Annotated in this window: 53 protein-coding genes, 1 tRNA gene and 6 pseudogenes (2 of these 60 running past the window's edge); 28 read left to right on the top strand and 32 right to left on the bottom strand. The window is 59.8% G+C overall.

What is annotated here, in order from left to right:
• Positions 1–354, top strand: partial view of an AbrB family transcriptional regulator gene (locus tag QA640_RS07105; protein WP_283040012.1) — the end only. 732 nt of this gene lie to the left of the window's left edge; 354 of the gene's 1,086 nt are visible here — the last part of the coding sequence; its start codon lies beyond the left edge, outside the window; it ends in the stop codon at positions 352–354.
• A 121-nt stretch (positions 355–475) separates the two neighbouring features.
• Here QA640_RS07105 and QA640_RS07100 read toward each other — a convergent pair whose 3' ends face one another.
• On the bottom strand, positions 476–1,018 hold the full coding sequence (locus tag QA640_RS07100; RefSeq protein ID WP_283040011.1) for a disulfide bond formation protein B: 543 nt from the start codon (positions 1,016–1,018) through the stop codon (positions 476–478).
• Between the two features lie 154 nt (positions 1,019–1,172).
• Here QA640_RS07100 and QA640_RS07095 point away from each other — a divergent pair.
• The 3 genes from QA640_RS07095 to QA640_RS07085 all read left to right on the top strand — a co-directional run bounded on the left by QA640_RS07095 (position 1,173) and on the right by QA640_RS07085 (position 3,355).
• Positions 1,173–1,257 (top strand) — tRNA-Leu (locus tag QA640_RS07095).
• 222 nt (positions 1,258–1,479) lie between these two features.
• A complete protein-coding gene (locus QA640_RS07090) occupies positions 1,480–2,850 on the top strand; it encodes a site-specific integrase (RefSeq protein WP_283040010.1) in 1,371 nt (456 codons plus the stop codon).
• 355 nt (positions 2,851–3,205) lie between these two features.
• Positions 3,206–3,355 carry a hypothetical protein gene (locus QA640_RS07085; RefSeq protein ID WP_283040009.1) on the top strand — a complete coding sequence of 50 codons (150 nt, stop codon included), beginning with the start codon at positions 3,206–3,208 and terminating at the stop codon, positions 3,353–3,355.
• A 356-nt stretch (positions 3,356–3,711) separates the two neighbouring features.
• Here the strand turns inward: QA640_RS07085 and QA640_RS07080 are convergent, their stop codons facing one another.
• The 5 genes from QA640_RS07080 to QA640_RS07060 all read right to left on the bottom strand — a co-directional run bounded on the left by QA640_RS07080 (position 3,712) and on the right by QA640_RS07060 (position 8,486).
• A complete protein-coding gene (locus QA640_RS07080) occupies positions 3,712–3,993 on the bottom strand; it encodes a MarR family transcriptional regulator (protein WP_283040008.1) in 282 nt (93 codons plus the stop codon).
• Positions 3,994–4,042: 49 nt separating this feature from the next.
• Complete coding sequence (locus QA640_RS07075; protein ID WP_283040007.1) at positions 4,043–4,330, bottom strand: cupin domain-containing protein; 288 nt, start codon at positions 4,328–4,330, stop codon at positions 4,043–4,045.
• A 1,895-nt stretch (positions 4,331–6,225) separates the two neighbouring features.
• Complete coding sequence (locus QA640_RS07070; RefSeq protein ID WP_283042741.1) at positions 6,226–7,596, bottom strand: ThiF family adenylyltransferase; 1,371 nt, start codon at positions 7,594–7,596, stop codon at positions 6,226–6,228.
• Entirely contained in the window at positions 7,596–7,982 is a 387-nt protein-coding gene (locus tag QA640_RS07065; RefSeq protein WP_283040006.1) for a hypothetical protein, read from the bottom strand. The genes QA640_RS07070 and QA640_RS07065 overlap by 1 nt, the downstream gene beginning before the upstream one ends.
• Positions 7,983–7,994: 12 nt before the next feature.
• On the bottom strand, positions 7,995–8,486 hold the full coding sequence (locus QA640_RS07060) for a multiubiquitin domain-containing protein (protein WP_283040005.1): 492 nt from the start codon (positions 8,484–8,486) through the stop codon (positions 7,995–7,997).
• Between the two features lie 80 nt (positions 8,487–8,566).
• Between QA640_RS07060 and QA640_RS07055 the strand changes: the two genes are divergently transcribed.
• Positions 8,567–8,953 (top strand): helix-turn-helix domain-containing protein, encoded by a 387-nt coding sequence (locus QA640_RS07055; protein ID WP_283040004.1) that lies wholly within the window; start codon positions 8,567–8,569, stop codon positions 8,951–8,953.
• 9 nt (positions 8,954–8,962) lie between these two features.
• Here QA640_RS07055 and QA640_RS07050 read toward each other — a convergent pair whose 3' ends face one another.
• Together QA640_RS07050 and QA640_RS07045 are read right to left on the bottom strand one after the other, a co-directional pair.
• On the bottom strand, positions 8,963–9,154 hold the full coding sequence (locus tag QA640_RS07050) for a hypothetical protein (RefSeq protein WP_283040003.1): 192 nt from the start codon (positions 9,152–9,154) through the stop codon (positions 8,963–8,965).
• A gap of 47 nt (positions 9,155–9,201) precedes the next feature.
• Entirely contained in the window at positions 9,202–10,659 is a 1,458-nt protein-coding gene (locus tag QA640_RS07045; protein ID WP_283040002.1) for a hypothetical protein, read from the bottom strand.
• A 764-nt stretch (positions 10,660–11,423) separates the two neighbouring features.
• Between QA640_RS07045 and QA640_RS07040 the strand changes: the two are divergent.
• Positions 11,424–11,580, top strand: a pseudogene (locus tag QA640_RS07040) (SOS response-associated peptidase); the annotation flags it as partial.
• A gap of 656 nt (positions 11,581–12,236) precedes the next feature.
• On the opposite strand, the gene QA640_RS07035 reads toward QA640_RS07040, so the two are convergent.
• Together QA640_RS07035 and QA640_RS07030 are read right to left on the bottom strand one after the other, a co-directional pair.
• Complete coding sequence (locus QA640_RS07035) at positions 12,237–12,494, bottom strand: hypothetical protein (RefSeq protein WP_283040001.1); 258 nt, start codon at positions 12,492–12,494, stop codon at positions 12,237–12,239.
• A gap of 292 nt (positions 12,495–12,786) precedes the next feature.
• The gene (locus QA640_RS07030; RefSeq protein WP_283040000.1) at positions 12,787–13,125 is read right to left on the bottom strand and encodes a hypothetical protein; all 339 of its coding nucleotides are present in this window, start codon (positions 13,123–13,125) and stop codon (positions 12,787–12,789) included.
• 369 nt (positions 13,126–13,494) lie between these two features.
• Here QA640_RS07030 and QA640_RS07025 point away from each other — a divergent pair, with 369 nt between their 5' ends.
• Together QA640_RS07025 and QA640_RS07020 are read left to right on the top strand one after the other, a co-directional pair.
• Positions 13,495–14,307: a hypothetical protein gene (locus QA640_RS07025; protein ID WP_283039999.1), complete on the top strand. Its 813-nt coding sequence runs from the start codon at positions 13,495–13,497 to the stop codon at positions 14,305–14,307.
• Positions 14,308–14,594: 287 nt separating this feature from the next.
• Positions 14,595–15,104 (top strand): hypothetical protein, encoded by a 510-nt coding sequence (locus tag QA640_RS07020; RefSeq protein ID WP_283039998.1) that lies wholly within the window; start codon positions 14,595–14,597, stop codon positions 15,102–15,104.
• Here QA640_RS07020 and QA640_RS07015 read toward each other — a convergent pair.
• On the bottom strand, positions 15,068–16,198 hold the full coding sequence (locus QA640_RS07015) for an IS630 family transposase (protein WP_283039997.1): 1,131 nt from the start codon (positions 16,196–16,198) through the stop codon (positions 15,068–15,070). The genes QA640_RS07020 and QA640_RS07015 overlap by 37 nt on opposite strands.
• A gap of 38 nt (positions 16,199–16,236) precedes the next feature.
• Between QA640_RS07015 and QA640_RS07010 the strand changes: the two genes are divergently transcribed.
• Positions 16,237–16,518: a MarR family transcriptional regulator gene (locus QA640_RS07010; RefSeq protein WP_283039996.1), complete on the top strand. Its 282-nt coding sequence runs from the start codon at positions 16,237–16,239 to the stop codon at positions 16,516–16,518.
• Between the two features lie 661 nt (positions 16,519–17,179).
• Here the strand turns inward: QA640_RS07010 and QA640_RS07005 are convergent.
• Entirely contained in the window at positions 17,180–18,511 is a 1,332-nt protein-coding gene (locus tag QA640_RS07005; protein ID WP_283039995.1) for an integrase arm-type DNA-binding domain-containing protein, read from the bottom strand.
• Between the two features lie 275 nt (positions 18,512–18,786).
• Here QA640_RS07005 and QA640_RS07000 point away from each other — a divergent pair, with 275 nt between their 5' ends.
• The 4 genes and pseudogenes from QA640_RS07000 to QA640_RS06985 form a co-directional block, all read left to right on the top strand.
• Positions 18,787–18,909 carry a hypothetical protein gene (locus QA640_RS07000; protein WP_283039994.1) on the top strand — a complete coding sequence of 41 codons (123 nt, stop codon included), beginning with the start codon at positions 18,787–18,789 and terminating at the stop codon, positions 18,907–18,909.
• A gap of 81 nt (positions 18,910–18,990) precedes the next feature.
• Positions 18,991–19,332: pseudogene (locus tag QA640_RS06995) on the top strand (gamma-glutamyl-gamma-aminobutyrate hydrolase family protein); the annotation flags it as partial.
• A 457-nt stretch (positions 19,333–19,789) separates the two neighbouring features.
• Positions 19,790–21,382 carry a citrate lyase subunit alpha gene (citF, locus tag QA640_RS06990; RefSeq protein ID WP_283039993.1) on the top strand — a complete coding sequence of 531 codons (1,593 nt, stop codon included), beginning with the start codon at positions 19,790–19,792 and terminating at the stop codon, positions 21,380–21,382.
• A gap of 69 nt (positions 21,383–21,451) precedes the next feature.
• Positions 21,452–21,699 (top strand): annotated as a pseudogene (locus QA640_RS06985) (fumarate hydratase); the annotation flags it as partial.
• A gap of 71 nt (positions 21,700–21,770) precedes the next feature.
• Here QA640_RS06985 and QA640_RS06980 read toward each other — a convergent pair.
• Both QA640_RS06980 and QA640_RS06975 read right to left on the bottom strand, forming a co-directional pair.
• Positions 21,771–21,908, bottom strand: a pseudogene (locus tag QA640_RS06980) (CoA transferase); the annotation flags it as partial.
• Between the two features lie 1,066 nt (positions 21,909–22,974).
• The gene (locus tag QA640_RS06975; protein ID WP_283039992.1) at positions 22,975–24,123 is read right to left on the bottom strand and encodes a CaiB/BaiF CoA-transferase family protein; all 1,149 of its coding nucleotides are present in this window, start codon (positions 24,121–24,123) and stop codon (positions 22,975–22,977) included.
• A gap of 224 nt (positions 24,124–24,347) precedes the next feature.
• Between QA640_RS06975 and QA640_RS06970 the strand changes: the two genes are divergently transcribed.
• The gene (locus QA640_RS06970) at positions 24,348–25,193 is read left to right on the top strand and encodes a CoA ester lyase (protein WP_283039991.1); all 846 of its coding nucleotides are present in this window, start codon (positions 24,348–24,350) and stop codon (positions 25,191–25,193) included.
• A gap of 93 nt (positions 25,194–25,286) precedes the next feature.
• Positions 25,287–26,171 carry an NAD(P)-dependent oxidoreductase gene (locus QA640_RS06965; RefSeq protein ID WP_283039990.1) on the top strand — a complete coding sequence of 295 codons (885 nt, stop codon included), beginning with the start codon at positions 25,287–25,289 and terminating at the stop codon, positions 26,169–26,171.
• Positions 26,172–26,249: 78 nt separating this feature from the next.
• On the opposite strand, the gene QA640_RS06960 is transcribed toward QA640_RS06965, so the two are convergent.
• From QA640_RS06960 to QA640_RS06930, 7 genes are all read right to left on the bottom strand, one after another.
• Positions 26,250–27,176: an FAD-binding protein gene (locus QA640_RS06960; RefSeq protein WP_283039989.1), complete on the bottom strand. Its 927-nt coding sequence runs from the start codon at positions 27,174–27,176 to the stop codon at positions 26,250–26,252.
• Positions 27,173–27,922: an electron transfer flavoprotein subunit beta/FixA family protein gene (locus QA640_RS06955; RefSeq protein WP_283039988.1), complete on the bottom strand. Its 750-nt coding sequence runs from the start codon at positions 27,920–27,922 to the stop codon at positions 27,173–27,175. The genes QA640_RS06960 and QA640_RS06955 overlap by 4 nt, the downstream gene beginning before the upstream one ends.
• Before the next feature lie 171 nt (positions 27,923–28,093).
• Complete coding sequence (locus QA640_RS06950; protein WP_283039987.1) at positions 28,094–28,507, bottom strand: hypothetical protein; 414 nt, start codon at positions 28,505–28,507, stop codon at positions 28,094–28,096.
• A gap of 12 nt (positions 28,508–28,519) precedes the next feature.
• The gene (locus QA640_RS06945) at positions 28,520–30,115 is read right to left on the bottom strand and encodes a GMC family oxidoreductase (protein WP_349253743.1); all 1,596 of its coding nucleotides are present in this window, start codon (positions 30,113–30,115) and stop codon (positions 28,520–28,522) included.
• A 189-nt stretch (positions 30,116–30,304) separates the two neighbouring features.
• Positions 30,305–31,285, bottom strand: a complete 981-nt coding sequence (locus QA640_RS06940; RefSeq protein WP_283039985.1) for an ABC transporter permease — start codon at positions 31,283–31,285, stop codon at positions 30,305–30,307.
• Complete coding sequence (locus QA640_RS06935; protein ID WP_283039984.1) at positions 31,282–32,802, bottom strand: sugar ABC transporter ATP-binding protein; 1,521 nt, start codon at positions 32,800–32,802, stop codon at positions 31,282–31,284. The genes QA640_RS06940 and QA640_RS06935 overlap by 4 nt, the downstream gene beginning before the upstream one ends.
• Before the next feature lie 58 nt (positions 32,803–32,860).
• Positions 32,861–33,847: a substrate-binding domain-containing protein gene (locus QA640_RS06930; RefSeq protein WP_283039983.1), complete on the bottom strand. Its 987-nt coding sequence runs from the start codon at positions 33,845–33,847 to the stop codon at positions 32,861–32,863.
• A gap of 331 nt (positions 33,848–34,178) precedes the next feature.
• Here QA640_RS06930 and QA640_RS06925 point away from each other — a divergent pair, with 331 nt between their 5' ends.
• A complete protein-coding gene (locus QA640_RS06925) occupies positions 34,179–34,946 on the top strand; it encodes an SDR family oxidoreductase (RefSeq protein ID WP_283039982.1) in 768 nt (255 codons plus the stop codon).
• Between the two features lie 35 nt (positions 34,947–34,981).
• Positions 34,982–35,878, top strand: a complete 897-nt coding sequence (locus tag QA640_RS06920) for an amidohydrolase family protein (RefSeq protein ID WP_283039981.1) — start codon at positions 34,982–34,984, stop codon at positions 35,876–35,878.
• Between the two features lie 174 nt (positions 35,879–36,052).
• On the opposite strand, the gene QA640_RS06915 is transcribed toward QA640_RS06920, so the two are convergent.
• A complete protein-coding gene (locus QA640_RS06915) occupies positions 36,053–36,958 on the bottom strand; it encodes a LysR family transcriptional regulator (protein ID WP_283039980.1) in 906 nt (301 codons plus the stop codon).
• Between the two features lie 202 nt (positions 36,959–37,160).
• Here QA640_RS06915 and QA640_RS06910 point away from each other — a divergent pair, with 202 nt between their 5' ends.
• The 5 genes and pseudogenes from QA640_RS06910 to QA640_RS06890 form a co-directional block, all read left to right on the top strand.
• Positions 37,161–37,535, top strand: a complete 375-nt coding sequence (locus tag QA640_RS06910; RefSeq protein ID WP_283039979.1) for an EthD family reductase — start codon at positions 37,161–37,163, stop codon at positions 37,533–37,535.
• 16 nt (positions 37,536–37,551) lie between these two features.
• Complete coding sequence (locus QA640_RS06905) at positions 37,552–38,592, top strand: LysR family transcriptional regulator (RefSeq protein ID WP_283039978.1); 1,041 nt, start codon at positions 37,552–37,554, stop codon at positions 38,590–38,592.
• Positions 38,593–38,910: 318 nt separating this feature from the next.
• Positions 38,911–40,347 (top strand): aldehyde dehydrogenase family protein, encoded by a 1,437-nt coding sequence (locus QA640_RS06900; protein ID WP_283039977.1) that lies wholly within the window; start codon positions 38,911–38,913, stop codon positions 40,345–40,347.
• Between the two features lie 62 nt (positions 40,348–40,409).
• On the top strand, positions 40,410–41,426 hold the full coding sequence (locus QA640_RS06895; RefSeq protein WP_283039976.1) for an NAD(P)-dependent alcohol dehydrogenase: 1,017 nt from the start codon (positions 40,410–40,412) through the stop codon (positions 41,424–41,426).
• A gap of 188 nt (positions 41,427–41,614) precedes the next feature.
• Positions 41,615–42,432 (top strand): annotated as a pseudogene (locus QA640_RS06890) (biotin carboxylase N-terminal domain-containing protein); the annotation flags it as partial.
• A gap of 110 nt (positions 42,433–42,542) precedes the next feature.
• On the opposite strand, the pseudogene QA640_RS06885 reads toward QA640_RS06890, so the two are convergent.
• The 3 genes and pseudogenes from QA640_RS06885 to nac form a co-directional block, all read right to left on the bottom strand.
• Positions 42,543–43,524 (bottom strand): annotated as a pseudogene (locus tag QA640_RS06885) (peptidyl-alpha-hydroxyglycine alpha-amidating lyase family protein).
• A gap of 120 nt (positions 43,525–43,644) precedes the next feature.
• Complete coding sequence (locus QA640_RS06880) at positions 43,645–44,316, bottom strand: 4-carboxy-4-hydroxy-2-oxoadipate aldolase/oxaloacetate decarboxylase (RefSeq protein ID WP_283039975.1); 672 nt, start codon at positions 44,314–44,316, stop codon at positions 43,645–43,647.
• Between the two features lie 124 nt (positions 44,317–44,440).
• A complete protein-coding gene (gene nac, locus QA640_RS06875) occupies positions 44,441–45,424 on the bottom strand; it encodes a nitrogen assimilation transcriptional regulator NAC (protein WP_283039974.1) in 984 nt (327 codons plus the stop codon).
• 128 nt (positions 45,425–45,552) lie between these two features.
• On the opposite strand from nac, the gene QA640_RS06870 reads away from it, so the two are divergent.
• Genes QA640_RS06870 through QA640_RS06845 form a run of 6 tightly spaced genes read left to right on the top strand, consistent with a single transcriptional unit; the run spans position 45,553 to position 50,204 of the window.
• Positions 45,553–46,311, top strand: coding sequence for an SDR family oxidoreductase (locus QA640_RS06870; protein ID WP_283039973.1), 759 nt, complete (start codon positions 45,553–45,555; stop codon positions 46,309–46,311).
• A gap of 33 nt (positions 46,312–46,344) precedes the next feature.
• Positions 46,345–46,806, top strand: coding sequence for a biotin/lipoyl-containing protein (locus QA640_RS06865; protein WP_283039972.1), 462 nt, complete (start codon positions 46,345–46,347; stop codon positions 46,804–46,806).
• Entirely contained in the window at positions 46,806–48,161 is a 1,356-nt protein-coding gene (gene accC / locus QA640_RS06860) for an acetyl-CoA carboxylase biotin carboxylase subunit (RefSeq protein WP_283039971.1), read from the top strand. Before QA640_RS06865 ends, accC begins: the two co-directional genes overlap by 1 nt.
• Positions 48,158–48,820 carry a 5-oxoprolinase subunit PxpB gene (gene pxpB / locus QA640_RS06855; protein WP_283039970.1) on the top strand — a complete coding sequence of 221 codons (663 nt, stop codon included), beginning with the start codon at positions 48,158–48,160 and terminating at the stop codon, positions 48,818–48,820. The genes accC and pxpB (QA640_RS06855) overlap by 4 nt, the downstream gene beginning before the upstream one ends.
• Entirely contained in the window at positions 48,817–49,797 is a 981-nt protein-coding gene (locus tag QA640_RS06850; protein WP_283039969.1) for a biotin-dependent carboxyltransferase family protein, read from the top strand. The genes pxpB (QA640_RS06855) and QA640_RS06850 overlap by 4 nt, the downstream gene beginning before the upstream one ends.
• Positions 49,788–50,204 (top strand): biotin/lipoyl-containing protein, encoded by a 417-nt coding sequence (locus QA640_RS06845; protein ID WP_283039968.1) that lies wholly within the window; start codon positions 49,788–49,790, stop codon positions 50,202–50,204. The genes QA640_RS06850 and QA640_RS06845 overlap by 10 nt, the downstream gene beginning before the upstream one ends.
• Here QA640_RS06845 and QA640_RS06840 read toward each other — a convergent pair.
• The 7 genes from QA640_RS06840 to QA640_RS06810 all read right to left on the bottom strand — a co-directional run.
• Positions 50,201–50,968 carry a 5-oxoprolinase subunit PxpA gene (locus QA640_RS06840; RefSeq protein WP_283039967.1) on the bottom strand — a complete coding sequence of 256 codons (768 nt, stop codon included), beginning with the start codon at positions 50,966–50,968 and terminating at the stop codon, positions 50,201–50,203. The two genes, QA640_RS06845 and QA640_RS06840, sit on opposite strands and share 4 nt — an antisense overlap.
• Before the next feature lie 30 nt (positions 50,969–50,998).
• Positions 50,999–51,973, bottom strand: coding sequence for a biotin-dependent carboxyltransferase family protein (locus tag QA640_RS06835; protein ID WP_283039966.1), 975 nt, complete (start codon positions 51,971–51,973; stop codon positions 50,999–51,001).
• Positions 51,970–52,701: a 5-oxoprolinase subunit PxpB gene (gene pxpB, locus QA640_RS06830; RefSeq protein ID WP_283039965.1), complete on the bottom strand. Its 732-nt coding sequence runs from the start codon at positions 52,699–52,701 to the stop codon at positions 51,970–51,972. The genes QA640_RS06835 and pxpB (QA640_RS06830) overlap by 4 nt, the downstream gene beginning before the upstream one ends.
• Before the next feature lie 163 nt (positions 52,702–52,864).
• Positions 52,865–53,950: an ABC transporter ATP-binding protein gene (locus QA640_RS06825; RefSeq protein WP_283039964.1), complete on the bottom strand. Its 1,086-nt coding sequence runs from the start codon at positions 53,948–53,950 to the stop codon at positions 52,865–52,867.
• A gap of 8 nt (positions 53,951–53,958) precedes the next feature.
• On the bottom strand, positions 53,959–55,023 hold the full coding sequence (locus QA640_RS06820; protein WP_283039963.1) for an extracellular solute-binding protein: 1,065 nt from the start codon (positions 55,021–55,023) through the stop codon (positions 53,959–53,961).
• A gap of 27 nt (positions 55,024–55,050) precedes the next feature.
• The gene (locus tag QA640_RS06815; protein WP_283039962.1) at positions 55,051–55,854 is read right to left on the bottom strand and encodes an ABC transporter permease; all 804 of its coding nucleotides are present in this window, start codon (positions 55,852–55,854) and stop codon (positions 55,051–55,053) included.
• Positions 55,854–56,301 carry the 3' portion of an ABC transporter permease gene (locus QA640_RS06810; protein WP_283039961.1) on the bottom strand. The gene runs 401 nt beyond the window's last position, so only the last 448 of its 849 coding nucleotides appear in the window; its start codon lies off the right edge, out of view — the gene reads right to left on this strand; the stop codon is at positions 55,854–55,856. The genes QA640_RS06815 and QA640_RS06810 overlap by 1 nt, the downstream gene beginning before the upstream one ends.

Below are 56,301 nucleotides of genomic sequence, written 5' to 3'. Positions count from 1 at the left end.
CGCGGCGTGGCGCTGATCGGCATCGGCGCGCTGATCGGCAGCCGTTTCGCGCGGATGAAGGTCAACACCCTTGCCGGCCACATCAACGCGGCGCTCGGCTCGTTTGCGATCGCGATTGCGATCTCCGGCATCTTCGTCGCGATCGTGGTGCTGACGACGCACGTGAAGTTTTCCGATGTCGTCGTCGCCTTCGCGCCGGGCGCGATGGACGCGATGCTGGCGCTCGCGCTGACCCTGCATATCGATCCGATCTTCGTCGGCGCGCATCACCTGTCGCGCTTCGTGTTCGTGACCATCGCAACTCCGGGTATCGTGCACCTTTTCGGACGCACGCAGGACGATGTGGATGATTGACGGCTTCCTAGGGTAAGCAAAGCGACTTGTCCGCCGTATCGAAGAGCGAAGGCGGAAGCGTGCCCACTACGTCGGCGGATGCCCGGGGAAAGATGGTGGGCACGGCGCTAACGCGCCTTTGCTAGCTCCGCTTCGCCGTCACCAAAAATCCCCACGCCGCGATCGCCGCCATCGCGAGCGAGATCAGCACGTTGTAGCCGGCGAGCGAGAGGCCGAGGAAGCGCCATTGCACCTCGTCGCAGCGGATCACCTTCACCGTATCGAGCCGCGACAACAGATCCTTTGCACTGCCGAGATTGACGACAGGGCCGGAGCAATCGGTCGGGCCCTTCCAAAAGCCCCATTCGACCCCGGCGTGATAGGTGCCGAGGCCGGCATTGGCCAGCGTCGCCAGCGCGAGCAACGCGAGTCCGGCAAGCAGCAGCGGCCGCGGCACGCCGCCTCTTGCGCCAAGCGCCGTGAGCGCGCCGAGCGGGATCGCCAGATAGTAGACGTAACGCTGCTCCAGGCACAGCGGACAGGGCAGGATTTCGAGCACGAGCTGGAAGAACCAGGCGCCCGCGATCGTCGCAGCCGCAATCAAGGTGACGGCGGCCGAGGCCGTGAGCGCCGGATTGCCCGCGGCGGGGCGGGAGGCTGGTATTGCAGCGCTATTCGTCGTCACGACGGCCTCAGAGGTGAAGGGTTAAGCCTAGCCTCTAGCCCCCGCCGATGGCGCTGTCGAGAACGCCGGACATCACTTTGGCGCGGGTTGACCCCGCCTTTTCCATGGCTATAGTCCGCCGGCTTCGCGACGCCCGGCCACGGGCCGACCGGGGGCCCCTGTGGCGGAACTGGTAGACGCGCTCGACTCAAAATCGAGTTCCGCAAGGAGTGCTGGTTCGATTCCGGCCAGGGGCACCAACTAGGCTGTTCAAGCCAGTTCGAAAGCGTCCGCAACCGTCCGCGCAGTGCTCGGAAGCCCTTGAAAAATAGGCGCTTTCGCGTACATCGGTGTTCGTCACCGTTTGTTCTCATCCGGTCCCAGCCGTCCGATTTGTTGGTATTTTTGTTGGTATCGTGTTGGTATCGGGAGAACAAACGTTCACGGCGACTTTCGCTATTCCGAACGAAGGAATGGAGCAGATGGCCCGCAAGAACGGTGGCGCGTGCGCCAACCCAAAGAAGATCAGGACCGACGTCGAGTGCCGCGCCGCCCGACCGAAATTCGACAATGGGACGTGGAGCCCCGCCAAGATTTCCGACGTGACCGGTGGCGGCCTTTATCTCTTCGTCACACCGGACCAGAGCAGGCCCTGCGACGCTGCATCCAAGCTCTGGCGGATGGGCTACCGCTTCCACGGCCGTCAGAAAACCTACGCCATCGGCCCTTACGGGAACGGCAAGGATGGCACGTTCTCGCTTGCCGACGCGAGGCGCGAGCGCGACAAGGCCAAAGACCTGCTCAAGGAAGGCAAAGACCCGAGCACCGAGAAGCAGCTTGAAAAGCACAGGCAGGCGGCCGCCCGGCCGTTCGGGCAATGGGCCGACGAGTGGCTTGCAAAGAAGAAGGTGGAGAAAGTCAAACGCGGCAGGATCGTTGCGGTGCGCGACTCCAAGACCATCGAGGTGCTCGAGCTGCGTGTCGGCTACGTCAAGGCTCGCTTCGGCAAGCTGTGCAGACAGGACATCAAGCGTCCGGACGTGCTCGCTTTCATGCGTTCATATGAAGCTGAGGGAAAGCTGGAAACCCGCGACCGCGTGCGCAGCATCGGTAAGCAAATCTGCGACTATGCCGATGTCGAAGGCGACGGCTACAATCCATTCCGCAACCTGAATGGGCAGATGATAGCCAACATTTCGACGCCGCGTCCCGGCGTCACCGAACCACGTGACGTGACGCGCGTCTTCAAGCTCATCAGCGCACCGTGGACGAGAGCGAGATTTGGTGACGTTGTTGGCCTTGCCTTGCGCTTCGATGCGCTGACCATTCCCCGCCCCGGCATGGTCAATGAAATGGAGTGGAGCGAGGTCGATTGGGACGCCGAACGCTGGACTGTTCCAGCCACAAAGATGAAGACTGGTTGGGACCATGTCGTGCCTTTGTCACGGCAGGCACTCGCAATCCTGCGCAGCGCTCAGAAGCTGACCGGCCATCGCCGGTACGCGTTTTCCTGCTCGAGGGACTCTCCGCTATCGAACAACACGCTCAACAAGCGCCTGCGGCTGCTTGGCATTGACACCAAGACTGATCATTGTGCCCACGGATTCCGGACCACCTTCTCGACCCTGTCTCACCACGAAGAAATCAAGGACGCCAAGGCATGGGACGGCGATGTCGTCGAGTTGCAGCTCGCGCATCTCGATAATTCGACTGTGGAAGGGCTCTACAAGAAGCACGGACCGCTCGCGCTGATCGGCTCGCGAGCGAAGCTGATGCAGCATTGGGCTGATCGGATCGACCACTGGCTCCATCCCAAGAAGGTGATGCCGATCAAGGGAGGCGCGCGGGGTTGAGTCACCTATCATCAGGCTGGTTAAGGTTGTTGCCCAATTCAATCTGTGGCAAGCTCATGTGATAGTCGTCGACGCTTATGCAATCACCGATGGTAAGCAAACCATCAGATCAATTACCCATGGCTGCTTAGTTAGGCCCTGCAAGCCAACTTCTATGATTCGTTCCGTTTCTCCCCGAATAAAGCAAGCGATTGAGCCAGCAATCGGTCAATCGATCTCTCGAGCACGGTTTGCAATCTTGGTCCTCGCACCTTTGCCATTGGCCGAGGGAGCTATGAATATGAATTCGACGGCTGGAAACACCTCGTCATAGCTATCGAAAAACCTGGCGGACGTCGCGACATTGGCGCCGGCCGTGGCTGACTTCGGCATCATCGCCATGACAGAGTTTCGGATCAATGCTGCTCATCCTGATTCGATAACGATTGACGGCGGCAAGAACGACGAATTTGCCGGAAATCTGCATCATGTACGTGATAGCGGATTTAAATCCGAAAGTAAGTGAGCTAAGTTGCTACTGTTACGCGAACTCTTCTGGGCTTCAATATGAAGAGATTTCTGGGACTTTGCTACTCGCTCAATTCTTCTTTCTTTCCGGCGAGGCCATGGCGCAGGGCTTCCTGCTCCTTCATAATAAAAGAATGAACGCGGTTCAGAACTGTTTGTTTGGTCCGCCAATAGCGGGGCAATACAAGGGACGTTCACAAACCATGCTCAAGAGTTTGCGTGCCAAGGCATCCCTAAACCGATGACGCGGCGTTAAAGTGCTGACACTTGCGATAGTGTCGCCTCCATTCAGAAGCGATCCGCAATCAACCGATGACTACGTTCGCCGAGGGCCCGTGACCGACTATTGGTTCATCACAGTGATTTTGACGTTTTGATACCGAGCCATTCCAGGATGGGCAAGTTTTCGGGTGGCAGGAGAATCTCGATGCTTCGGGGAACGCCGGGCTGACGGCGAATGAAACCGTTTCGTTCGAGGGTGACGATCATCTGGCGGACTGAGGGCGGGCTGACGCGGAAATGGCGCTGAATGTCGGCTTCGGCGGGCGGCTGTCTGAACATGTACGAATAGGTATGGATGAAAGCGAGGTGTTGACCCTGTTTCTCGGTTAAGCGCGCGCCTGATTTTTGACTCATGGATCGATTCGTCCCGGCCTCCGACAAGGAGGCGAAGCATGAATGTACGTTATCGGTCGAATCGAGCCAACAGCCCACCCGGCACGAAGCTGACCAGCAGGGTCGCCTGGTCGCCGACCACTTCGATCGTATGCGGCACATCTCGGGGAAGAGCGGCGTAGGCGCCCGGCCCCACCTCGACGCGGGTGTCGCCGACCCGCGCGATTAGCTGTCCCTGCACCATGTAGACCAACTCGTCCTCGCGCGAGTGGGTGTGCAGCGGCGGCTCCTCCCCGGCGCGTACCGTCCACAGGACAGCGCCATAGTCACCTCCGGACTGGCGGCTCTCCACTTTCATCTCGACGCTCGACCCCCGCTCGAGGTCACCGTCTCGCCGCCGTGGGGCGGCGTGAGAACCGGTTGCTGGACTGACATTTGTAGCTCCTGGTCGTGTTGAACATGACGAGAATGACATCGCAACGCCCGCGAGTGAAATCACCTCTCGCCACAGAGTCGATAGAGGATCGTTATTGGCGGCGCGCCGCGTGATGCCGTAGCGAGGAATGCCACCTGCCTCCACAGAGACTGCTAAACCCGTTGCCGCCATTGGGCCAATCGAGGTTGCGCATGCCAGCGCGCGCCACCGTCCTCGACTCTGACGCAGCTCCTACGATGGACTTGTCGGCGCGACTTCGCGGACCGGATGCCGAACCAGTTTAAGAGAGCAAAGACATCGCGATTTTTTAAATTGGGCAGGACGCCTACAGAAACATTTCGACAATCCGAACTCAGATCTAGTTGTGGTGACTAAGCTGTAGTGAGCCCCGGCCGCGCCTTCAACGAAGCGTCGGACTGCCTGGAGGAGCGAGGACAACGTGGTCCATGTGATCGATGCACTCGCGGCCCGGAACGATTGCCGACGCCAAGGTTTCGTCCGTTGCGCCACAGCCAAGCCCCATTGCGGAAGTGGTCGGCATTAATGGGGAGCGCCCCTAAACCTTCGAATCGTTCCGTGACACCACTTAGATGACGCGACGACTAAACGTTCAATTGAGTTGCTGATCGCAATCGTCCTAGCATGCATGCGTTGGAAACGCGCATGGCCTCATGAAGTGCGATCGTGAAAAAGGGATGATCGACGAACAGCTGCGATAAAGCCGAGAGGAGACTATAATGCCCAACTGCTCCGAAAGTCTTAGATCCGGCAGTGCCGCGCGATGCGCAGTTTGTGATGGCAAGTTTGGTCTCGTCCGGCACTACTCGTGGCGAACACCTCTTTGTTCCAAGATGCGTCGATCGCTTCAGAGCTCGAAGGGAAAGTGACCGCAATTGGGTGGGTTGGCTCCAGATCACCTTCAACCAGCTGCCAGAGAACCGCGCGAGGGCCTCGTGATGGTCCAGATCTCACAACGAGGCAAGGCATATTAGAGACCGCATGGACTTGGCTCCGAGCAGCCCAAAGCATAACCGACTCAGCGATCGCAGGTCACCTTGCCGACGATTGCGAGCGGCGAGCTGACAAAGCTTCGAATGCTGATGCGGCCAAACATTTGTCCGATAGGCTGAGCGCACGACCCGGTGGGCAGATTCAAACATGATCCTCGAATTCTGTACCTTTGGAAGTTGAACCTGCGTTCCGGCTCAAGGGAGGCTGGAGGCATTCAACGTCGAGCGTGTGCGCGGCAGCTCGTTGGCTATCGGCCCGAGCCTCGTCGGTCAATCTGCATGGATGTCCCTCAGCGCGCGCGACGTCACAGTAAGTCTGTGCGCATTGCCACTAGTAATGGGAGGCCGAGTCGACCATCATGGGATGATGCACATGCCCCAACCTCTCCTAGGATTTTTGAAGTGCACAGATACTAGGCTAGGGCTCGCGCTGTTTCTTTGGGGCCTCTGCGGCGCGACAATGGCCATTGGACGCAAAATTTGGAGTCTCGACGCGGCTCTGCGTGTTCACCTCGCAGTGGCGCCGATTGTCGCCTTCCTTGTTTCGACCAGTGTTGTCGTCATTCTCGATGCCCGTGTGGTTGCTCCGCTGTTCGAGCGATGTTTAGAAGCTTTATTGGAACCTGGATACCCTTCGTCGCCATCTTCTTGAAAAGCTGGGCAGCCGGGATATTAGCGGCGGCATAGCAACGCACGGTCCGAGCCGCGCGGCTCATCGATATCCAACAGGAGAAGCGGCGGGTCTTCGCGAAGGCATGCCATGTGGCTGCTTTGGCTACGATCTAGATCAACACGACCGGACGCGTGCTAGCCCTCCGTACACGGCAGATCTGCGCCATCACCTCGCGCAAACCGCATCCCGCCTTTCGAGCATTCCGGACAATCAACATCATGACGCGGCTCGACCAATTGCAGCTTTCCAGTCAGGGCATTGATATGCTGGTAGTGCAACGGGCGATCAGCTCGTAGACCCAGGTAATCCATGAGAAAGTCATTCACGGCATGCCCTGCGGAGACCGCATTAAGACTGATCACGCTGGGGTTTGGCTCCTCAACGCCATAGGCCTGCGCCTTGCGTTCCGCATCCGTCTTGGCTTCTTTGGCGAGGAGATTGGGATCGATCAGCTGATTGCACCAAAGGCAACCCACACCGGGACGAAGAGGTCGAATAGCACTGAATGCATCGATGACTTGCCCCTGCTCATCGGCGCGGACTTTTGAGCCCAGCTGAACGGCTGGAATGAGATATTGATGGACCAACGCGTTCACGACCAGGCGCGCTCGCATCGAGTCCGCCGCAAGGAAGATATAGTCGCAGCCTTTGAGGCGGTCCGCGACTGAAGCTTTCGCCACATCCGCGTTGAAGTGCTCAATATGCGCGGATGGGTTGGCCTGCTGGATCAGGCGCCGTGCCAGCTGAACCTTGGGTGTCCGATTTTCAGCATCGGATTGCGATGCTCCGATCAACCGTGCGAGGTTGGACGCTTCGACCGCATCGTCGTCAACCAGCGTGAAATGGCCGACGCCTAGGCGCGCCAGATATTCCACAAGAAGGCTACCGATCCCGCCGAGGCCGACCACCGCAATGTGGGCGCGCGACAAGGTCTGCTGGCCTTCGCGTCCAAACATCCGAATTTGGCGATCATATTGATCGTCCATCGAACCCAGATTTCTCGAAAGGTGGGGAGCGAGGCGATCAATCTTCATACCAATGACGCTCGCTTGGTCGAGTTCGCGACGGCTACCATCTGGCATCCAAAGATCTGCCTGCATGGCCCGCTGGCCCAACACCAGAGCACCGACCGGCATGCCCTTGGCGATCTGCAACAAAGCGGGATAGCCGCGTTCATGAGATCGGAGATCGATATCGCTGAATCCGACCTGCCGATCGCTACCGTGATTATGAACGGCCAAATACACAAGCCGCTCGTCTCGCGCGCGCGTAATCAACCGATGAATGAACTGGGGCGTTAGAGCGCGGTGACCGATTTTGCCTGCGACATAGTCGATTCCGTCTTTAGCCAGATGCACTTCGCGAACAGTGAGGAGCGGGATCGTGTCGAGCTCGGACAGACCCGCAAGCAAGATGGCTCCGTGCTCATCTCTATCTTCCTGATAGAGATGATGCCAGAGTAACTCGTAGTCCGAACGGGCAATGTGGAGCCTGCACTTGGACATCACGATGATCTTTCCAAAAAATCCAGAACCTTGAGCACCTTGGCGCAAACTTTTTGCTTGCCGTTCTGGGCCATGCTGTTGCGGCGGGAAATCTGCAAAGCTGGCCTTCCTTCGAACGCGTATCCCGCGGTGACTGGCGGCGCAAAGCCCTGACCGTCCGCGCGCCGGACGTCCCCACCGATGAACATGGGATAGATGTCGGCATAAGGATATTGCGCGGGGATATGAAACCCCACCCATGTCTTGTTTGGGACGAACCGGTCGCTCAATGCGACCGGTTCGACCGTTAGGTAGACGCCCCCTTGCCCATCGTCCCGCGTGTTGAGGGTGGCAGCGGGAAACTGCTTCCTCAGATCTTCGATGGCGGCAGAAACTTCCGCTTTCATGGCAATTTCTGCCTAGGAGTTGTCGTCCGGCGCAATCGCCGTGAACCGAAGATGTTCGCGCAGATGGACGACATCGTTGTCGCCGACGATACGGCTGGTGCCGTTGGGCAGTTCCTCCTGCAGCACAAAGTTGGGCTGGATCGCCACGCCTTGAGCGATTGCAGCGGCCTTGATCTCGGTGCCGGTAGCCGAGTGGCCCTTGAGGCTTACCGGCTGTTCATTGACGGTGATGACGACGATGTGTTCGGGCTTGCGCGCCACAAAGACCATGTGATCGTGAAGCTCCACCCGCTCATCGTCTTCGATGCGGCGGTAGGTGCCGTCGTCGAGAACGAGATCCAGCAGATAGTGCTTGCCGATCTCGACGTCTTGTTCGATCGCGGCGACCTTTATCTGCTCGCCGGTCTCGTTCGGGCCCAGCAGCTTTACCGGGCGCTCGTTCACGGTCACCTTGACCAGGTGAAGATGGCGGGAACCTTCCGCTTCAAGGATATCAAGAGCCATAAGCTTTCTCCTTGCGATTTCGAAGCCGAATTGCTATTAAGCAATGGATAGCTAAACCGAAATAGAAAGTCAATTGCTAAATGGCAATTTCTGAAAACGCAAGAAATGCTAATGATACCAAGGGCTTCGATGGAGATGCCTTCTACCGGGCTCTGGAAACGACGGTTCAAGCCCGCGATGTCAGCTGGAAAGAGGTGTCAGAAGCAACAGGTGTCAGCGCTTCAACCCTGACGCGGATGGCGCAGGGACGGCGTCCCGATGCGGCCAGTCTGGCTGCGCTGTCCGCCTGGGCTGGACTTAACCCCTCGGATTTTGTCAACGCGCCATATCGCGCGAGCCAGCCGGAGCCGATGGTGCAAATTTCCAGCCTTTTGCGGGCTGATCCGGCCCTGGACGCTGAGGCCGCAGAGGCAGTGGAGGCAATCGTCCGCGCGGCCTACGAGCGGCTGAAAAAACCACTCAAGTAAGCCGCTCCATCAGCATTTTAGCTGCCATTGACGACTTTCAGCCGCCTGCAGACGCCTCTCCTCTACGACTTTGACGATGTCGGGAATCACGTTCTCGTCCATCTCCGTGAGGAACTCCTGCAGCAGATTGGCGTCGACGGGCGCAAGCCCCTGAAGCATTTCAGGTCTTTCATTGGTCTTGTCATCTGCATCGCCAGCCATCGTGATCTCCCTGAAGTCTAAAACGGGCTTTCCGTCCGTCGATAACTCTATTTCGTCTGGGTCGGTCGCAAGTTGCGGTCCATCCGTGTGAACCCTGCATGACCGATATTGGCAAGTTTCAAGCCACCCATTCCGGCAATGGTCTGGCCAATCTTCTTGCGGTCGAAAATCAGTGCACCCTCGCGGCCATGGAACAACCAGAGGGGCATTGGCTCGCGCAAGCTGGCCGTGGCGTCGATGACCGCCCGCGCCTCAATCCTTCCATTAGCCCACTGTTCATCCGTCGAAAACTCCACCACCCATATGAATTGGGCGTACGGCAAGGTCATGATGTACTGAAGGAGCTTCGGATCAAACTCCGAGGCATGTTCTCGCGCGAAATGGCGATAAGAAGAGCCCGTGGTGATGAAGTAGCGGATGATGATGTCGTTACTTGGCGGCAGATCAATAGCGGGGCCGAGCTTTAACAAGGCGGGAGCCAGCCGATCAACGGCGTCCGCCGGGTAGTAGATCTTCTCGGGAAGTGCCACGATAAAGGCGTCAATTGCCTCCGCCGCGTAGGGACTTCCGCTCGACCTCAGAATGGATAGGTACGGTAGATAGTTGTCATCGACAACAGCAAGGGTTTCGACTTCGTCCCAGGCATACCGAAGTCCGGGCTGACCTCTCACCGCTTGACGCCATTCATAGCCGACGAGCGCAACTGCATGGCGGCGCGAATGCATCGCGGCGAAGAGAGGGAAACCTGATTCCACATAAGCAATCAGTTGCCGATAGAACTGAGGATCCTGAGTCCCTGGTAGGGCCGTTCGCGCGATATGGATAGGGAACGTGCCTGCTTCTTGAAACACACGTTCTGCATGAGCGATCTGCAATCCTTTTGACGGCACCAAACCGCCCGGATTGTAGTCGTGCGCCATCATCGTGATCTCATGGACCAAATACTCTCGATGAACGTTGTAGCGCTCGCTGTAGTGGCGCAAGATCGACCAGCACGCAGCATGCGCGCACACTGAAATATCGACATGCTGATCCATTGACGGAAAGCCTTGGATCACAAGCTTGTAGCCGAGCAGGTGCACCTTATGGGCGGCGGTGATGATAAACCGGCCGGCGCCCTTGCGGATATCCGGAGAGAGCACACTCCGAGCGATCGTGGCGATGCCAGTCGGCCGCAATACCATATAACCGAAGTAATGATCGTTGAGTTCGCGATCGGGACAAACCAGCGCAGACGTTGCATCATCGAACGTCACGGTCTGGTCGAAGAAATGCAATCGCACGCAATCGCTGCGATAGTACTGCCCCTTCTTCGAATAGAAATTATAGTAGGTGCTACGATAATCCTTATCGATGTAGTTATATTCGATGAGGACGCCCTTCACCGCATCCGAGATCCCCAGACTCAACGTCTTGGCGACCTTGCCCGGGTTGTACTCGGAGGTGATGTGATTGGGCAACTGCGCGAGATCAGCGCTCGTCGCCAGTGAAATCCACTTATACATTAGAAGCCTGCGTGGTCAAAAGCGACGCGTGTGCATCGTGGAATTGCCATCGAAAATCCCTTGATCAAAAAACACGACGATTCCCTCGTATCGTCGGCAAGGCGGAGGTGTAAGCTACGAATTGACCTTGGTCAAATCTGACCGGTCGAGGTCGCCTGCCTCCCCAATGAACCAGCAATAACAGCAGACCGAATACGCTCGCACGCCGCACGTAAGCCACCGATGTAATCGCCTGGCTTTCACACGCCGCTTGTCTCCTGTACAAACATCCCGAACTAAACGTGCAATAATCCTTTCGCTTAACTACTGATTGCGAACAGGTTTCAGACCGGGCCCCGTATAGCGAGACAATTAGGGTTGCGGCGCGATGCCAACTGGAGCCTTGAGATACCCGCGCTTGTTGCCCGCGGGCGCACCTCGCGGCCCGGATGATGCAGGCCCAACGGTACGGGTCTGATTTAGGTTCTCCTGGATGCGCTTCCGAGTTCAGCTGAACTTGCAATTCCGCCCGATTGGCCCGTGCCCTTTCGGCCAATTCCGGCGAAGCAACGGCAGCATCGAGATCCTTGAGTTTGGCTTCGAGTGCCGTGACCTGACGGTGGGCCTCTTGATTGCTACGCCCGATGTCGCCCTCGCGTACGTATGGAATTTTTCGGGCCAGCGCCATCACCTTTCGTAGCACCGTTAACCGCTCGGCCAAGCTTTCCACCGCCCGCCAGGTTTGCATCGTCTCCATCCCGTGATTGGGGCGTACAAGTGCACAGTTACCATAATTCGTGATCCTGATGACAGCCGAAGAGGTCGAAACCTGGATGACCGCGCCGGCGGAAGAGACGATGAAGCTGCAGCGTCCCCTTCCGGGCGGCCGCGCTCCAGATTGTCGCCCGCGGGGTGAAGGAAGACCCTGGTCCAGCGGCATAGCGAAGCCCACCCACAGAGCCGATCGGCCCGCTTCAAGTCTCTCTCCCGGAGGTTGCATGAGGCAATCGAATTCAATACCGTACCGAGACGCGCCAGACAGGGAGATCGAATGTTCTATCTCATCAAGCTGCCCGAAGAGACATCGACGTCGCTCAGGGCCCGGCAGGTGTGTAGGCCTGCAGGTCCCTTCATGCATTTTATAAGTAAGCCTTTCCTCTTCGCTTAACGAACTCCGCGTTACCGCAGGGCATGAGCCATCTTCCGTCTTATGGCGAAAGAAGAAGCGTTTACGCATGTTAGCGACCAGGTGAACCGGCGTCCCGCAAATCGCGCATATGTGCCGTGGCTGCCCCTTCTTCATCGCCTCGCGCATAGCGACGCGCGCTTCAACCAGCTCGCCATACTGGTGTGCTGCTATGAACGTCGTTGCTCGCTGTACCTCGCCTGAAATGAGGTCGATAACCTCCTCGATTTCAGGGTCTTTTACTGGCGTCGCGAAGGCACGCGCCTCGATGGTGACATTATGGCCGGCAAAGGTCATTGGTGGGAATGCCCAGGCGGGGAGTTGAATGGGCGGCGATTTTGGCCGATTCGCTCGTAAACTGGTTCAGTTATCCCGCCGGACGAACCTACACTGATTCTGAAAATGGGGTTGGTTACGTTGGACGGCCAGCTTTGGCGGCGCTGGTAAAGAGGCTTTCAAGGGCGCCAAGAACCCATTGTAAACTGTGGGCGCGCTGCCTGATCTCGTCGACCGTTCTCGCCGGGAGAACCGCCCGCAAATGCTGATCGATGCCGTCGTCCTGTCGCCAATCGTCATAACGTCGGTTCTTGAAGGACAACACGTACAGCATGCCAGTTCGGCCATAGACGGCCTGGATACACCAGAAGATCGACCTGAGCCGCGGTGACACGAAAGGCGCTCCTTCTCTCCGCCGCCAAAATTCGCACCCTGCACCTTCTCGATCACCGTTTCTTGTACCCGATAAGCGCCAATGCTTTCAAAAAGCGGGTGAGTGTCTGCCCCAGAAAAATACCGGTTCAACTCCTCCGCGGTCAGAAGAGAATCGACGAATGTTAGATCGCTGAACGCGGACTTGAGGTCGAGGATGATTTGCCATAAGCGCTCGACGGCCTTGGTGGTCCGCTCATCCGCAGCCGAGTTGCTGGAGAAATTGATGGTGCCCGCATTCACCGTTTGCGCAGTCAGCCAGATTGATTATTGCTCCGCACCGAATTGTCGATAATTAGCAGCGCGCCATCGCTGGCCTGCTGGTCGGGTACTGCCGTTGCCCCTTTTTCGTGCTCGGCCTTCATTTTCACTAATCGGGCGACTGTGTACGCTTCCAGATCAGCGTCTACGACGGTATGGTGCGTGGGGCAGAGTAGGATCAGATTACCGAACCCATGCCTTTCCTCGTCGGTTTGGGTCGCGTCATAACGGGGCCCCTGCGGGCTGGCCGCAGCGATGTGGCAGATTTCGCCGAGAACTGTCTCCCCCGACGCTTTATGACCGGTGGGCGAACGCTCATGACCGATTTCCAAGAATCACGTCTGCCGAATATAACTGACCGGGCACAACCGAATAGACCTCGGCGCGTGAGTCTCTAGCGGCAGGCCCTTTGGCTGGATGTCGAGCTTGTTGAACCGCGCCATGTTGCGGTAGGTGGTCGGTCACGGATGGGAACGATAGAGCGGATATGCTTCTTTGCTTGAAAATCGAATTAACGGCGATTGGACGGAAATTTACTACGGTGACGTGCGCTGGTGAGGAGCGTCGCGCGCTACTCCGCCCGCGACAACAAACATATGGCGGCGGTCTCTGCGTCGCAAAAAATTTTCCAAATCCGGTCACGTCATCAGCGGGCCCTTACCCTCTGCAGACGAGGCGCTCAGTACGGATGAGTCTAAAAAATGAGTTCTGCTCAGATCATCGACGTCTGGAATGTGGCGACCTTTGATCCGACGCTGCGGCGGATGCTTGAGCATAATTCGGCGCTGATACGCGACTACCTGACTACATCACGTCGGCAGTTTCTTGAGCGGGAGGCGTCTGACCACCGGGGAGTACACCCGATCAACCCCTACGCCGGCGATCATCAGGATTTGGTCGAAGCGGTCGGCAGCGAAATGAACCGGCGCACAATAAGGGCCTGGCACTACACTCGTCTGGTGGATAACGAGGTCCGCAACATTCAGGAGACAGGCATCTATCCAGGAACGCTTGATACGCTGCGGCGCCGGCTGGAAGCCCAGGCACAAGCCGGACTGTTGTCGGCGGCAGACGTCGAAGCGCTACATGCGGCAAGCCCCTGCCACCATCCGGAACAGCAGCCAGGTCGGCTAGGCAAGTTCTGGCTGACGTCCGATCCGGTCCGGATCGATGACGGCGGCGTAAAGCCGCTGCTTGAGAATTGGGGTGGCGAGGCGACGTATTTCTGGCTCGAGGATGAAAGGCTGGAGAGGCTTGTCGCCGGCATGGGACGGCCTCGCATCCTTGAAGTTGGCGTTCCTGTCGAAAAAACCAACCAGTGGCTTTCTGCGGGGCGTGCGGTTGTTGGTACATTCGCTCGAACGCTTGGCTGTCGGCCAGATCACGGTGCCTTCGACCTGTACACGATGGAGCCGTTAGGGCCAGCCGCGATCCTTGCGGTCCATACTGCTGGCGAGTCGACCTTTAAGAGGGTCGGCAGAGGCTACCCAGCTGAATACAAGCCCATCCGCTGATCCATAGGCGCGCTGGTAGACCGTTTATGGCCGGCCATTGCGAAGCACGTATTTATGCTGCGCCATCGGATTTTCTGGCACCTCCGTCGCGGGGCAGCTTCGGCTGCCCCGCCCTAGCTCCCGCTGCGCCGTATTTCATCGAAGGGCTGTCGAATTCAACCTGACAGGTGCATAGTCGCCCGGTCACAATGCAGGCGACGGCGGCAAGCCCTCAGCCATGGAATTGCTCGAAAGTTCGCCCATTTCCGGAGACCGAGCGCATCCCGCAAGGCAGAGGAAGTCCACGAATGAGTTGGGTCAGCCTTCAGAGCGATATCATCGAACGCCGCGGTCGGGATGGCGCCCGCGTCATCTATGAGGATTACACATATTTCGCTGAACACGACAGGCGGCTGAGCCCCAAGGGCGAGGAGCTTGCCGAAATCGCCGAAGGCCTTGGCATGACGCGAGAAAAGCTGATCGCCATGCGGAAATGGATGCAGGAGACCACCAAACGGTTGGTGCGGGAAATGGCGACCGTCTACACATTAAACGAGCAGCTGGACATCGTTAAGGCGCAACACCTGCCCAAAAGTGAGGCCGCAGAATTGACCGGCGTCGTCGTGCCTGGCGAGCTTCTTGACCTCGATGACGTGTATGGCGGTCTGCTCGTCCGCCGGGGTTATATTTTCGTGTCAGATATGGCGCGTGAGCACGGCCTAAAAAAATACGGCCCTGTTGAGTTATTGAACGGTCTGATTGATGAGCAACTAGTAGTCTATCACAGTGATTTTGACTCTTTGGCGGTGGCTGGATAGGCGCGGCGGAGTTTGGCGCGGGCTTTGTTGGTTGTGAACATCCATTTGATGCGGGTTCGGGTTTTATTTCGCTGCCGTTGCCATGCTGCGATCTCGTTTCGCAGCCTTTTGGGGTCGTCGATGCGGCGGCCGAGACACTGGCGCTGAAGCACGCTGATCTCGCACTCGACCATGTTGAGCCAACTGGCGTGCTTCGGAGTGTAGTGGAATTCGAGGCGGCACAGGATGCGTCGGGCCTCGGCGGGCGCGAAGGCCTCATACAGCGCCCCAGGCTTATGGATCGACAAATTGTCCTGCACGACACGGATGCAGGCGGCGTTGGGATAATGGATGTCGACGAGTTCACGCATGCAGTGCGCGTAGTCCACGGCGGCGCGGCGGTCGGTAACCTTCACGTTGCGCCAGCCACGATGCGGGTCGAAGGTAACGAAGAGATTGACGGTGCCGTTGCGGCGGTACTCGTAATCGTAGCGCTCGCGCTGTCCCGGCTCAGCTGGAATCGGCTGACGGACCTCGCCGATGAGCTGGACGGGGGTCTCGTCGAAGCAAACGAGCGGCCGGACGGGATCCGGCGCCTCGGCGTAGAGGTCGAGCACGTCCTCCATGCGGGCGACGTATTCGCCATCGACATGGGGGATGCACCACATGTCCCTGCGCCATGGCTTGAGGTCGTTCTCGGCCAGCCGGCGACGCACGGTCTCGCCCGACAAGCTGTCATGATCGGTGAGCTTGACCATCGTGTCGGCCAGCAGCGTCAGCGTCCAACGTTTGCGGCCGGCGGGCGGCTTGGCGCATGCCGTCGCCACCAGCAGGGCCTCCTCCTTTCCGGTCAGCTTGCGCTCTGCGCCCGGACGCGGCTCCTCGCTCAAGGCCCGCTCCAGATTGCCTTCCACGAAGCGGCGCTTGGTCCGGCCGACGCTGGACAGGCTGACCCGGACGGTTCGGACAATCTCCGCGTCGCAACTACCGGCATCGGCCGCCAGCAAAATCTGCGCCCGCTTGAGCTTGCGGGCGGCATGCTTGCCGCCGCCGAGCATCGCCGTCAGTTCGTCCCGCTCGGCTTGGCTCAATTCGACCCGATAACGTACATTCATGCTTCGCCTCCTTGTCGGAGGCCGGGACGAATCGATCCATGAGTCAAAAATCAGGCGCGCGCTTAACCGAGAAACAGGGTCACTACCTCGCTTTCATCCATACCTATTCGTACATGTTCGGACAGCCGCCCGCCGAAGCCGACATTCAGCGCCATTTCCGCGTCAGCCCGCCCTCAGTCCACCAGATGATCGTCACCCTCGAACGAAACGGTTTCATTCGCCGTCAGCCCGGTGTTCCCCGGAGCATCGAGATTCTTTTGCCACCCGAAAACTTGCCCATCCTCGAATGGCTCGGTATCAAAACGTCAAAATCACTGTGATGAACCACTAGCAGCTTAGTCTGCCACGGCCGCTCTAGGGCCGGCACACTTGGAGCTGTGGCGTGACCGGGTTGGCGCGGAACGTGTCCAGTGGGCCGCGTCGCAAGGTTCATTGCCGGTATTGTTCAGCGCAAGCGTGCCGCTTGCCCTCACGGCTGCTAATGACACGGCGGCAACCGCCGGAATGAAGCGAAAAGCCCCCCGGGCGCGTCCCAGACCAATCGAAGCGGTTCGTCCCTTTTATACGCCACAGCAACGCAGCAGCCATATCTGCGCACTTGATTTCTTTCTTGTTAGAGCAACTTACGATCTCATCGCCTCAGACCGATCGTGGTTCGGGACCTAGGCATGAGCGGCAAGGACGAAAAGGCTCCAATCGAGGGGTTAGGGTCGCCAAATAGTCGGAATATGCCGCCTGCCACGAAGCGCCGTCGTAAGAACCGTGGCATGCCGCCGCCGGCGACGTTCGATATCGAAACGCTGCCAGACAGCTCTAATTTGACGGCATTAGAGGCGGCCGCGGTTATCCGGCGCACGCCCGGAGCGCTGGAGCAGTGGCGCCGCAATCCGAACCACCCGCTGAAATGGCGCTACGTCGATGGCCGCCCGCTCTATCGTGTCGATGCCGTGCGCGACTATCTGGCTGGGTGCGATCAGTCCACTAAGCGCCCTCAGCCGCATAATGCTCGCGGAGACGGCCAAGTAGCTCGGCCTTGATGAGGTCGAGCGGATTGGTCCGCTGCAGACGCACGACTTTGCCGACCCGTTTCGCGCCGACCAACTCCGCGATGTAGTCATGCGCCGCTTCGAACGCCATCTTGCGGATGATCCACTGTTCATCGTGATTGTAGACCTGATCGATTCCGCTGGGCTTCTGGCCGACGCACAGCCGCTGGATTTCATTGTCGTAGCCGCAGCGCGACATGACGGTGCGCAAGCTGCGCCTTAAGTCATGCATGGTGAACTTGGCGACACGCGCTTCCTTGACCAGACGGTTGACCATCTTGGTGAACCCTGACATCTGGCCGCCGGTCTTCGGTGACGGGAAGACATAGTCGGACGTCGCTCGCTGGAAATGTTTGGCGGCTGCGACCACCTCGTCAACGAGGTGGGTGCGCGGCACGTCGTGGTGCAGGCCCATCTTGGTCCAGGCCGCGTCGAAGGTGATGCGGTCTTCCATGACGTGTTTCGACCACTCGATCATGGTGGGCTCGCTGCGGCGGGGGCCGCCGAGCAGGCACATGCGTGTCAGAAGCCCGAAGGCCCCGAGCTTGCCGGATGCATGCCAGACCTTGATGATTTCCTCATCGGTCAGCGCGCGGCCCTTCGTTCGGCGTCCGACCCTCTGCGCGCGGGTTTCTTTGGGCTCGCGATAGCCAGCGAGCACATTGTGGTCCACATAACCCTCGCTGACGCACCATTCGAGGAAGGTGTGCACGTGCTTGCGCAAGTCCTTAGCCGCGCCACGCTTGCCGGTCTTCGCAATCTTGTCGACCGCCGCCATGATCTGCCGCCGCGTCAGGTCCCCGACGCCGCTCTCGACGTGATCCTTGAGCCCGCGTCGCAGCGCCGACATTGCTGGCTTCCAGTTGACGACTTGACGTCCAGTCAAGGACGTCTGGTAGGGACCATCTTCAACGATGAGGATCGCCAGCGTGGTACGCTGCTTCTCGGCTGCCTGTTGCCGCCTCGCCTCGCGCTTCGTTTCGTTCGGGTCCATGCCCTTGACGACCTCGCCAGCGGCGATGGTGGCGGCCTTGCGCGCAGCCTTCTCATTATATTTGGGCCACGCACCGAGGGTCTTGCGCTGGGTCCCCCTCACCCCCGGCTTGGTGAAGAGGTAGACCCAGGTCCGACCACCGGTGGCGCGCATGCGCAGGGCGAGGCCGGGCAGCTTGTCGTCGTGGAGATAATGCTGGGCCTTGCCCGGCGGCAGCGTGGCGTTGCGGATCACCGCATCGGTGAGTGTCAGCTGATTGGCCGGCTCCGTCATGATCCCCTCGCCTTCTTTGTGCCCCGGTGTGCCCCGCGAGAACGGTCTCGCAGGAGGATCGACAGACCCCCAACAGAACCGGGTCTCAGACTCCCCCCATTTTGTGCCCCAAGGGAAATTTCGCAGGGGGCACAAAGGGGCACACAAAATGTAGTGGAGCGCGCCATGGCCTCCTATGGGCCAATATGGGCATAAGCCACTGCACTGAAGTGACTTTTACAATCGCCCGCAGGATCAGTACAGCGACCACGCGTTCCCTTACCGCCCGATGCTCGATGACCGAACTCACCTATGACGATGCTTGGCACTGCGTCCGCCAGCGCGGCTATGACACCTGCGAAATCTCCGCAGAAGTCACTCCAGTTACTTTGGGCGATAGCGTGGGCGAACTGGGATAGGCGCCAATCCCGCGTTCTCCATATCCGCGACTTCGAAATGCGGTTCATACGGAAAGAAAAGGCTCCGCGCTAAAGCGGGGCGTCGCACGCGCACGTCGCCCTATGCACGGACAGGCCTCACGCGTGACCCATGATGGCAAAGGCCTGTTCAAGGCACTGCCGTCCCCACTTCGCGTTGGCCGCTACCATTCTCTCGTTGTCGAGCTCGACGCCGCGTCCCGATCTCCGCTGATCGTGACAGCGCGTTCAGACGATGGCGAGATCATGGCTCTCGCACATCGTCATCAACCAACCTATGGCGTGCAATTTCATCCGGAATCGATACTCACCCAACATGGGCACGCGCTATCGACAAACTTCTTGCGTCTTGCGGAGGCGTCCGCGCATGACGATCAGAGACAAGTTGGGCGCGCCGCGCCATAAGGCCGCGCCGCCCAGAAGAAGGTTGCGTCTTGAAAGTCCATCTCTGTAGACCATCACATGTGCTCCTATGCGTTTCCTGACAGGTGGGGCAGCGTCGCCCCTTGTTGCGTCGGGCTCGGCGACCGCGACAATTCGCCATCATCGACTTTAGTACAATCGCATTAATCCGATCGATTGTGCCGCTTTGTCACTTAATGCGAGCCTTTGCTACCCGCCTCGCACGAAACGCGCCTTGTATTCGCGCAAGTCCAGACCGAGCCGATCACGATCGACTTCAGAATGTGCGAACGCGTACTGATCCTAGCCATTGGTATTTGCTCTAGCTCTTCAAGCGAATTCGCTATTTCTCCGACGCACTAGATATGGCAACTCACGCCTTGGTTTCGGCGCATGGGTACGGTCTGAGGCCAAGCGAGGGTGTATGCAAGACCTGCGCACTGCCCGATAGGAGTTGCAGATGCCGGACATCCTTGGACGAGGTGTACCCAGCGCCATAGAAGGCTACGGCAACGCGAAACCCTTCGCCGGCGCATGGCAGGCGCCGGGCCCCATATCGCGAGCCGCGACCGTCCTTCGTTGCCCGTCACGTGGAGTTTCAAAGACGCTGCCAAGTGTTAGGGCGACGCTCGACGCGTGTGAACTTCGCGATGGCGCGACCATCTCGTTCCATCATCATCTTCGCAACGGCGATCGTGTCCTGAATTTGGTACTTTCGGAAATTGCCGCGAAGGGTTTGAAAGACATCACGGTAGCTGCAAGCGCGCTGTTTCCCGTCCATGCTCCTCTGGTGAACCACATCCATCGCGAGGTCGTCAGTGGATTGGCCGCAAGTACCATCTATGGACCGCTTGCCGATGCGGTCTCGAGGGGCGAGCTTGCCAAGCCCGTGCTGATGTTCACGCATGGAGGTCGCGCGCGCTGCATCGAGTCCGGCGAACTTCACATTGACGTCGCATTCGTTGCTGCGCCGACCGCCGATGGATACGGGAATCTCAATGGTGTCAACGGCAGGGCTGCCTGCGGCCCGCTTGGCTATGCTGTTTCTGACGTTCAATACGCGGATCGAGTCGTTGCGATTACGGACAATCTGGTCCCGTATCCGGCAACACCGATTGAGATTTCGCAAGACTGTGTCGACTTCGTCGTCGCCGTCGATTCGATCGGCGATCCCGAGCAGATCGTCTCAGGGACTACTCGTCTGACGACAAACCCGCTTGGTTTGCAGATCGCGGAAACGGCAGCAAGGATAATCGACGCATCGGGATTGCTGGAGGAGGGCTTCTCGTTTCAGACGGGTGCCGGCGGAGTGTCGCTGGCCGCAGCGGCCTATCTTCGAGACATCATGATGCGTCGCAAGGTGAAGGGCAGCTTCGCTTCCGGAGGCATCACCGGCGGGATCGTCCAAATGTTCGACGCGGGCTTGTTTCGTGCGCTGCTCGATGTTCAGGCATTCGATCTCGAAGCTGTGGCATCCTACCGCCGTAGCCCGGCTCATCACGGGATGTCGGCTTCAATGTATGCCAACCCGCACAATCGCGGATGTGTCGTGAACCAGCTGGACGCAGTCATACTTGGCGCCGCCGAAGTCGACCTTGCGTTCAATGTCAACGTAACAACCGGAAATGAAGCCATGATCCTCGGAGGATCTGGTGGACATGCGGATACCGCTGCCGGATCCAAGCTCACATTGATAACCACGCAACTGACCGCCGGGCGCGTGCCGAAGATAGTGGATCGCGTCAAAACGTTGACGACACCGGGGGAGACGGTCGACGCCGTCGTCACGGAGTCCGGCGTCGCGGTCAATCCCCGGCGCACCGACCTGCTCGATCGCCTGAAATGCGCGAATGTGCCTCTGGTCTCCATCGAACGATTATGGGAGGAGGCAACACGCAAGGCTGGACCACCGAAGGCGGTTACCGTCGAAGACGATAAGATCGTCGCCGTGGTCGAATACAGGGATGGCACCGTCATCGACGTCGTAAGAGCCGTACCGACGATGTCAACGACGAAAACCTGGCGACGGGATGAAAGCCCCGACCGTGGTTAGGCTGGATCTCCGAGTGAACAATTTCCGTCGAACTTGTGCATTTATGCCTCCTCGAGGAGAGGACTGATTATGACGGCCCCCATTGTCGAAGATGACATCATTCGCAGCGTCGCGGACGCTCTCCAATACATTTGTTACTACCATCCGCCAGACTACATTCGTCACCTGAACTACGCCTATGAAACCGAAAGAAGCCCTGCTGCAAAGGACGCAATCGCTCAGATCTTGTAAATTCGCGTATGTCCGCTCTCGGCAAGCGGCCCCTCTGCCAAGATACGGGGCTGGTCAGTGCATTCGTCAAAGTCGGTATGAACGCGCCACCATCACCCGCGGCCACCACAAGTGATTGGACAAGTTCTCGTCCCTCTGGACGGCGAAAGCCGACCGCGAGCGAGCGTTTTCCCTTGTTGAGGCCGGTCCAGTACAGGCTCCGGCCTCGCGGCATCATCGGTTGACGCGTGTAATCGATACCGCCGCCGGGCATATCGACTCGGATCACATCTGCGCCGAACTGCGAAAGGGTCATACCGGCGAGAGGTGCGGCAATAAACGCCGAGCTCTCCACGACGTGAAGTCCCTGCAAGAGTTGGTAGTTCATCGTCGTCCTCCAGCGCTCGTCAAAACCGGCCACCCAAAACTGCCCGGCCCGGGAGTGACGCAATCTAGTCTCGCTCGATGACCCCAACAATCAGACTTATCTTGCCAATTATGCAGATTTGCCGATCAAACGGCCGAAGTTTCGATATCGCCGGAGTTTTGGCGTCTTCACGCGACAGCCACAGTAGCAGGCACACCGAGATAGAAACCGAAGCCCCGTGCCGTCCTCACACCCGTGCTGCGACGATGCGCGACGCCACAATCTCTCGTCCGATGCTGCCACTCACCGACTGACGGGAGCACATGATCATTCGGCCATCAGCTGTTCGATCGCGCGTCTGGTTTATCTACTGAGGTATTTGGAGGCACAGTGACGCTCGGGCGTTGGAGAATTCTGCGCTCGTAGTTGCCCGCGAGATCCAGGAGCCGCCGCTTGATGAAGGGATCGGCTTCCCGCGCAGTCTCCCTCGGCAAGCAACTCGTCATCCATCGGCTCGATTCTCCTGGACGGCTCGGCACCATGCCGATCACCGCGAACGCGCACCTAATGCGAGGACGTATTGCAAAGCACTATCGCAACGAGAACGATTTACTAATTGGTCGGGAGCGATTTCGCTGGCATCTTCTCGCCGTCTCTCCCGTGCATCCTCCCGGGTGCCACTGACTTGAGCCCGGCACACCTACGCCGGGCTTCTTTATTGCACTTAGGCGCGCGGCCAATTCAACCACGTCGACGTCACGTTGAACCGGCACGCGATGGCCTCTTTTAGCACGATAAGCAGGCCAGCGCCGCAATCAGGCCGCTTTCAAGAAATGCGTCTCCAAGGCTTGTCTGCCTAGCCCTTGCGCCACTTGCAACACCGGGACCAGCCGAAAGTACCGATGTGGTCAACGGCAAGAAGACGATCCTTTTCTCCGACCGTCTGGTACCACACGAACATTGCAGTATCCCTGGAACCCACTGTCCAAAGAGCTCGTGGTCCGAATCGCTCGCATCACGCATTGCTTGCGACCCGGACACGCTCCGGCGAAAATTCGGCTCTTATTCTGTTTCCGTCGCGATTGAGGCTGGGAACCCCGCCAAAGCACTTCGACTCGCCGCGGACCGAACTACCAGGCGCCAGGAGCTCGATATCGCCGCTATCGGTCGCCACGGTAATGTACTTGTTTTGCGGGTGGTCGATCAGATCCTTGAGTTCGGAAAAATGTCCGAACGCGATACGCGCTCGTGACAGGCGCGAGACGAACTCCTCAGAATCAAGCTCTGCGATTTGTTCGGCACACCACGCCTCGACCTGAGCTCGGTTCTCGACGCGAACCTTATTGCTCTCGAACCCCATAGCAAACGCTTGCGTCGGCGCTCCGAACACGTCGGCACATAAGGACTTCCATTCACGCTCGTTTTGCACCGATATCAGGACGTCCTTGCCATCGCGGCACGCGAACTTCCCGTACGGAACAATGGACGGATGCCTTAGCCCAAGTCGCAGTGGCGTGAACTGCCCGTATTTGTGCTGCAGAAAGGGAACGTTCATCCAATCGGCCATCGCGTGATAGAGGGAGACGTCGATCACACGGCCCTTGCCGGACCTCGAGCGCCCCAGCAAGCCTTCAAGGATTGCCTGATAGGCGGTCATGCCGGCCGCGATGTCGCAGACGGAAACGCCAACACGCGCGGGTTCATCGCCGATCCCATTGACCGCGCAAAGGCCAGTTTCTGCCTGAATCAGGAGGTCATAGGCCTTCTGCTCGCTTCTTGGCCCCTCGCGGCCATAGCCGCTGATATTGCAAACGACCAACCGTGGATTGAGCATCAGGAGTTCATCGGCACTGAAACCGAGCGATTCGATCACCCCGGGACCTAGATTTTGGATGAAAACATCGGCCCGCCTCAGCATGTTCTTGAGCAGCGCCTTATCTTCGGTCACTTTCAAGTCCAGAGCGATCGATTCCTTTCCGCGATTAAGCCAGACGAAGTAGGCGCTCTGGCCATTCACGAGCGCATCATATGTCCGGGCAAAGTCTCCCCCCGGCCGCTCGACCTTGATCACCCTCGCGCCGACGTCAGCGAGCTTGCCGGATGCATAGGGTGCGGCGACGGCATGCTCGACGGCAACAACAATGATGTTAGAGAGATCCGTCATTGTGCGTTGCCTCCATTGCTGTAGCTGAAGACTGTGGCCCAATTGCCTCCTCCGCAACGGCATTGTGCCGATGGGTGCCATTGACTTACCTTATCGAGAGTCTCGCGGCTTTCAGCCATTGGTTTTCGCAATATCAGTCGTCAACGATTCAGTGTTGCGGTCGCAGAAGCGGATGCTTAACGCTGCCCGAACCTCGCCACGACGCCTTTGGGTGGGACATCACGATGAGCGATCCATTTCTTGCCTTGTTCATTCCCGCCACGAGGCCCGAACGCTTCTACAAGGCGGCTTCTTCCGGCGCCGATGCGATCGTGATCGATCTCGAAGATGCAGTTGCGGCACATGATCGCGCCAGTGCCCGGAGAACATTGCGCGCCCTCCTGCCAACGCAGGCACTTCCCGGCGAGGTCATCATCCGCGTGAACGGACCTCGAACGGCGGATCACGATGAAGATGTTCGTCTCCTTGAGGATCTGCCGAGCTCGATCGGCATCATGCTCGCCAAAACGGAGCAATGCGAGGACGTCTCACGCCTCGCTGACCTGCTGCCGGGTCGCTTCACGATTGGTTTAGTTGAGACGGCTACAGGCATCGCCAACGCTCGCCATCTCGCACCTCTATGCACCCGAGTGGCGTTCGGATCGATCGACTATGCGAATTCGATCGGAGCCGTTCATTCGACGCGCGCCCTGCTGGCGGCCCGGTCGGAACTCGTATTTGCCTCGGCCCTTTCGCGTGCGGCCGCGCCTCTGGACGGTGTGACAACTTCGATAGGAGACGAGTCAGAAATTGAGTCCGATGCCTCCGTGGCGCGAGAGCTCGGCTTTCGGGGCAAATTGCTGATCCACCCGAAGCAAGTCGTGCCGGCGCTACGCGGCATGGCCCCTCCGGCAGCGGATCTTGAGCATGCCCGCGCGGTTCTCGCGGCAGGCCGCGGTGACGCCCACGGCGTCGACGGGACGATGGTGGATGCGCCGGTTGTCGAGGCCGCGAGACGCATTGCTGAGGACCACGATCGAATACATCGCCGGATCGACGCCGTTGCGTGCAGATCGCCCTCGACATCGTAGTTCATCCGCGAGCCCGCCCGTAAAGGACCGACCGGCGAACCAAAGAATGCGAGGAAAGATTGCGGCGACCTTCGCCGCCAGAGAGGAGCAGATATGGAGAAACAGATAGGTATTATCGGGATCGGCCTGATGGGCCACGGCATTGCCAAGAATCTTCTCCTCCGAGGCTGGAAGACCAGTTATCTAAGACACGCGGGCAACCAACCGACGGACGATCTCGATGCTAAGGGCGCGGTGGGGCGGCCTTCGGCGTCAGACCTCACGAGAACATCCGACGTTCTCATCCTATGCGTTACGGGCACTCCTCAAGTTGAGGATGTCCTGACGGGGAGCGGCGCCGTACTTGATGCGCTCCGCCCCGGTACAACTGTTATCGACTGCTCGACAGCAATTCCGAGCTCAACGATCAGGTTGGCCGAATTGGTCTCCGCAAAAGGCTGCCACTTTGTCGACGCTCCAATGACGCGCACTCCGAAGGAGGCCGAAGAGGGCCGGCTCAACCTCTTGGTTGGTGGGGACGCCGCTGTGGTCGAGTCCTTGCACCCTCTACTATCTTCATTCGCGGAAAACATCTTTTACGCCGGCGGCGTCGGGTCAGGGCACCAGCTCAAGCTGCTGCACAATTTTGTGTCTCTCGGCACCGTCACATTGATCACGGAAGCCGTGGCCTGCGCCGCTAAGGGCGGCGTCTCAATGGGCGCACTTGTGGACTGCTTGAGTCGCGGTGGCGGCGCCGGCGTCGCGCTCGATCGGCTCATTCCTTACATTCAAAAGGAACAAACAGAGCAACTTCGCTTCACCGTGGCAAATGCTTGCAAGGATTTTTCCTACTACAATCAGATGGCTGATGAACTCGGCGCTTCGCATTTGATCGCCGCTGGTATCTATCACACCCTCGATGGTTTGGTTCGCTGCGGCGAAGGAAACGCATACATGCCCCAGCAAGCCACATTGCTTCAGAAGCACGTTATAACATGATCGATGCCGAGGCTTTCAGCGCCTCGCCTGAAAGAAGGGACTTATCCGTCCCTTCTTCACCGCAATACTCCAGCATCCTCAGAGTGCCTTTTCCAGTTCGGGCAATGCCTCGAATAGATCGGCAACCAGGCCGAAGTCCGCCACCTGAAAAATGGGCGCATCCTGATCATTGTTGATCGCCGCGATAATCTTGGAGTCCTTCATGCCCGCGAGGTGCTGTATGGCGCCGGAAATGCCAACCGCAATGTAGAGTTCGGGTGCCACCACTTTGCCGGTTTGCCCAACCTGATAATCGTTCGACACGAAGCCCGCATCGACGGCCGCACGAGACGCGCCCACCGCGGCGTTCAATTTCCGCGCCACCGCTTCGAGCAGTTTGAAATTTTCGCCGGACTGCATGCCCCGTCCGCCCGAGATGACAACCTTGGCCGAAGTAAGTTCAGGTAGGTCCGATCGAGAAATGGTTTCGCCCACGTAGGAGGATAGGCCCGGATGAGCAACGGCCTCTTTACGCTCGACGACGGCGTTCCCGGTCTCGCTTGCCGGCGGAAAGGAGGCGATACGCACCGTGATCACTTTCTTCGCGTCGGTCGCTTGGACCGTCTGGATGGCGTTGCCCGCATAAATCAGTCGGACAAATATGTCGGCAGCCTTCACGTCCGACACTTCAGACACTTGCATCACATCGAGCATCGCGGCCACGCGCGGCATGTAGTTCTTGCCGTTGTTGGTGGCCGGCGCGACGATGTGATCGTAATCGGCGGCAAGCGCGACTATATTCGCCGCCATGGACTCAGCCAACGGACGCTCGAGCTCCGCAGCGTCGATATGCAGAACCCTCGCCACGCCGGTCAATTTTGCCGCATGCTCCGCCGCTGCTGCGGCCCGGTAACCCGCCACGAGTACGTGAATATCGCCACCCACCTTGGCGGCCGCGGACAGTGCCTTGTGAGTAGCTTCTTTCGGCGACGCGTTGTCATGTTCCGCGATGAGTAGAACGGTCATCGGATCGCACCCGTTTCCTTGAGCTTTGCTGCGAGCTCGCTCGCCGAACTTACCTTCACGCCTGCCTGCCGCCTTAACGGCTCCTCTATCTTGATCAGTTTGAGGCGCGGTTTAACATCTACCCCGTAGTCTGCCGGAGTCATTTCGTCGCATGGCTTCTTCTTTGCCTTCATGATGTTGGGCAGCGATGCATAGCGCGGCTCGTTGAGCCGGAGATCCGTCGTAACTATGGTCGGCATCCTGAGCCTGACGGTCTGCAGGCCGCCATCCGCCTCGCGCACGACGGTCAAAGTCGAATCCTCTATGTCGATCTTCGAGGCGAACGTACCTTGTGGCCAACCCAGCAACGCGGCAAGCATTTGGCCGGTTTGATTGCAGTCATCGTCAATGGCTTGCTTACCCAAAATCACGATGTCGGGTTTTTCGGCCGTAACCATTTCCTTGAGCACCTTGGCCACGCCGAGCGGCTCCACATAGTCCTCGTGCTTGACCAGAATGGCCCGGTCGGCCCCCATGGCCAGCGCCGTGCGTAGCGTCTCCTGGACCTGGGCAGGGCCCATCGAAACAACCACCACTTCGGTGGCCTTTCCGGCTTCCTTGAGGCGCACCGCCTCCTCCACGCCGATCTCATCGAAGGGGTTCATCGACATCTTCGCGTTGCCGATCTCCACGCCTGAACCGTCGAGCTTAACACGGATTACGACATTGAAATCGACGACGCGCTTCACCGCGACGAGAATCTTCATCGATCGAATTCTCCCGATCTTTTCTTGACAGTTTGGACTGAGATGTGCGCCAGAACGACTTTTCGATCGCCTGCTCTCGATGCACTTGGCGACAAGCCCGGTTTGGAGCAACGGCAGGCCAGCCGCACGTGGACGACGGCCTGCCCCCTTCAAGGTCCGAAGCGACTTGACCTAGACCTTAACGTAGCAAGGTCCGCGGGCAATGATGGGCCCGACCGTCTCCATGATCTCGTCGTAGTCGGGATTCATGGGAAGCGCCTGGAAGCCGGTGAACCCGAGATTCTTGGATACCTCTTCCCCCGAAAAATACGCACCCGCGACGAACCGACCGACGACGTCCATTTCCTCGACCGGGATAGCATTGACAAACGCGAGCGGATCGCGAGGCTTCTCCGCAGGCAGCTTGGAGACGATCTCGTAGAACCGTGGCGCGAGATCCGGGCGTGCCTTCAATGCGCGCGGCAGCAGCGTCTCCAGAACGCCGGCGGCCCTCGCGGAAGGCATGCCGAGTTCATTGTCCCCCGGGATCATGGCATCGCACAGCCACCCCAGCTGAGCGCGAACGTCTTCGTATGTAGTGGACATGAAAGGTGCTCCTCAGGCGACTTTCGATGAGACTTTCTGATCGCGACGGCTGTTCACGATCGCTTCGGCATTGCGCAGGGCGAGTGCGGCCACGGTTCCGGTTGGATTCACCGGCCCTGATGTCGGCATCACGCTGCCGTCCATCACAAACAAATTCGGGACATCGTGGGCGCGTCCGAATCCATCGACCACCGATGTCGCGGGGTCCGCCCCCATGCGAACCGACCCGAGAATGTGCCAGCCTGTTTCACGCGAGTCCGGCGCGATAACGGTCTCGTACGCCCCCGCCTCGCGCATCGAGATCGCGGCGTGCTCCTCGTGCCATTTGACCAGCTTCCGGGAATTGTCGTCGCACCGGTAGATGACCTTCGGCGCTGGAATTCCGTCCGCATCCTTCAAGGCCGGATCGATCACGACCCTGTTTTCGGGATTCGGCAGATCTTCGCCGATGATAGACCACATCGCGGAGCGACCGAACCGCTTGTAAACGGTCTTGTGGAATTCCGCGCCCCAGCCCGCGCGCTTACCCCACGGCCAGACGCCGATCGTCCCGAGCGGTCCGCCCGTACCCATGAGCTGCCACTTTGCGCCGCGTACGAACCCGACACCGGGCTGCGTCTCCGTGAATTGCTGCGAATAGGCTCTCTGTCCGGTCGGACCCTGCCAACTGTCGAAGTGATCATCAAACAGACCCATCACCATGCCGTGGGGGTGCATCATCAAGTGGCGTCCGACCATATCGGAGCTATTGGCGAGCCCTTTGGGGAACTTCGCACTATGCGAGTTCAACAGGATCCGCGGGCTGCCGATACCGTTGGCACTGACAATGACGATCCGCCCCGCCTGAAAATGCATCTTGCCGGTCTCGCGATCAATATAGGTGACGCCGGTCGCGAGACCCGATGCGTCAGTTTCGACCCGTGACACGCGCGCCCGCTGCACGAGCTTCACACCGAGCTTGATGTTGGTGGGCCAATGCGTCCGGTCGACAGACCCCTTCGCTCCGTCGAAACAGGCCGGAGCCATGCATGCACCGCGCCGCACGCACGGGTTCATGCCGTTGTGCTTCACCGTGGCAATGGCGTTCGTGCCAGGCCAAATATGCCACCCCAGACGCTTGTGAGCAGCGAATAGTTTTTTGTCGATCACGCCTATCGGCATGGGCGGGAGTGGTGGATCGAACGGCGGATAGGATGGATCTCCACCCACTCCCGACACGGACATCTGCTCCTCCGCCCGCGCATAGTACGGAGCCAGGTCATCATAGGTCAGCGGCCAGTCCGCACCGACCCCATCCAAGGTCTTCACGCGGAAATTGCTCGGCTGAAAGCGATGCCACGCCGCGGCGTAGATCACTGAACTTCCTCCAACGCCATTCCACATGAACGGCGCAACGTCGGACTCCTCGTCATTGATCGGATAGTCGGCCGCATTCATACGCCTGTTCGGGTACCAGCTGAACACCTGGTCCCTTTTGAGCTCGAATGTCGGCTCGTCGAAATTGATCGACGTGTAGTTCGGGTACTCGCCCTGCTCGAGGCAAACGACGGACAATCCCGCCTCCGCCAGCCGGCGAGCCGCTATCGCGCCACTCGGTCCGGAGCCCACGATAACGGCGTCCACAATGTCCTTCGTGCCTGTATTCACGGCATCCTCCTCGTTCCAAATCAACGCTTACGCGTCGACGGCATTTTTCAAACGGCTGTCCTGATAGCGGTGTGTCGCCCGCAAGTTCTTTTCATCGGGCCCTGCGCGTATTCGCCCCGATTCCCGCGCAGGGCCCTCCCAATCGGTTGCTCAACGCGATCCCGCAATACGCTTCTGGAGGGCGTCCAACAGGACTGCGGCAAGAATAATCGAGCCGGTCGCGAAGTCCTGCCAGAAGATGTCGATGCGAGCGAGATTGAGGAAGTTCCTGATCAGCGCTATGACCACGACACCGATGATCACCCGCAGGATATTGCCTTGGCCGCCGCTGAGGCTGACACCTCCGATCACGACGCCGGCAATCACTTCGAATTCCAATCCGCGGGCCGTGTCGGCCTGGATCGATCCGATACGCGCCAGCAGAACCATCCCGGCAAAGGACGCGCAAAGGCCGCAGATCATCAGACAAATGATCTTGATCCGATCCACGTTGATTCCCGACAGTGCAGCCACGTTTCGATTCGCGCCGATGGCGTATACCTTCTTACCGAAGGCCGTGTGATTGAGCAGGACGTAGCCGGCCAAAATCGTTAGGATCGCAATGATGAAGGGCATGGGGATACCCAAGGGCCGACCAAGTCCGATGATCCTGAACGCTTCCGGGACATTGGATACGACCTGCCCCTGGGTTGTCACGAATGCCAGGCTTCGGGCGATCATCATAGTTCCGAGCGTAGTTATGAACGACGGAATGCCGAACTTTGTCACGACAACGCCGGCGAAAAGACCGAAAAGCGGGCCCACCACAAGCGCAAGCGCAAACGTTGCCGTGATTCCGATCTCGGGCATCAGCTTGCCGGCAATGGATGCCGTCAGCGCCAGGACGGCACCCACGCTGATATCGAACTCGCCGTTTATCATCACGATGGTCATGCCTGCAGCCACGATAAGCGCGGCCGACATCTGAGCCATCAGGTTCTGAACGTTTGTCACGGACGCGAATCGCGGTGAGACGATCGACATCACCACGATCAGAACGAGCGGGACAGCCACGGACTGGATGAGACCGTAAGAGCGTCGAATGTTCTCCTGCAAGTTCGAACGCCCAGCCTCTAGCGTGTATGTGCTCATGCAGCTTTCCTCCCACTGACCGAAGTTTCGAGAATTCGATTGTGCTCCAACTGCGCGCCGGCAAACTCGCCGACGATGGTGCCTCGGAACATCACGATAGCCCGGTCACAGAGCTTCTCGATGTCCGGCATCTCGGTGCTGATTATGATGACTCCGACGCCTTCGGAGGCTATGCGTTCGATGATCTTTCTGATCTCGTCCTTGGAGCCGACGTCGATACCGACTGTCGGATCATCCAGAATGAAAATTTTGGGGCGCGTTTCCAGCCACTTCGCAATCAGCACCTTCTGCTGGTTTCCACCACTTAGGGTCCTAATCGGAACATGCGCGCTCGGCGTCTTAACGTTGAGCTCACGGACGCACCGTGTTCCCATTGCGTCAATCTTGCTCCTCGACAGCAAGCCCAGTGCATTGCGTAACTTGCCGATGATGGGAAGCCCAACATTCTCCGCGATGGTGAAATCCGGCAGAATCCCTTCGCGCAACCGGTCACCGGTCAACAGGGCAACCCCTTCCTTGATGGCCTTACCAGGATTCCAATTGCTCTTTGTGTCACCACGGACCGCGATCGTCCCCTTGGACGGCCGATATCCCTCGACGCCGAACAAGGTCTTTGCGAGCTCCGTGAGACCCGAGCCCGTTAAACCGGTGAAGCCCAGGATCTCCCCGCGATGAAGGTCGAACGAAACATCGTGCAGCATCCCGGATACACTCAGCCCCCGGACCGACAGAAGCACGTCATTGCTCGCGACTGCACCTCGCCTGCTCCTGGCGTCTACTTCGACCAGCTTACGTCCGAGCATATGCTGCACGACCTCCGGAATGGAGGTAGACTCCTTCTGCAGATTGGCGATGGTCTGGCCGTCGCGCAGTATCGTAATCGTGTCGCAGATCTGAAATACTTCGGACAGGTAATGGGAAACGAAGACAATTGCGACGCCTCTGCGAGACAGCTCAGTAATGAGCTTGAGAACGACGTCGACCTCGGTTGCGGTCAGCGAGGACGTGGGCTCATCCATCAGCAGGATGGTCGGCCTCCAAGTCATCGCCTTGATGATTTGCACCATCTTCTTCAGGTCGTTCGGCAGCCGGCTGACCTGCTGACGGGCGTCGACCTCGATTCCATAGTGGTCGAGAAGCTCCTGCGCTTTGGCGTTAAGGCTGCCGGCCGTAAGAACGCCGAGACGACCCGTCGGCTCATTGTTCAGGAAAATGTTCTCCGCGACGGTCATTCCTTCCACAAGATTGATGTCCTGGTGGATGGTCACAATGCCGCGCTTGAGGGCGTCGATCGCATTATGCGGGCTGTAATCTTTCCCGAGCAACTTGATGCTCTCGGCAGAATCTGCCTGGTACACGCCGGCGAGAATCTTGAGAAGGGTGCTCTTGCCTGCTCCGTTCTCCCCGACGAGTCCGACCACTTGCCCCTTTTCCAGCGTGAAGCTCGCGCTTCGAAGAGCCTTGATGCTGCCGAAGGTTTTCTTGACGTCTTTGCAGACGAGCGCCAGGTCACCCATTGTTTCCCCCGTCCGGAGTGTCCGGCATTCGCCGGACACTCCACGATCTGTTCGTGCTTCAATTGACCTTGGCGTCGAGGACCTGCGGTTCATTGACGAACTCGGCAGCGTTCGCCTTGGTCATCAGTTTCGGCGGCAACTCGACCAGCTTCTCCGGTTTTCCGCCGGTCAGGGCCGACAGCATCGAGCTCATGCCGACATAGCCCATCTCGAAGGGGTTCTGGACGATCGTGCCCGCGATCTTGCCTTCCTTGACGAGGCGGTAGGCCGTGGGGTCGGTATCAAAGTTGACGAGCTTCACGTCCAGGCGCTTCGCTGCCTCGAGCGTTGCCTCAGCACCAATCGTCGGCGCGTGGTTCTGGAAGAAGACACCGGCAATGTCCGGGATCTCGGTCAACGTATCTTCCATCGTGCGCCGGCCGTCCTCGAGCGAGAGCTTCATCACCTTGCGAGGGAGGACGGTCAGGCCGAGCTCCTTGGCGCGCTGCTCGAAGCCGCGATTGCGGTCGATGATGCACTGCACAGCCGGACCATGATCGAACACGATGACCTTGGCTCCCCTCGGCACCAGCGTGGCCATGCGATCCGCCGCCATGCGGCCGCCCATTTCGTTCGCCGTCACAACGTAGGTCACCCAGTCGCCCGAGTTCAGGCCGATGTCGGTGACGACAACCGGAATCTTGTTCTTGTTGTAGATATTCTTGACCGGATCGGCGAGAACGACCGAGTCACCGGGGAAGATCAGCAGACCGTCGATGTTCTGTGTATAGAGGTCTTCGAGATCGCCGACCTGCTTGGTGGTATCGGTGTCGCCGCCGTTGGTCACCAACAGCTCAACTTTCACGCCCTTCTTTTCCCATTCGCCCATCGCCTTCCGGGCGCCCGCGATCTGTGTGCGAAGGAAGGTATTCGTGCCCCAGAACTGGGAATATCCGAGCTTGAACTTCTTGTCCGCGGCCATCGCCCTGCCAATGAACGGCGATGCCAGAACGGACGCTCCGAGCAGTGTCGAAAACTTCAATACGTCACGCTTGCTAACAGTCATTCCCACCTCCCTATGCAAAGGAATATTTTTCTCCGAGCCAACGTCGGCTCGTCCGGCCGGTCTGTTCTGGCAGCGGCGGCGCCATACCTCATGGCAATGACGCCAGCTGCCTATCTCAAAGCCGACAGGTCTGGAGCATGGCGATTGGATCCCCCGATCGGCAATTATCCCTACGCTCTGGCACCGATTAGAATTTGATATCGCTGGCACCGACCGCTGGCAGGCGGCCATAGCCAGTACCAATTGCCATCAGAATGAATGCAGTCTAGCTGCCTGCACACCACCTGGGATTACGTCGCATCCTCACACTAACCTTTGGGAGGACTAGCTCATGCAGGCAAAAGGGAATGGTATGAAGGATTGCGTCGTACTCGTGACGGGAGCTGCCGGGGGCGTCGGCATCGAAGTCGTCCGTCAACTCGCCGAGAACGATGCCAAGATCATCGCGACGGACATTGCCGATCAGGTCCATGACCTGAATAGGCAATTCTCCGGCGCCCGGATAACGACGGTCACCGGCGACGTCTCGAAGAACGTCGATGTCGAGAAGATCTTCAGTGCTGGCGAGGACAAGTTTGGCGCTGTTCAAGCCCTCATCAGCAATGCCGGCTACATGATTGCCAAGGCGCTGCACGAAACCAGCGAGCAAGACTGGGATGCTGTCCTCGCGGGAAACGCGAAATCCTTTTTCCTGACTGCGAAGCGCGCTCTTCCAAACATGATCGCCGCCAAGAAGGGATCGATTACGGCGACCGGCTCCATCTCCAGCGTCGTCGGACTACCCTCTCAGGCCGCTTACTGCGCTTCGAAAGGCGCCGTTCTGCAGTTCGTCCGGCAACTAGCCGTTGAGTATGCCGGGTCGGGCGTCCGCGTCAACGCCGTCGGTCCGGGCGCGATCAATACGCCGTTCCTCACGCGATATCTGAATGGCCTTCCCGACCCGAAGGCTGGCGCGGATGCCGTGAAAGCCGCGCATCCGATGAAGCGTTGGGCCGAACCTGACGAAGTCGCGAAAGCCTTGGTTTTCCTGGCAAGTGACGACGCCGCCTTTATCACCGGCCACATTCTCATGGTTGATGGCGGATACGTTGCCGGTTGACCCATAGTTAGAACCGTTCCGATTGGAGAGACGTCATGTCCGTCAGCGCCATTATCGACCCCCATCATCACCTTTGGGATCTCGAAAAGTATTCCTATCCCTGGCTTTGCCAAACCGGCGAGCCTGTGGCTCCGATCGCAGGTAGCCTCCGGTCCATCATGAAATCCTACTCACTCGCGGACTATCGCGAGGATTCCAAACGATGGAATATCGTGAAAGACGTCCATCTCGACGCGCTCTCGGCCGACATTCTCGCCGAGACATGTTGGCTTCAGGACATGAAGAACAAGACAGGCTTCCCGACTGCCATCGTTGCGCACGCCGATCTCGAGGCCGACAATGTCGATATCGTTCTTGCAAGCCACGCGAAAAGCAAGGCGGTCCGGGGGATTCGCCAGATCCTCAACTGGCATCAGGATCCTCGCTACAGCTTCATCGAACGTTCGGACCTGCTGCGAGACCCGAAGTGGTTAAAGGGTTTTGGCCTGCTGAAGAAGTATGACTTCTCTTTCGATCTTCAGCTCTATCCTCACCAGATGATGGACGCAGCCCGCGTCGCCCGTGACCACGAGGACACGACCATCATCCTGAACCATACCGGAATGCCTCTTCAGCGGGATGCGGAAGGCATTCAGACATGGCAAGACGGCATGCGGGCACTGGCGTCCGTTCCAAGCGTCCATGCCAAGATCTCAGGCCTCGGAATGGTCGACCCGGACTGGACGGTTGCAAGCATTCGGCCGTTCGTCCTCAAGACGATCGACTATTTTGGGGCCGATCGGTGCATGTTCGCAAGCAACTTCCCAGTCGACAAGATCTACGCCAGCTTCGACCGAATCTATGAGGCTTTCTTCGAAATCGTGAAGGACTTATCCGATACCGACAAGAAGAAGCTCTTTCACGATAACGCGCTGCGGGTCTATCGACTTTGACATCGAGGCCGCGAGCATCGGCGGACTGCCGCGACAATAAGAATCTGCGGTAGTCCATGAGGCGGACTACGACCGGAGCGACCCCATCCCCCTTTGCGGGGGGTGGGAAACCTCAGCTAGAAATCCGGCCGCGGTCCCATGCCCCGGCCAACGAACAGCGCGAGGGTATTACGACTAGGCCGGCGTCGCTACCGCGGTAGCGCACTCGACAAGGATCCTCACGAGCTCGTCGCGGTGATGGTTGGCCGGGGCGTCTTGCCGGACGCAAATTCGCAGGTTTCGCTGCGCCCACGGCTCCGCCAGAGGCAACATCGCCAGTCGCTTCTCATCTTCCTTCTCAATAGCCGAGCGGGGCACAACGCTGACGCCAGCCCCTGATGAGACAAGATGAGCAACGGCCCGGTAGCCGGGAACCTGCACGCGGATATCGAGCGTGGCGCCAAGAGCCGCAGCATGGCTCAGTAGGAAGGTGTTGATCGCCGCGCCACGTTGCAGATTAACGAATGGCTCGCGAAGACATTCCTCGAAACGAACCGGCCTGCCTTTATTGATCGGGCTACTCAGCGGCACGAGCACCACCAGCTCGTCATCACGATACGGAAAGAAAGCTAGTTCCTTATGGTTGGCCTGAAGCGCGACGATCCCGACATCGGCGCGCCGGTCTGCGACCGCCGCCAGTATGTCGTGGCTGTTCTTCTCTTCGAGTGCGATCCGCACCGATGGATGATGCTGGAAGAAGATTGCAAGATCATCGGGGAGAAATGAATTAACTGCATTGGTATTCGCGAACAGTGTGATCCTCCCGGGCATACCCGCAGAGAATGGGAGCATATCGGCGTGCATCTGCTCAAGCAGCTCGAATGACTTGCGAGCATAGTCAGCCAGAACTGTACCGGCAGGCGTGGGGCTGACACCCTCGCGATTTCGTTCAAGAAGGGGGGTACCGAGAGCGTCTTCGAGCTGCCTGATGCGTTGGCTGACAGAGGATGGTGCCAGATTACACCGCTGAGCACCGCGCGATAGGTTTCCTTCGTCGAGAACCGCGAGAAACACTCTCAAATCGACCAGATCGTAACGCATCTTCCGCCGTAAGCTCGTGCCCGCGTTCGGCTCTGACGAACGCTTCATTCGGAACATACCGCTTTTGGCTCGTCTGGAAAATGGCCTAGCTTGGATTCACACCTAGAAGAAATTCCAATGACCGTCAGTTGCCAATTGCCGTACCGGCTTCGGACGAGGTGCCTATAGTTCGGCGCAAAATCAGCATCGGGAGGTTAACGCCGTGAACGCGAAATACGCGAAACGTATTGGTTTTCTCACGAAGCGCGAAGACATGACGAAAGAGCAGTTCGTCCAGCATTGGCGAACCGCTCACGCGGACCTTTGCAAGAAGATCCCGGGGCTCAAGCGCTACGCGATCAACTTTATTGACCGCGATGTCTATCCCAATGCGGCCTACGACGGCTTTTCCGAGCTCTGGTTCGAGAGCAAGGAGGCCCATGACGCGTCCCTTTCGAGCCCCGAAGGCAAGACATTGTTGGCCGATCTTCCCAACTTCACCTCTACGATATGCGGAGTCGTCGCCTACGAGGAACGCTTCATCTGGCCGGCCGACGACGGGCTAGGCACTGAAGCGCGGTCGAACTCGGGCCGCTAATTCAGAGGGTGGCGCAATGGACGAGCGCCAACTTAAGTGCTTCCTGGTTATCTCAGAGTCGGGTTCGGTGACCGGAGCCGCCGAACGCTTGGATATTGCCCAACCGTCGTTGAGTCAGATGCTTCTCCGGCTCGAGGAGGAATTGGGCTCGAAGCTCTTTCAGCGAACGTCACGCGGGGTCGTGCTTACCGAGGCCGGACAAGTCTTCCGCGAGCACGCGCGCAACATCATTTCGGACATCGAGCGCGCTCGGGATGAGATCAAGGCGGAGGATAGCTATGTCCGATCGGAGGTCACGATTGGCTTGCCGAGCTCTTTTGCCACATTGATTGGCGCTCCCCTCATTGCTGCAGCTGCACAGGAGACACCGCGCGTGCAGTTGAGACTAATCGAGGCGATGTCAGGACATATCCGCGAGTGGCTGACCAAGGGCGACCTCGACGTTGGCGTTCTCTACGGGATTCAGGACAGCCGGCATCTGTTGCTGGAACAAATCGCTGTCGAAGAGCTTTTTCTGGTCGGTCCTCCGAACGCCTTCAAGCATTGCGACCGTCACGGTTTTGCTGAGGACGCCGTCGATCTCAGCTCAGTCGACACCTTTCCCCTCATTGTGCCGACAGGGCAACACGGCCTTCGGCGCTTCGTCGACGAGCGCGCACGCTCGTCCCAGCTGAAACTCAACATCCAACACGAGATCAATTCCCTCACCGTCATCAAGCACCTGGTTCAGAGCGGCCATGGCTATACCCTGCTCGCGCACGCGGCCATCTCCGAAGAACTAAAACGAGGCGAGTTGTCCGCTGCCCGGATCGTAAAACCCGTCTTTCGACGCGGGATATTCCTGGCCCGCAATCCGTCGCAATTCGTGACGCGCGCGTCGGTCAAAGCTTCCGAGACCCTGACAAACATCGCATGGGATCTCATTGGCCGGGGCGATTGGCTCGCCACGCGCGTCAAGCGTTCCAGGATCAGCCGTCCGGACGACAGCTTCATGAGATCGTCTCCGAGACTCGTTCAGGTGAACAAGGAATTCTCCCTAGCGCAGGCCGCGAAGTAGTCGTGAACGCGCGTCGGATAGGCGCCGAGGTACGATATCGAATCGCGACGGGCGTCACGTAGGTGGGGCCCTTCGCCGACGGACCGATAGGCTCTCGCTGTCGCCTCGATGGCTCGGGCGAGTGTCTCGCGGGAGCCATCTTGTTTGGGCCAATACTGACAATTTCGGATCGAATACCGTCCGACGCGATCAAATGGTCTGCGCCATACGATCGCGCCCCATAGGGCAACATAATGGCAGGTAGATCGTAGACGCCATTGAGACCGCTCTCCTGCCCGTGCTTTTAGATCGTGGCGGCAACAGACAGGAGTTGACATCATGTCGAAGCACTTCATTGGTGGCAAATGGGTCGGCGCATCCAATGGCGAGACGACCGATATGATCGATCCCAGCACAGGGAAGGGCTACGGCAAGATCGCGGCGGGCACCGTTGAGGATGTCAATCTGGCCGTCAAGGCGGCCCGCAGCGCCTTCGAAACCGGCGCATGGGGCAAGTTGACCGCGGCCGAACGGGGCCGCATTCTGATCGCCATTTCGCAGCGCATCCTCGAAAAGAAGGAGGAGCTTGCCGCCATCGAAGCGCGGGACACCGGAAAGCCAATGACGGTGGCGAGAAACGACATCAACGCGGTTGCACGATATTTTGAGTACTATGGTGGCGCAACGGACAAGGTCTATGGACACACGATTCCGTACCTCAACGATCATTTCGTTGCCGTCGTGCGCGAGCCGAAAGGTGTGACCGGTCACATCCTTCCTTGGAACTACCCCGCCCAGATGTTCGGCCGGACACTTGCTCCTTCGCTAGCCGTCGGCAACGCAACGGTGCTCAAACCGGCCGAGGCCGCATCCGCCTCCATTCTACGCCTTGCCGAGCTCGCGACGGAGAGCGGCCTTCCCGACGGCGCGATCAACATCGTGACAGGATTTGGAAGCAAAGCGGGCGTAGCGCTTACGACGCATCCCGGTGTGAACTTCGTCTCGTTCACGGGCTCACCCGAGGTCGGCCAGCAGATCCAGAAACTGGCTGCGGACAACTACATCAATTGCACGCTCGAACTTGGCGGCAAGTCGCCCCAGCTCGTGTTCGAGGATGCCGACTTCGAGGCGGCTACCAAAACCATCTGCGCCGCCATCATCCAGAATAGTGGCCAAACCTGCTCGGCCGGAAGCCGTGTCCTTGTTCAAAGGCGCATCTTCGACGACTTCATCGCGAGACTTAGCGAGCGATTCAAGGCCGTCCGGGTCGGTAGCCCGGAGATGGATCTCGACTGCGGTCCGATCATCACCGCCGGACAAAGGAAAACCGTCCTTGGTTTCATCGATCGCGCCACCGCCAGCGGTCTCCCCCTCCTCGCCGAAGGCCAGATTGCAGAGGGCGTCGACCCGGGTGGGTTCTTCGTCAGGCCTGCGCTGTTCGGCCCCGTGCCGACGGACCACGAGCTCGCGCAACAGGAGGTGTTCGGTCCCGTGCTGGCCGCCATTCCGTTCGACGACGAAGATGACGCCGTACGCATCGCCAACGGAACTGAATTCGGCCTTGTGGCAGCGGTCTGGACGAGGGATGGCGGCCGACAAATGCATCTTGCAAAGCGGCTGCGCTCCGGCCAGGTGTTCGTGAACTGCTACGGGGCGGGCGCGGGCATCGAGTTGCCCTTCGGAGGCACTGGCAAAAGCGGTCATGGACGGGAAAAGGGTCTTGTGGCGATGGACGACTATTCGAACCTCAAGACAGTCGTGATCAAGCACGCTTAATCGCTAACCGGGCGGCTCTGATATCCGATAGCTCGGAGCCGCAAAGAAGACGAGGAACAATCATGTCGGCGACAATGCGGGCTATACAAGCGCACCAATTCGAGATCTCGGGCCTCAAATTGACCGAAGTCCCTATTCCAGCGCCTGGAAAAGGAGAGGTGTTGGTCAGGGTGGAGGCAGCGACGTTGAACTATCGCGACTTGGCCGTACTGGGCGGTGACTATATCAAGGGCCTCCCGTTACCCTATGTCCCCGCCTCCGACGCGTGCGGCACCGTGGCGGAGATCGGACCGGGCGTCAGCCGGTTCAAGAAGGGAGATCGAATTATCCCGATCTACACCCAGGGTTGGCATGACGGCAAACCTACTCCGGAGCAACGCGCGAAGCGCACCCTTGGCGCGCCTCTGGCCGGCGTTCTTCAGGATTACATCGTCATCCCGGAAGAGGACGCGGTCACGCCTCCGTCGCACTTGACCGACGTGGAAGCAGCCACGCTTCCCATCGCTGGTCTTACAGCATGGTCAGCTTTGAACGAAGCAAACATCAAATCCGGTGACGACGTTCTCCTCCAGGGAACCGGCGGTGTTTCGCTCTTCGCACTTCAGTTTGCTAAGCTGGCGGGGGCCAGAGTTACCATTCTGTCGTCATCCGACGAAAAGCTGGCGCGGGCGAAAGCGCTTGGCGCCGACTTTGGCGTCAACTATCGCGCCAGTCCGGAATGGGATGTCGAAGTAAAACGGCTCACCGACGGACGAGGTGCAGACATCGTGGTCGAGACCATTGGATCATCGTTGGGCAAGTCGTTGAGCGCAGTTGCTTTTGGCGGAACGATCAGTGTCGTGGGGTTTGTCGCCGGCTATTCAACGGAATTGAACATCCGACAACTGATCGGCCCAATGGTGAACGTTAAAGGGATCGCGGTTGGTCCAAGGCGGGGTTTCGTCGACATGAATCGCGCGATCGAGGTGGCTGGCATCAAGCCGGTTGTCGATAAGACTTTTGATCTGTCCGAGGCTGCAGACGCCTTCAACTACATGAAAAGTGGCGCACACTTCGGAAAGATCGCCATTGCAATGTAGTTTGCCATGACATCGGTCGTCACGAAGCTCTCGCGACGCCATCTATCCAGTACGGAAACATAGTGACGGGCACGACGGCGTCAGTTGTCGTGCCCGTCTTCCTTTCCGTCCAACGCCTTTAGCAAGAGGAAGTGCGCAAGTTCAACAAAATCCTGGTCGCAAATCGAAGCGAGATCGCAATTCGCGTCATGCGCGCGGCGACCGAGTTGAGCAAGACGACGGTTGCGATCTATGCCGAAGAAGACAAGCTTTCCTTGCATCGGTTCAAGGCCGACGAGGCTTATCTGATCGGCCGGGGAATGTCGCCCGTAGGCGCCTATCTCTCGATCCCCGAGATCATCCGCGTTGCGCGATCGTCGGGTGCGGACGCGATCCACCCCGGCTATGGACTTCTCTCTGAGAGTCCCGAGCTCGTGGAGGCGTGCGAGGCTGCCGGCATCGCCTTCATCGGGCCAACGGCCGCAACGATGCGTCTTCTCGGCGACAAGGCCTCCGCTCGTCGCGTTGCGATCGAAGCCGGCGTACCCGTCGTGCCCGCAACCGGTGTCTTAGGCGACGATTTCGACGCTATCCGCAAGGAGGCTTCCGACATCGGATATCCGCTGATGCTGAAGGCGTCCTGGGGCGGCGGCGGCCGGGGAATGCGCACAATCCACAACCCGGAGGAAGTTCAGTCCAAAGTTCTCGAAGGCCGCCGCGAAGCCGAAGCCGCCTTCGGAAACGCGAGGGATACCTGGAAAAGCTTATCGAGCGGGCGCGCCATGTCGAGGTCCAGATCCTTGGCGACAGCGATGGCAACATCTTTCATCTGTATGAGCGTGACTGCAGCGTTCAGCGTCGGAACCAAAAAGTAATCGAGCGCGCCCCTGCACCCTATCTCTCGGCGGAACAACGTTCCGAAGTCTGCGAGCTTGCGAAGCGCATATGCCTGCACGTCGGTTATCGATGTGCCGGGACGGTCGAATTTCTAATGGACGTCGACTCCGGGAGATTCTACTTCATCGAGTTAATTTTCAACAGAATTTTTCCAACTGGGTCAAAACCCAATCATTGGGGATCAATAGCTTACAGCAAGAAATCCAACCATCCCTAATGAGGACGCCGACCTGGGTAGCGCTAGATGCTGCTTTCCCGCACGCGCTCCAGCTTCTGGAGACAACGCGCAGCACGAACTACCGCAGGCATTGCCTCATCCGGGAAATTCGTCTTCCAGTCGGTGACGCCGACCTCGCCGACATACATATCGCCTCTGGAGTCGAGCGCTATGCCGTGCGGCGAGGAATTTTCCGGTCTCGATGCCGGGGCCGTTCTCGCCGCCGAGGCGGGCGATGCGGTTGCCTTTGGCATCCACGATCGACAGTCGCGGCCCGAGATTGGGCACCTTGCGATTGACCGGCATTCCGGGCCCGAGTTCGCCGATGGCGAAGGTCGGCTGCTTGCCGCCGCAACAGCACAGTGCGCAGGGACGATGCAGATTGTTCCAGTGTGTCTCGTATCTGCCATTTCCGTCGAACACCTGCACGCGATGGTTCTCGCGATCGGCGACGTAAACCCAGCCGTCCGCATCGGCCGCGATGTTGTGCACGATGTTGAACTGGCCGGGATCGGTGCCCGGCTCGCCCCAGCTCCTGATAAGCTTGCCCTCGGGGGTAAACTTGTGGACGCGCGCATTGCCGTAGCCGTCCGAGACGTAGATGTCGCCCTTCGGCGACAGCGCGGTGTGCGTGCAGCGATGGAAGGGCTCACCGCTCATAAAGGCTGCGGGCTTTTGCGGCACACCGATGGTCAGCAGCACATTGCCGTCAGTGGTGCATTTGCGCACGGTGTGATCGCCGTCATCGGTGCAATAGAGATTGTCGTCGGCGTCGATGTGCAGCCCGTGCGCGCGGCTGAACAGCCCCTCGCCCCAGCTGCGCAGGAAATTCCCTTCGCGGTCGAACACCACCATCGGGTGTTCGCCGCGGTTGAAGACGTAGATGCGGTCGCGGCTGTCGACCGCGACGGAGGCGACATCGGTGAGTTGCCACCCGTCCGGCAGCTTCGCCCAATTGTCGACGACGCGATAGCGATGCTCGCCCGATCCGAGAATGGCTGTCATAGGATCTCCTTTCGTCCGTCACGCCAAAGCGACGGATCCGCATTGATCGCAAAATGTCACGCTTTTCGGAATCCAGGAGCCACGTGCAGAGACTATGGGGCAGGTTGCCCCACCGCCCGGTCAGGAAAAGGTGCAACCCTTGGATTCGAGCACCTTGCCGATGCCGGAGAGTTCGAGAATGTCGCCACCGGCCTTGAGTGCTTTCATCACGCTGGCCTCCTTGTCCTCGCGCGCGGCGGATTTGGCGCAAACGTCAGCGATGTTCTCCTTGGGAACGATGACCACACCATCATCATCGGCGCTGATGATATCGCCGGGACGTACGGCGATGCCGCCGATGACGATCGGTTGATTGATGGTGCCGAGGGTTTCCTTGACGGTCCCTTTCATGCACAGTCCGAGGGAGAACACCTGGTAGCCGGTGTTGCGGATCGCCGGGCCGTCGCGCACGCCGGCATCAGTGACGAGGCCCGCAAGGCCCTTGGCGACGCAGGCCGTCGCAAGCACCTCGCCGAAACCGCCCTGCTCCGGATGGTCACCTGCGCTCACGATCAGGATGTCGCCCGGCTTGGCCAGCGAGATCGCGGTAATGAGCATCATGTTGTCGCCGGGATGGCAGCTCACGGTGAACGCCGGTCCGCAGGCCCGCATGCCCGGATAGATTGGCTTGATCCGCGACGTCAACGCGCCCGTTCGCCCCTGCGCCTCATGCAGGGTGGATGGAGGATATTGCTTGATCCGCTCCACGAGGTCGGTGGCCGGCCGATCGAACGTTCTGATGACGTGAACCATGGTCCCTCCCAACAGTCCGCAAAAAGGGAGTCCGCAAACGGGTCCGCAATCTGCGCTATTCCCCATTAGTCCACCGCCCGACCTTCGAGAATTTCAGATTTTAGGATTGCCGCATCGCATTTCGTTATAGCTCCTCGTCCGAGCCATTCGAAGACGCGGTCGAGATCGCTGTGGCGGAGTTCGGATCCGCCGCGAAATCGAAAGGCCCCCAGTCCTTTGCGATGATCTCCAGCAATATCTTGTAGACGGCGAATGCCGCGTCGGACAAGGCGACATTGTCCGAGATGCACAGCGACATCTGTTGCGAGGCTGACGGCGCGTTGATCCGCCGAATGCAGAGTTTATCCAGGTTCGGCAATTCCTTTGCGATGGACATGGGCAGCACGGCTGCCCCCATTCCGGCCGCGATCGCCGAAGACAGAGTCGATTGCGAATGGATCTCGGCGACGATGCGCGGGCGAAGTCCAGCCTCGGCGCAGACCCGCTCGACCGTCTGCCGCAGGAAGGACTCCCGATAGGGAAGAAGCAGGTCAAATTGCGCAACCTCTTCGGCCGAAACCTCCTTCGATGGCTCCTGGTTCGCATACAGGCTACGCGGTGCGACAAGATAGAAATACTCGCGCATCAGCGGCTTGTAATCGAGGCCGGTCACCGGACGATCGCCATAGAGGACGGCGATGTCCATACTGCCCTTCAGCATCATTTCGCTGAGCATGACCCCGGAGCTATCGTAGATGTGCAGCACGATTCCGGGATAGCGTTCCCGGACCTGCGTCAGCAGCGGGGTCGCAAGCAAGGCCGCCGAGCTGAGTGGCGCAAGACCAATCGTCACGTTGCCCGTCAGCCCCGACCGGTTCTCCAGTATCGTGCGCCGCGCCTCCTCGATCTGACGCTGGATCGATTTCGCATAGCGGTAGAGAATCCGGCCCGCCTCGGTCGGCATGACGCCCCTTGCGCTGCGGTCCAGCAGCTTGCGCTTGAAGTCGACCTCCAGGCTCGCGATCTGCTGACTCAGCGCCGGCTGAGCAATATTGAGCATTTTCGCCGCGCGCGACATGCTTCCGAGATCGACGACTTTGACGAACGCCTCTAAGCGACGAGTATCCAATACGAGGTTCCCAGCAACGAGGTTACGACCGCAGCGATACGCTGGAGCTATAGGACTAGAACGAAATGTTCTTACCACCAGGAACCTGCCGGGCCTATAGGTAAGGCTCCACGAGGGAGCCACAGCCCATGGGATTTTCGGACTATCGAACGGCATTGGTGACAGGCGCCTCTTCAGGCATCGGCGAGGCGACGGTTCGCCGCCTGAAGGCTGAAGGGCTCGATGTCTATGCGGTGGCGCGCGATGCCGAGCGGCTCAAGACCCTGTCTGCGGCGACCGGCTGCCGCCCCTGCGCCCTCGATATCAGCAACCTCGACGCTCTGACTGCGCTGGCGCACACGGCTGAATTCGACGTTCTCATCAACAATGCCGGCCAGTCCCGGCGGGGAAATATCCTGGACACCACGCCTGAGGACGTCGATGCCCTGATCGACGTCAATTTGCGCGCCGTGCTGCATCTCACACGCCTGGTCGTGCCCGGCATGGCCAAGCGCGACCGTGGCCACATCGTCAATATTTCGTCGATTGCCGGCCATTATGCCTTCGCCGGCGGCAACACCGTCTACCACGCGACGAAGGCCGGCATCCATTCGCTCTCTCAGCAGTTGCGCGTCGACCTCTATGGCACGCGCGTCCGAGTAACCGAGATTTCGCCGGCGCGCGTCGAGACCGAGGTTTTCGGACGGCTCTTGGGCGACCTTGCCGAAGCCAAGCGCCGTTTCTTCGACGACTATGATGCGCTGCAACCGGACGACATCGCCAATTCGATCGCCTTTGCGGTCGGCTCGCCGGCGCGCATGAATGTCGCGTTCATGGAGGTGCTGCCGACCCAACAAGTCGTCGGCGGTCTCAACTTTGCGCAAAGACAGCGCCAGACCGCGACCTGACAGCCGAGGGGCCCTACGCCGGGAACGATCGCCGTGGATCTCGCTAGAATCGAACAACTCGTCGACCTCGTCTCGCGATCGCACATCGCGGAGCTGGAGTTCACGGAGGACGGGACCCGCGTTCGAATTGTGAAGAACTCCACGCCCCGGGCGGAGGCCGCCGGACCACCTTCGGTCATGCAGGATTTCCGCGAAGTTCGTGTCAACGGCCACGAGATCGGCCCGCCAGCGGTAGCTAACTCAGACGAAATCGTCGTGCCTGCACCAATGCACGGTGTGTTCTATCGGGCAGCGGCACCGGGCGAACCGCCACTCGTTGAGGTCGGCTCCACTATCGAGGTAGGTCAGAAGATATGCATCGTCGAGGCGATGAAGACGTTCATTGACATCTCCGCTGAGACATCGGGCGTCGTCCTTGCCGTTCTCGCCGAGGATGGGCACGAGATCGAAGCGGGACAGCCGCTGTTTCGGATCCGACTCGCAGGCCCCTCCTGATGTTCGACAAGGTTTTGATTGCCAATCGCGGCGAGATCGCGCTTCGCATCCAGCGCGCCTGCCGGACGATGAGCCTCAAGACCGTCGTCATCCATTCGGAAGCGGACCGAGATGCGCGATACGTCGCGCTCGCGGATCAAGCGCTCTGCATCGGACCAGCCGCGGCCAGCAGCACCTATCTCAATCCGGCGGCGATCTTGCTCGCAGCGGAGGTCAGCGGCGCGCAGGCCATTCACCCGGGTTACGGATTCTTGTCGGAAAGCGCGGAATTCGCTGCCGGGGTCGCGCAGGCCGGCCTCACCTTCATCGGCCCGCCGGCGGATTGCATCTGCACCATGGGCGACAAGGTCGCCGCCAAGCGTGCGATGCGGGCGGCGGGTGTGCCTTGCGTGCCCGGCCCGGACAGCGCGTTGCCTGAGGATGCCTCTGATGTCCGCGCCATCGCGCGGGAGATCGGATATCCTGTGATCATCAAGGCCGCTGGCGGGGGCGGCGGCCGGGGCATGCGCATCGTGCGCACTGAGAAAGAACTCGATGACGCGCTAGCGATGACACGCGCTGAAGCGAGCAAGGCCTTCAAGAATGCCGCGGTCTACATCGAAAAATTTCTCGAAAGGCCGCGCCACATCGAGATTCAGGTCCTGTGCGATCAGCACGATAATCATCTCTGGCTCGGCGATCGCGATTGCTCGCTCCAGCGCAGGAACCAAAAGGTTGTCGAGGAGGCGCCGGCGCCCGGCATCGACCGCGCCTTGGTCGAGCGCGTCGGCGCAAGCTGTATCGAGGCCTGTCGCCGCATCGGCTATCGCGGCGCGGGCACGTTCGAGTTCCTCTATGAGGACGGACAGTTCTTCTTCATCGAAATGAACACGCGCGTGCAGGTGGAGCATCCGGTCACGGAGATGACGACCGGGATCGACATCGTCAAGGAGCAGATCCGTGTCGCGCGCGGCGAACCGTTGCGGATCTCCCAAGGAGACATCACGCGGACAGGCTACGCGGTTGAATTTCGCATCAATGCCGAGGATCCAGCCACTTTCGCGCCTTCGCCCGGCACGGTGACGCGCTGGGATGTGCCCGGCGGCATCGGCATCCGCGTCGATACGCACATCGTCGCTGGCGCCAATGTGCCACGCCACTATGACTCACTGATCGGCAAGCTCATCGCCCATGGCGCCACGCGCGATGAAGCGCTGGCGCGTGCGCGCGTGGCATTGTCCGAGCTGCGCGTAGAGGGCATTCGGACCAACGTGCCGCTGCATCAGGCCATCCTGTCGGACCCGACATTCTGCCGAGGTGGTTACGACATTCATCATCTCGAGCATTGGATGGCTGAGCGGAGGGCCGCGGAATGACGGATCCGGAGCGGCCGCGGATCAGCCTGCTCGGCACCACCGCGCTTCTGTTCGAAGCGCCCGGGACATTCGACCTGCCGCATCAGCAGCGCATCTGGGCGCTTGCCGCAATTGCATCGAAATGGCCAGGAATCCGCGAAGCGATCCCCGGCATCACCAATCTCATGCTGACTTTTGAAACTCCTCCCCGCGAGATCGACTCCCTGATCGCCGCGCTCAACGACGGATGGGACGAGGCGCAGGAGCTGGCGATCGAAGGCCGGGAGATCAGGCTGCCGGTTACCTATGGCGGCGAGATCGGACTGTGCCTCAAGGACGTTGCCGATTACACCGGCCTGTCCATCGACGATGTGGTGTCGATCCACGCCGCGCCGCTCTACACCGTGTTCGCGCTCGGCAGTCATCCCGGCTATTGCTATCTCGGCGGCATGGACCCCCGCATCACCATGCCGCGGCGGCAGACGCCGCTGCAACGGTCCGCGGGCGGCTCGGTCTCGATCGGCGGATCGCAGACCGGCGTATCGGCTTCGCCAGGGCCCAGTGGCTGGCATGCCATCGGACATACGAACTGGACGTTCTTCGATCCGTCGTGGCCGACTGCGGCCGCGCTGGCACCCGGCGACACCATCCGCTTCGAGATCGAACGGGTGATCCGTTGATCGAGATCCTGTCAGCGATCGGCCCCGCCAGCGTGCAGGACCTCGGCCGCCTCGACCAATATCGGTTTGGCGTCGGCACGTCGGGCGCCATGGACGATGTCGCGTTGCGCGCCGGTAACATCCTGCTTGGCAATGAGGAGAACGCCGCCTGCGTCGAGATCCCCATGACGCCTTTCAAGCTCCGCTTTCATGGGGATGTCGCCTTCGCACTCACCGGCGCGGACGTCGAGGCCGAGATCGGCGGGCGAACGATACCGCCGTGGTGGCGCTTGCAGGCGGGCGGCGGAGACATTCTCACGCTCAAGGCAATGTCGCGCGGCGCAAGATGCTACCTGACCGTCAGCGGCGGCATCGACGTTCCCATGGTGCTGGGATCGCGAAGCACCCAGTTCCGCGGCGAATTCGGAGGTTTTCACGGGCGCCCTCTGCAAGCCGGCGACATGCTGCCTTGCACAGCGCCCAGCCTGACGAAGCGCATCGGAGAGCTTGGGGTCGAGCCAGCCGACCTCGCGCTTGCCCGGAACGCGTCGGAAGGTGACATCGTGGTCAGAGTGGTGGTCGCCGCCGAATACGATGGATTCGACAGCGCTACGCAGGACCTGTTCTGGCGCAGCAGCTGGAAGATCACGCCGCAGAGCAACCGCTACGGCTATCGCCTGCAAGGTCCCGCCGTGAAGCCGGTCGCCCCGATCGAGAAGCGCTCGCACGGAATCGTGCCGGGCGTCATCCAGATTCCGCCAAACGGGCAGCCGATCATCCAGATGCGGGACGCGCAAACATCAGGCGGCTATCCCAAGATCGCGACCGTGATCAGGGCCGATCTCTGGCGCGTCGGACAGGCGCGGCTTGGTGCCAAGCTGCGGTTCGAGCAGACCGCCTACGCGGATGCCGTTGCGGCCGAGTCTGATATTTCGACCTACCTCGATCGTCTCAGGACCAACGTTCGACTTTCCGCGGAGCTTGGCCGATGCAGCTAGATGCAACCCATATCGAACGCCTGGCAAGGCTGCTGGAAACTTCGGGCCTCGCATCGATCGAGATCGAGAACGAGACGCAGTCGTTGAAGCTCGTCGTGGAGAGCGGCGCATCGTCGCAAGTCGCCGCAGCGGTCTCCAGCCCCGATGCAGATAATCACGTCCTCGCAATGGCTGACGTCGCGGGACATTTCCTTGCGGCACATCCCTGGCGAGCCGCACCGTTTGTCGAGCCCGGCCAACGGGTTGAGGCCGGCGCAATCGTCGGCCTCATCAAGGTCGGTCTGATCCATGCGCCGGTTCTGTCGCCGTCGCCCGGTATCCTCGATGCCGTCCTCGCGAAGACAGGCGCGCTGATCGGCTATGGGACGCCAATCGCGCGGATTCGTCCCGACAATCTCCGCGCCTAGTTGACCAGCGCACTGGCCGGCGCGATCTCGCCACCCCCATGCTCGATCACGCGCCGCACCGTGCCCGCAAGGCTCACCGATCCGGGCGTATCGCTGTGAATGAGAATCGAGCGCGCCTCGACCTTGATCGTCTTGCCTTCGATCGTCCTGACCGTGCCGCTATCGAGGAACCTCTGCACCCGCTCGGCCACAACCTGCGGCGAGGTGATGACAGAATTGGGGAGCTTGCGGGAGACGAGATGAGCGTTCTCGTCATAGGCGCGATCCGCCAGGAAGAGCGTCAGCACGCGCAGGCCGACCTTGCGTGCGGCACGAACGATCTCGGCGTCGGGCTGCGAGAACACGATGAAATCGCGATCGATGTTCGCGATCGCGCGGGCGACGACGTCGGCCATGTCAGGATCGGCATTCACCATGTTGCCCATCGCGGCGTGGAAGCTGACATGAGTCACGCGGTGGCCGGCATTGGCTGCGATCGCCTGGAGCGCGCCGATCTGGTAGACCATGTGCTTCTCCAGCTCGGCGGCATCCATCTGGATCACGCGACGACCGAATCCGAGCAGATCCGGCAGGCCCGGATGGGCGCCGACCTCGACGCCCTTCACCTTGGCCATCCGAACCATGCGATCCATAATAATGGGATCGCCGGCGTGGAAGCCGCACGCAACATTGGCCGAGGAGATGATGGACATGAGCGCTTCGTCGTCACAGATGCGATAGTTGCCAAAGCCCTCGCCCATGTCCGAATTGATGCCGACTTTCATGATTGCACCATCCTTCTTGATTGTTGCTGTTCAGAGCGCTCGATAGAGATCGGCCGTTGCACGCACCTTGTCGATGTAGGCGTTGAGGGGCGCCATGGCTGCAACGGCGTCCTCATAGCTGACTTCGCGGAAGGCGATGAACGATCCCGGCCGCGCCTGACCGAGACGCCAGAGATCGGCTTGAACCACGGCCGCGATCTTTGGATAGCCGCCGGCCGTATTGGCATCGCTCATCTGGATGATCGGCTCACCCGACGGCGGCACTTGCACCACGCCGGCGACAACGCCGTGCGAGCGCATCTCGACCGGCTCGGCCAAGGTCAGTTGCCCGCCCGTGAGCCGATATCCGCCGCGATCGCTCTGCGCGCTGATCTTCCAGCGCGTGGACCAGAACGTGGCCTGCATCTCCTTCGAAAACAGATCGTGCTCGCCTGCCCGCATGAGGCGCAAGCGGAGTACGCGATCCTCTGACGGTTCGATCTCCGCGATCGTCAGCTCGGGCGGCTCAGTGCCGAAATCACAGCGCGCGCCGTCCTCTCGCTGCGCTCCGACCGGGACGATATCGCCAGCCTGCAAGGCGCGCCCATCCAGCCCGCCGAAAGCGGCGCGAAGGTGCGTGCTGCGCGAGCCCAGTACGCGGGGAACGTCGATCCCTCCGGCGAGAGTCAGATAGGCGCGCGCGCCGCGCCGGGGCGGACCGATCATGAGGACGTCTCCCGCTCTTGCCCGCGTGCACCACCAGGGCGGCACGGACCGGTCGCCCAGCTTCGCATCACAATCGGCTCCGGTTAGCGCAAACGCGCTGTCTGCGCCAAAGCGCAGCCGGAACGGAAATGTCTGCACCTCGATGCCAGCGGCGTCCCTCTCGTTGCCGAGCAGCGCGTTGCCGGTCTCTATGGCGACGGGGTCCATCGCACCTGACGTGCTCACGCCGAAGCGGCGCGCGCCGCGGCGGCCCAGATCTTGGATCGTGTTGAAGGCGTGACTGGTCAGGATCTCGATCATAGTTCGATCCGATCGATCATGAACCTCACTCGATCGCCAGGCATCATCAGCGACGGCTGCTCGCTCAGGGGATCGAACATCGGGATCTCGGCCCAGCCGATTGCGTTCCACCCGTTCGGGCTCGTGAGCACGGCAACGCCGGTCTGCATCCCGCCGATCGTCACCGAACCCGCGCGCATGTTGAGCGAGGGCACCGTCTTGCGCGGCATGAAGATTCTGGGATCGAGGCCATGGAGATAGCCGAAGCCCGGCGAGCTCGCGATTGCGCAGACTGTATATTCGCCCGCGCTGTGGATCGTGATGACCTCGTGTGCCGACAGCCCCGAACGCGCTACGACCGCCGGCAAATCGAAGCCGATCTCGCCGCCATAGATGACGGGAATCTCGATCAGCTTGCCGTCGGAATTGCGCGGGCTGAGGCGATGCCACAACTCGATGATCGAAGCCGCCAGCGCACCAATATCCTCGGGCGGCCGCTCGAATGTCAGCATGACACTGGTCACTCCGACGACGGCTTCCTCGACATTGGGCCAGGACGACACGACGTCGGCAAGCGACCAAATGCGCCCCTGCTGAACGAGGTCGAACTCCCCCGGCGCCTCCACCAGCATGGCCAGCGTGCCGATCAGGCTGATCTTGGGATCCTTCTCGAGCACGCCGACGAAGGGAGAAGCAGGACGGTTGATCGACAAATAACGCTCCGGATCGACGCGCAGCGGCGCAGTCACGCTACCAATCTAGATGCTGCGCTTGAGGCGAACCAACACGTTGTCGCTCTGCGGGTATAGCGGATATCGATTGCTCGCCCGGATATCTTGACAGACTGGACAGCGCGCGGCCGCAAGCGCGCGCAGCGCCCGGTGCGATGATATGCGGCCGCGCACCCGATTTCTAATTCCGAGCGATGACGTGATTGCTCGGCGCGTTCCAGCGCGCAACGACCTGCTGCCCCACGGCATAGCGATGACCGGATTGCTGCGTTTGGTTCTGCTCGAAGACGATGAGCTGCTGACCGCTCGCCGTTCTCAGGTAGTAATGGCTGACGAAGCCGCGATAGACGACCTGATCGATGCGTGCAGCCACGCTGTTGGGGCGATCCACCGTTCCGTCCTCCTCCACGATGATTGCTTCCGGCCGAATCGAGACCATGATGTCGTCGACGGAAGCTGGCACCTGATCGACCTGAAGCCGCAAGTCCTGCGATACCTCAATGATCGCGCCGTTCCCGTTCCGTTGCTCGACTTTACCCTCGAACAGATTCGACGCGCCGATGAACTGCGCGACGAATTTCGAGGCCGGACGCTGATATATCTCGGTGGCCGAGCCGACCTGCTCGAGCTTGCCGTCGCGCATCACGACGATCTTGTCGGCCATGGTCAGGGCTTCGTCCTGATCGTGCGTGACCATGATGGTGGTGAGGCCCAACCTGCGTTGCAGGGCGCGCAGCTCGACCTGCATGCTCTCGCGAAGGCCCTTGTCGAGCGCGCCCAGGGGCTCGTCGAGCAGCAGCATTGCGGGTTCGATCACGATGGCCCGGCCGAGCGCCACGCGCTGCTGCTGGCCGCCCGAGAGCTGGGCCGGATACCGCTTCCCGAAGCTCGACAATTGGACGAGATTGAGCGCGGCGGCGACCTTCTGAGCAGCCTCAGCCTTGCCGACCCCCCGCATCTCGAGGCCGAACGCGATGTTCTCCTCGATCGTCATGTGCGGGAACAGCGCGTAGTTCTGGAACAGCATCCCGATGTTGCGACGATGCACCGGAAGGCCGGTCACTTTTGCGTTGTTGACAAAGACATCGCCGGATGTCGGACGGATCAATCCGGCGATCATGCGCAGGCATGTCGTCTTTCCGCATCCGCTCGGACCAAGCAGGGCCACCATATGGCCCGGCTCGATCGCGAGGGAGACGTTGTCGACCGCGACCATGCGGCCGTACTCCTTGCTGAGGCGCTCGAGCCTGACTTCTGAAGACTTCATGACGACCCTCAGCTCGTGAACACCTCGTTATACTTCTCCAGCCAGGGACCCCGACGCGGGACAATGAAGTTCCAGTCCGGCGTGAACAGCCCGAGATCGGTCGCCTTCGTGTCGGGATAGGCAAGGAACTTCGCCGTCTCCGGCTTGAAGTCGATGCCGCTGACCGACGGCGCGCTCAGCGTCTGCTCGGAGAGCATCTTGGCGACCGTCGGGTCGAGGATGCGGTTGATGAAGGCCGCTCCCAGCTCCGGCTCCGGTGCATTCTTGACGATTGTCATGCTGTTGATGCCGGTGAAGGCGCCTTCCTTCGGGAAGGTCATGTCGATTGGCAGTCCCTTGGCGGTGTGCGGATAAATTGCCTTCGAATATTCGATGCCGCCGATCGTCGCCTGACCTTGCGCGACCTGGAGGACCTGCGCCTCGCTATCGTAGATCGTCAGCACGTTCGGCTTGAGCGTCGCCAGCTTGTCCCAGCCCTGGTCGACCAAATATTGCGCTTCCTTGAACGGCTTGCCCGTGACGAGCGAGGCTGCGACGATGAGCATCAGCACGCTCTGGGTATTCTTTGGCGTGTTCAAAAGGATCTGCTTGCGATACTTCGCGTCGAAGATTTCCTCGTAGCTCTTGAGCGGCTTGGTCACCTGCGGGTTGATGAACATCGCCGCGCTGGAGATCGAGAATCCGACACCGAATCCGTCCTCGAAGATGTATCGCGGATAAACTTTCGCGAGGTTGGGGATCTTGTCGGCGTCGAGCTTTCCGATCAGGCCCTCCTGCTTGGCCTGGGGGATGCCGACATCATCCATCATCATGACGCTGAATCGCGGCGTATCGCGGGTTGCGCGTAGCGCGGCAATGTTGGAGAGCGTGGCGCCTTCGGTCGTGAAGACGCGGCATTTGAACTCGGCCTCGAATTTCGGAATGACTTCCTTCTGGATCAGCCTGCCGAGGGCGGAGTTGTAGACGCCAACGTGGAGCTGCTTGGCGTCCTGCGACCAGGCGTGATTGATGATCGTCGGGAAAGCAAGGGTGGATGCACCGGCCTTGATGAGAGTCCTACGCGTCAGTCTCATGGTCCAATCTCCATCTACGAAAGCAACTCAGGCGGCCAGCGCGCGGCGGAGGCCTACTAGTTTTTCCAAAATCAAGACGCCGACCATCGCCATCAGGATGATGATCGTCGACATCGCCGGTACCGAGGGATCGAAAACGTTGACGAGCTGCCGCATCAAGACGAGCGGCACCGGCGAATATTCGGAGTTCGCCAGCCACATCGTGACCGGGTAATTGTCGAACGACACCATGAAGGCGAACAGTCCGCCGGCGGCGACGCCGGAGGCGATCTGCGGCAGCGTCACCCGCCAGAAGGTCCGCAACCGGTTCGCACCGAGCGTGCGTGCGGCATCCTCAAGATTCTCGTCGACCAGTTGCAGGCTGGTGATTACGGTCCGGATGACGTAGGGCGAGGTCACGACGATATGCCCGATCAGGAGGTTCAGCCGGGCATCCGTCGAGCCGAGCCTGGTGAGAACCTGGAGCAGCGCGAGACCCGTCACGAGCGCGGGGAAGATCAACGGCGAGAGCAGGAAGCCCTTGATGGCGGCCACCCCGAAGAAGTTTCCGCGCACCAGCGCAAAGGCCGCAGGCACGCCGAAGAGCAGCGATCCCGCGGTCGTGCCGAGCGCGAGGAGGATGCTCAGCCGCATGGCTTCGAGAAAGTCCCGATCGCCGAGGACCTTGACGTACCATTTCAGCGTGAAGCCCTGCGGCGGGAAGGTAACGAAGTAGGAATCGGAAACCGAAGCCGCCATCACGAGCAGCAGGGGCGCCATGATGAAGATCATCATCGCCGTCGTGATCGTGTAGAGGATATAGGCGCCGACGCCGGAAAATTGCTCGTCCATCAGTCCGACCTCCGAAGACGACGCCCCTCGAGCAACCACATCGAGAAGCCGTTGACGGCGAACACGACGCCGACCAGCACCACGGCGATCGCGGCACCGAACGGCCAGTCGTACACGACGAAGATCTGCTGCTCGATCAGATTGCCCAGCATGAGTGCCGAGGCGCCGCCCAGGATGGCGGGAATGACAAACGAGCCGGCCGTCAGCGAGAACACCAGCGTGAAGCCCGCCACGAAACCAGGCATGCTCAAGGGCAGCGTGATCCGCAGGAAAACCTTCCACCAGGGCGCGCCGAGAACGCGCGCCGCGTCCTCCAGATTGCGATCGATCTTGCCGAGCGCCGAGGCCAGCGGCAGCACCATCATCGGGAAGAAGACGTGCAGCGACCCGATGACTACGGCTTTCTCGGTATAGAGGATCGAAACCGGTCCATCGACGATATGAAGC

The sequence above is a fragment of the Bradyrhizobium sp. CB82 genome, assembly GCF_029714405.1.
In the GTDB taxonomy this organism is placed as follows: Bacteria; Pseudomonadota; Alphaproteobacteria; order Rhizobiales; family Xanthobacteraceae; genus Bradyrhizobium.
This window is presented reverse-complemented; position numbering and strand designations above follow the sequence as displayed.

What these genes read in the sequence shown, in the direction of transcription:
- QA640_RS07090 (WP_283040010.1), top strand. Translation starts at nt 1,480, where the DNA reads ATGGCCCGCAAGAACGGTGGCGCGTGCGCCAACCCAAAGAAGATCAGG.
- QA640_RS07080 (WP_283040008.1), bottom strand. Translation starts at nt 3,993, where the DNA reads ATGAGTCAAAAATCAGGCGCGCGCTTAACCGAGAAACAGGGTCAACAC.
- QA640_RS07075 (WP_283040007.1), bottom strand. Translation starts at nt 4,330, where the DNA reads ATGAAAGTGGAGAGCCGCCAGTCCGGAGGTGACTATGGCGCTGTCCTG.
- QA640_RS07070 (WP_283042741.1), bottom strand. Translation starts at nt 7,596, where the DNA reads ATGTCCAAGTGCAGGCTCCACATTGCCCGTTCGGACTACGAGTTACTC.
- QA640_RS07065 (WP_283040006.1), bottom strand. Translation starts at nt 7,982, where the DNA reads ATGAAAGCGGAAGTTTCTGCCGCCATCGAAGATCTGAGGAAGCAGTTT.
- QA640_RS07060 (WP_283040005.1), bottom strand. Translation starts at nt 8,486, where the DNA reads ATGGCTCTTGATATCCTTGAAGCGGAAGGTTCCCGCCATCTTCACCTG.
- QA640_RS07055 (WP_283040004.1), top strand. Translation starts at nt 8,567, where the DNA reads ATGGCAATTTCTGAAAACGCAAGAAATGCTAATGATACCAAGGGCTTC.
- QA640_RS07050 (WP_283040003.1), bottom strand. Translation starts at nt 9,154, where the DNA reads ATGGCTGGCGATGCAGATGACAAGACCAATGAAAGACCTGAAATGCTT.
- QA640_RS07045 (WP_283040002.1), bottom strand. Translation starts at nt 10,659, where the DNA reads ATGTATAAGTGGATTTCACTGGCGACGAGCGCTGATCTCGCGCAGTTG.
- QA640_RS07025 (WP_283039999.1), top strand. Translation starts at nt 13,495, where the DNA reads ATGAGTTCTGCTCAGATCATCGACGTCTGGAATGTGGCGACCTTTGAT.
- QA640_RS07020 (WP_283039998.1), top strand. Translation starts at nt 14,595, where the DNA reads ATGAGTTGGGTCAGCCTTCAGAGCGATATCATCGAACGCCGCGGTCGG.
- QA640_RS07015 (WP_283039997.1), bottom strand. Translation starts at nt 16,198, where the DNA reads ATGAATGTACGTTATCGGGTCGAATTGAGCCAAGCCGAGCGGGACGAA.
- QA640_RS07010 (WP_283039996.1), top strand. Translation starts at nt 16,237, where the DNA reads ATGAGTCAAAAATCAGGCGCGCGCTTAACCGAGAAACAGGGTCACTAC.
- QA640_RS07005 (WP_283039995.1), bottom strand. Translation starts at nt 18,511, where the DNA reads ATGACGGAGCCGGCCAATCAGCTGACACTCACCGATGCGGTGATCCGC.
- QA640_RS07000 (WP_283039994.1), top strand. Translation starts at nt 18,787, where the DNA reads ATGACCGAACTCACCTATGACGATGCTTGGCACTGCGTCCGCCAGCGC.
- citF (WP_283039993.1), top strand. Translation starts at nt 19,790, where the DNA reads ATGCCGGACATCCTTGGACGAGGTGTACCCAGCGCCATAGAAGGCTAC.
- QA640_RS06975 (WP_283039992.1), bottom strand. Translation starts at nt 24,123, where the DNA reads ATGACGGATCTCTCTAACATCATTGTTGTTGCCGTCGAGCATGCCGTC.
- QA640_RS06970 (WP_283039991.1), top strand. Translation starts at nt 24,348, where the DNA reads ATGAGCGATCCATTTCTTGCCTTGTTCATTCCCGCCACGAGGCCCGAA.
- QA640_RS06965 (WP_283039990.1), top strand. Translation starts at nt 25,287, where the DNA reads ATGGAGAAACAGATAGGTATTATCGGGATCGGCCTGATGGGCCACGGC.
- QA640_RS06960 (WP_283039989.1), bottom strand. Translation starts at nt 27,176, where the DNA reads ATGACCGTTCTACTCATCGCGGAACATGACAACGCGTCGCCGAAAGAA.
- QA640_RS06955 (WP_283039988.1), bottom strand. Translation starts at nt 27,922, where the DNA reads ATGAAGATTCTCGTCGCGGTGAAGCGCGTCGTCGATTTCAATGTCGTA.
- QA640_RS06950 (WP_283039987.1), bottom strand. Translation starts at nt 28,507, where the DNA reads ATGTCCACTACATACGAAGACGTTCGCGCTCAGCTGGGGTGGCTGTGC.
- QA640_RS06940 (WP_283039985.1), bottom strand. Translation starts at nt 31,285, where the DNA reads ATGAGCACATACACGCTAGAGGCTGGGCGTTCGAACTTGCAGGAGAAC.
- QA640_RS06935 (WP_283039984.1), bottom strand. Translation starts at nt 32,802, where the DNA reads ATGGGTGACCTGGCGCTCGTCTGCAAAGACGTCAAGAAAACCTTCGGC.
- QA640_RS06930 (WP_283039983.1), bottom strand. Translation starts at nt 33,847, where the DNA reads ATGACTGTTAGCAAGCGTGACGTATTGAAGTTTTCGACACTGCTCGGA.
- QA640_RS06925 (WP_283039982.1), top strand. Translation starts at nt 34,179, where the DNA reads ATGCAGGCAAAAGGGAATGGTATGAAGGATTGCGTCGTACTCGTGACG.
- QA640_RS06920 (WP_283039981.1), top strand. Translation starts at nt 34,982, where the DNA reads ATGTCCGTCAGCGCCATTATCGACCCCCATCATCACCTTTGGGATCTC.
- QA640_RS06915 (WP_283039980.1), bottom strand. Translation starts at nt 36,958, where the DNA reads ATGCGTTACGATCTGGTCGATTTGAGAGTGTTTCTCGCGGTTCTCGAC.
- QA640_RS06905 (WP_283039978.1), top strand. Translation starts at nt 37,552, where the DNA reads ATGGACGAGCGCCAACTTAAGTGCTTCCTGGTTATCTCAGAGTCGGGT.
- QA640_RS06900 (WP_283039977.1), top strand. Translation starts at nt 38,911, where the DNA reads ATGTCGAAGCACTTCATTGGTGGCAAATGGGTCGGCGCATCCAATGGC.
- QA640_RS06895 (WP_283039976.1), top strand. Translation starts at nt 40,410, where the DNA reads ATGTCGGCGACAATGCGGGCTATACAAGCGCACCAATTCGAGATCTCG.
- QA640_RS06880 (WP_283039975.1), bottom strand. Translation starts at nt 44,316, where the DNA reads ATGGTTCACGTCATCAGAACGTTCGATCGGCCGGCCACCGACCTCGTG.
- QA640_RS06870 (WP_283039973.1), top strand. Translation starts at nt 45,553, where the DNA reads ATGGGATTTTCGGACTATCGAACGGCATTGGTGACAGGCGCCTCTTCA.
- accC (WP_283039971.1), top strand. Translation starts at nt 46,806, where the DNA reads ATGTTCGACAAGGTTTTGATTGCCAATCGCGGCGAGATCGCGCTTCGC.
- pxpB (WP_283039970.1), top strand. Translation starts at nt 48,158, where the DNA reads ATGACGGATCCGGAGCGGCCGCGGATCAGCCTGCTCGGCACCACCGCG.
- QA640_RS06845 (WP_283039968.1), top strand. Translation starts at nt 49,788, where the DNA reads ATGCAGCTAGATGCAACCCATATCGAACGCCTGGCAAGGCTGCTGGAA.
- QA640_RS06840 (WP_283039967.1), bottom strand. Translation starts at nt 50,968, where the DNA reads ATGAAAGTCGGCATCAATTCGGACATGGGCGAGGGCTTTGGCAACTAT.
- QA640_RS06835 (WP_283039966.1), bottom strand. Translation starts at nt 51,973, where the DNA reads ATGATCGAGATCCTGACCAGTCACGCCTTCAACACGATCCAAGATCTG.
- QA640_RS06825 (WP_283039964.1), bottom strand. Translation starts at nt 53,950, where the DNA reads ATGAAGTCTTCAGAAGTCAGGCTCGAGCGCCTCAGCAAGGAGTACGGC.
- QA640_RS06820 (WP_283039963.1), bottom strand. Translation starts at nt 55,023, where the DNA reads ATGAGACTGACGCGTAGGACTCTCATCAAGGCCGGTGCATCCACCCTT.
- QA640_RS06815 (WP_283039962.1), bottom strand. Translation starts at nt 55,854, where the DNA reads ATGGACGAGCAATTTTCCGGCGTCGGCGCCTATATCCTCTACACGATC.